Source organism: Mesorhizobium sp. M0514 (assembly GCF_040321145.1).
Taxonomy (GTDB): Bacteria; Pseudomonadota; Alphaproteobacteria; order Rhizobiales; family Rhizobiaceae; genus Mesorhizobium.
The window spans coordinates 1-55788 of the sequence record NZ_JAMYQZ010000020.1 but is presented as its reverse complement, the minus strand read 5'-3'; the positions used below and the strand labels follow the sequence as shown (position 1 = coordinate 55788).

The 55788-nt window shown below is 60.2% G+C and carries 59 protein-coding genes and 3 pseudogenes; 15 read left to right on the top strand and 47 right to left on the bottom strand.

The genetic code is table 11. The features are described from left to right. Positions 1–119: 119 nt before the first annotated feature. The 3 genes from NKI61_RS11105 to NKI61_RS11095 are packed head-to-tail and all read right to left on the bottom strand — an operon-like array spanning position 120 to position 2359. The gene (locus NKI61_RS11105; RefSeq protein WP_245276635.1) at positions 120–800 is read right to left on the bottom strand and encodes an ABC transporter permease; all 681 of its coding nucleotides are present in this window, start codon (positions 798–800) and stop codon (positions 120–122) included. Positions 801–852: 52 nt separating this feature from the next. Then, positions 853–1539 carry an ABC transporter permease gene (locus NKI61_RS11100; RefSeq protein ID WP_031209059.1) on the bottom strand — a complete coding sequence of 229 codons (687 nt, stop codon included), beginning with the start codon at positions 1537–1539 and terminating at the stop codon, positions 853–855. Positions 1540–1591: 52 nt separating this feature from the next. Beyond that, positions 1592–2359, bottom strand: a complete 768-nt coding sequence (locus NKI61_RS11095) for a transporter substrate-binding domain-containing protein (protein WP_023808154.1) — start codon at positions 2357–2359, stop codon at positions 1592–1594. Positions 2360–2626: 267 nt separating this feature from the next. On the opposite strand from NKI61_RS11095, the gene NKI61_RS11090 reads away from it, so the two are divergent. Both NKI61_RS11090 and NKI61_RS11085 read left to right on the top strand, forming a co-directional pair. Continuing rightward, positions 2627–3571 (top strand): ornithine cyclodeaminase family protein, encoded by a 945-nt coding sequence (locus NKI61_RS11090; protein ID WP_031209058.1) that lies wholly within the window; start codon positions 2627–2629, stop codon positions 3569–3571. Positions 3572–3738: 167 nt separating this feature from the next. Then, entirely contained in the window at positions 3739–4980 is a 1242-nt protein-coding gene (locus NKI61_RS11085) for a Zn-dependent hydrolase (RefSeq protein WP_352839497.1), read from the top strand. Positions 4981–5186: 206 nt separating this feature from the next. Here NKI61_RS11085 and NKI61_RS11080 read toward each other — a convergent pair whose 3' ends face one another. The 6 genes and pseudogenes from NKI61_RS11080 to NKI61_RS11055 all read right to left on the bottom strand — a co-directional run bounded on the left by NKI61_RS11080 (position 5187) and on the right by NKI61_RS11055 (position 10351). Then, positions 5187–6110: an arginase family protein gene (locus NKI61_RS11080; RefSeq protein WP_031209057.1), complete on the bottom strand. Its 924-nt coding sequence runs from the start codon at positions 6108–6110 to the stop codon at positions 5187–5189. 411 nt (positions 6111–6521) lie between these two features. Further along, on the bottom strand, positions 6522–7064 hold the full coding sequence (locus NKI61_RS11075) for a M14 family metallopeptidase (RefSeq protein ID WP_196814141.1): 543 nt from the start codon (positions 7062–7064) through the stop codon (positions 6522–6524). 210 nt (positions 7065–7274) lie between these two features. Continuing rightward, positions 7275–8027, bottom strand: a complete 753-nt coding sequence (locus NKI61_RS11070) for an ABC transporter permease (protein ID WP_352839494.1) — start codon at positions 8025–8027, stop codon at positions 7275–7277. Between the two features lie 5 nt (positions 8028–8032). Continuing rightward, complete coding sequence (locus tag NKI61_RS11065; protein ID WP_023808148.1) at positions 8033–8722, bottom strand: ABC transporter permease; 690 nt, start codon at positions 8720–8722, stop codon at positions 8033–8035. A 14-nt stretch (positions 8723–8736) separates the two neighbouring features. Further along, positions 8737–9463: pseudogene (locus NKI61_RS11060) on the bottom strand (transporter substrate-binding domain-containing protein). Between the two features lie 72 nt (positions 9464–9535). Then, positions 9536–10351 (bottom strand): ABC transporter ATP-binding protein, encoded by an 816-nt coding sequence (locus NKI61_RS11055; RefSeq protein WP_023808145.1) that lies wholly within the window; start codon positions 10349–10351, stop codon positions 9536–9538. A 606-nt stretch (positions 10352–10957) separates the two neighbouring features. On the opposite strand from NKI61_RS11055, the gene NKI61_RS11050 reads away from it, so the two are divergent. From NKI61_RS11050 to NKI61_RS11040, 3 genes are all read left to right on the top strand, one after another. Next, positions 10958–11542 carry an HAD family hydrolase gene (locus tag NKI61_RS11050; protein ID WP_023808144.1) on the top strand — a complete coding sequence of 195 codons (585 nt, stop codon included), beginning with the start codon at positions 10958–10960 and terminating at the stop codon, positions 11540–11542. Next, a complete protein-coding gene (locus tag NKI61_RS11045) occupies positions 11442–11729 on the top strand; it encodes an HAD hydrolase-like protein (RefSeq protein WP_348626598.1) in 288 nt (95 codons plus the stop codon). The genes NKI61_RS11050 and NKI61_RS11045 overlap by 101 nt, the downstream gene beginning before the upstream one ends. A gap of 210 nt (positions 11730–11939) precedes the next feature. Next, positions 11940–12959, top strand: a complete 1020-nt coding sequence (locus NKI61_RS11040; protein ID WP_031209048.1) for a LacI family DNA-binding transcriptional regulator — start codon at positions 11940–11942, stop codon at positions 12957–12959. Here NKI61_RS11040 and NKI61_RS11035 read toward each other — a convergent pair. From NKI61_RS11035 to NKI61_RS11005, 7 genes and pseudogenes are all read right to left on the bottom strand, one after another. Next, positions 12954–13955, bottom strand: coding sequence for an ABC transporter ATP-binding protein (locus tag NKI61_RS11035; RefSeq protein ID WP_023808141.1), 1002 nt, complete (start codon positions 13953–13955; stop codon positions 12954–12956). The two genes, NKI61_RS11040 and NKI61_RS11035, sit on opposite strands and share 6 nt — an antisense overlap. 10 nt (positions 13956–13965) lie before the next feature. Continuing rightward, positions 13966–15036, bottom strand: a complete 1071-nt coding sequence (locus tag NKI61_RS11030; protein WP_196814139.1) for an NAD(P)-dependent oxidoreductase — start codon at positions 15034–15036, stop codon at positions 13966–13968. Positions 15037–15050: 14 nt separating this feature from the next. Then, a complete protein-coding gene (locus NKI61_RS11025; RefSeq protein ID WP_196814138.1) occupies positions 15051–15809 on the bottom strand; it encodes a carbohydrate ABC transporter permease in 759 nt (252 codons plus the stop codon). A 52-nt stretch (positions 15810–15861) separates the two neighbouring features. Continuing rightward, positions 15862–16764 (bottom strand): carbohydrate ABC transporter permease, encoded by a 903-nt coding sequence (locus NKI61_RS11020; RefSeq protein ID WP_023808138.1) that lies wholly within the window; start codon positions 16762–16764, stop codon positions 15862–15864. A gap of 71 nt (positions 16765–16835) precedes the next feature. Continuing rightward, positions 16836–18149, bottom strand: a complete 1314-nt coding sequence (locus NKI61_RS11015; protein ID WP_352839488.1) for an ABC transporter substrate-binding protein — start codon at positions 18147–18149, stop codon at positions 16836–16838. A 163-nt stretch (positions 18150–18312) separates the two neighbouring features. Then, positions 18313–19448: pseudogene (locus NKI61_RS11010) on the bottom strand (Gfo/Idh/MocA family protein). 73 nt (positions 19449–19521) lie between these two features. Beyond that, positions 19522–20334, bottom strand: coding sequence for a ThuA domain-containing protein (locus tag NKI61_RS11005; RefSeq protein WP_502899892.1), 813 nt, complete (start codon positions 20332–20334; stop codon positions 19522–19524). Between the two features lie 218 nt (positions 20335–20552). On the opposite strand from NKI61_RS11005, the gene NKI61_RS11000 reads away from it, so the two are divergent. The 3 genes from NKI61_RS11000 to NKI61_RS10990 all read left to right on the top strand — a co-directional run bounded on the left by NKI61_RS11000 (position 20553) and on the right by NKI61_RS10990 (position 22350). Next, complete coding sequence (locus tag NKI61_RS11000) at positions 20553–21251, top strand: helix-turn-helix transcriptional regulator (RefSeq protein ID WP_352839486.1); 699 nt, start codon at positions 20553–20555, stop codon at positions 21249–21251. Positions 21252–21329: 78 nt separating this feature from the next. After that, positions 21330–21920: an acyl-homoserine-lactone synthase gene (locus tag NKI61_RS10995; RefSeq protein WP_352839484.1), complete on the top strand. Its 591-nt coding sequence runs from the start codon at positions 21330–21332 to the stop codon at positions 21918–21920. Positions 21921–21930: 10 nt separating this feature from the next. Next, positions 21931–22350 (top strand): LysR family transcriptional regulator, encoded by a 420-nt coding sequence (locus NKI61_RS10990; protein ID WP_352839482.1) that lies wholly within the window; start codon positions 21931–21933, stop codon positions 22348–22350. Here the strand turns inward: NKI61_RS10990 and NKI61_RS10985 are convergent. From NKI61_RS10985 to NKI61_RS10895, 19 genes are all read right to left on the bottom strand, one after another. Next, positions 22342–22569 (bottom strand): DUF2274 domain-containing protein, encoded by a 228-nt coding sequence (locus NKI61_RS10985; protein WP_352839479.1) that lies wholly within the window; start codon positions 22567–22569, stop codon positions 22342–22344. The two genes, NKI61_RS10990 and NKI61_RS10985, sit on opposite strands and share 9 nt — an antisense overlap. Then, the gene (locus NKI61_RS10980) at positions 22566–23774 is read right to left on the bottom strand and encodes a TraB/TrbI/VirB10 family type IV secretion system protein (RefSeq protein WP_352839477.1); all 1209 of its coding nucleotides are present in this window, start codon (positions 23772–23774) and stop codon (positions 22566–22568) included. The genes NKI61_RS10985 and NKI61_RS10980 overlap by 4 nt, the downstream gene beginning before the upstream one ends. After that, positions 23771–24784, bottom strand: a complete 1014-nt coding sequence (gene trbG / locus NKI61_RS10975) for a P-type conjugative transfer protein TrbG (RefSeq protein ID WP_352839519.1) — start codon at positions 24782–24784, stop codon at positions 23771–23773. Before trbG ends, NKI61_RS10980 begins: the two co-directional genes overlap by 4 nt. A gap of 47 nt (positions 24785–24831) precedes the next feature. After that, complete coding sequence (gene trbF / locus NKI61_RS10970; RefSeq protein ID WP_352839474.1) at positions 24832–25518, bottom strand: conjugal transfer protein TrbF; 687 nt, start codon at positions 25516–25518, stop codon at positions 24832–24834. After that, positions 25515–26885, bottom strand: coding sequence for a P-type conjugative transfer protein TrbL (gene trbL, locus NKI61_RS10965; RefSeq protein ID WP_352839472.1), 1371 nt, complete (start codon positions 26883–26885; stop codon positions 25515–25517). The genes trbF and trbL overlap by 4 nt, the downstream gene beginning before the upstream one ends. Continuing rightward, complete coding sequence (trbK-alt, locus tag NKI61_RS10960) at positions 26882–27250, bottom strand: putative entry exclusion protein TrbK-alt (protein WP_352839470.1); 369 nt, start codon at positions 27248–27250, stop codon at positions 26882–26884. The genes trbL and trbK-alt overlap by 4 nt, the downstream gene beginning before the upstream one ends. A gap of 11 nt (positions 27251–27261) precedes the next feature. Next, on the bottom strand, positions 27262–27975 hold the full coding sequence (gene trbJ / locus NKI61_RS10955; RefSeq protein WP_352839516.1) for a P-type conjugative transfer protein TrbJ: 714 nt from the start codon (positions 27973–27975) through the stop codon (positions 27262–27264). Between the two features lie 32 nt (positions 27976–28007). Then, positions 28008–30557: a conjugal transfer protein TrbE gene (gene trbE, locus NKI61_RS10950; protein ID WP_352839469.1), complete on the bottom strand. Its 2550-nt coding sequence runs from the start codon at positions 30555–30557 to the stop codon at positions 28008–28010. 12 nt (positions 30558–30569) lie between these two features. Then, on the bottom strand, positions 30570–30851 hold the full coding sequence (locus NKI61_RS10945) for a VirB3 family type IV secretion system protein (RefSeq protein WP_352839467.1): 282 nt from the start codon (positions 30849–30851) through the stop codon (positions 30570–30572). After that, the gene (locus tag NKI61_RS10940) at positions 30851–31114 is read right to left on the bottom strand and encodes a TrbC/VirB2 family type IV secretion system protein (RefSeq protein WP_245276638.1); all 264 of its coding nucleotides are present in this window, start codon (positions 31112–31114) and stop codon (positions 30851–30853) included. Before NKI61_RS10940 ends, NKI61_RS10945 begins: the two co-directional genes overlap by 1 nt. Positions 31115–31197: 83 nt before the next feature. After that, the gene (gene trbB / locus NKI61_RS10935; protein ID WP_352839513.1) at positions 31198–32157 is read right to left on the bottom strand and encodes a P-type conjugative transfer ATPase TrbB; all 960 of its coding nucleotides are present in this window, start codon (positions 32155–32157) and stop codon (positions 31198–31200) included. A 213-nt stretch (positions 32158–32370) separates the two neighbouring features. Then, the gene (locus tag NKI61_RS10930; protein ID WP_352839512.1) at positions 32371–32772 is read right to left on the bottom strand and encodes a CopG family transcriptional regulator; all 402 of its coding nucleotides are present in this window, start codon (positions 32770–32772) and stop codon (positions 32371–32373) included. Positions 32773–32819: 47 nt separating this feature from the next. After that, positions 32820–34838 (bottom strand): conjugal transfer protein TraG, encoded by a 2019-nt coding sequence (locus NKI61_RS10925; RefSeq protein WP_352839465.1) that lies wholly within the window; start codon positions 34836–34838, stop codon positions 32820–32822. Positions 34839–35124: 286 nt separating this feature from the next. After that, entirely contained in the window at positions 35125–35823 is a 699-nt protein-coding gene (locus tag NKI61_RS10920; RefSeq protein ID WP_352839463.1) for a GntR family transcriptional regulator, read from the bottom strand. Positions 35824–35896: 73 nt separating this feature from the next. Continuing rightward, positions 35897–37180, bottom strand: coding sequence for a TRAP transporter large permease (locus NKI61_RS10915; protein ID WP_352839460.1), 1284 nt, complete (start codon positions 37178–37180; stop codon positions 35897–35899). Between the two features lie 2 nt (positions 37181–37182). Beyond that, entirely contained in the window at positions 37183–37701 is a 519-nt protein-coding gene (locus tag NKI61_RS10910) for a TRAP transporter small permease (RefSeq protein ID WP_352839457.1), read from the bottom strand. Between the two features lie 51 nt (positions 37702–37752). Continuing rightward, entirely contained in the window at positions 37753–38718 is a 966-nt protein-coding gene (locus tag NKI61_RS10905; RefSeq protein WP_352839456.1) for a TRAP transporter substrate-binding protein, read from the bottom strand. 73 nt (positions 38719–38791) lie between these two features. Next, a complete protein-coding gene (locus tag NKI61_RS10900; protein WP_352839453.1) occupies positions 38792–39187 on the bottom strand; it encodes a hypothetical protein in 396 nt (131 codons plus the stop codon). Further along, positions 39187–40545 carry an aminotransferase family protein gene (locus tag NKI61_RS10895; protein WP_352839450.1) on the bottom strand — a complete coding sequence of 453 codons (1359 nt, stop codon included), beginning with the start codon at positions 40543–40545 and terminating at the stop codon, positions 39187–39189. The genes NKI61_RS10900 and NKI61_RS10895 overlap by 1 nt, the downstream gene beginning before the upstream one ends. 136 nt (positions 40546–40681) lie before the next feature. Here NKI61_RS10895 and NKI61_RS10890 point away from each other — a divergent pair, with 136 nt between their 5' ends. The 3 genes from NKI61_RS10890 to NKI61_RS10880 are packed head-to-tail and all read left to right on the top strand — an operon-like array spanning position 40682 to position 43889. After that, complete coding sequence (locus NKI61_RS10890; RefSeq protein WP_352839448.1) at positions 40682–41251, top strand: putative glycolipid-binding domain-containing protein; 570 nt, start codon at positions 40682–40684, stop codon at positions 41249–41251. A gap of 45 nt (positions 41252–41296) precedes the next feature. Then, on the top strand, positions 41297–42580 hold the full coding sequence (locus tag NKI61_RS10885; protein ID WP_352839446.1) for a RuBisCO large subunit C-terminal-like domain-containing protein: 1284 nt from the start codon (positions 41297–41299) through the stop codon (positions 42578–42580). Further along, positions 42573–43889, top strand: coding sequence for a four-carbon acid sugar kinase family protein (locus NKI61_RS10880; RefSeq protein WP_352839443.1), 1317 nt, complete (start codon positions 42573–42575; stop codon positions 43887–43889). Before NKI61_RS10885 ends, NKI61_RS10880 begins: the two co-directional genes overlap by 8 nt. A 129-nt stretch (positions 43890–44018) precedes the next feature. Here NKI61_RS10880 and NKI61_RS10875 read toward each other — a convergent pair whose 3' ends face one another. From NKI61_RS10875 to NKI61_RS10835, 10 genes are all read right to left on the bottom strand, one after another. Continuing rightward, a complete protein-coding gene (locus tag NKI61_RS10875) occupies positions 44019–45758 on the bottom strand; it encodes a relaxase/mobilization nuclease domain-containing protein (RefSeq protein ID WP_352839441.1) in 1740 nt (579 codons plus the stop codon). 175 nt (positions 45759–45933) lie between these two features. After that, the gene (locus NKI61_RS10870; protein ID WP_245276587.1) at positions 45934–47085 is read right to left on the bottom strand and encodes a lytic transglycosylase domain-containing protein; all 1152 of its coding nucleotides are present in this window, start codon (positions 47083–47085) and stop codon (positions 45934–45936) included. 13 nt (positions 47086–47098) lie between these two features. Further along, complete coding sequence (locus tag NKI61_RS10865; RefSeq protein WP_023807805.1) at positions 47099–47425, bottom strand: DUF736 domain-containing protein; 327 nt, start codon at positions 47423–47425, stop codon at positions 47099–47101. After that, positions 47362–47997, bottom strand: coding sequence for a S26 family signal peptidase (locus NKI61_RS10860; RefSeq protein WP_348626594.1), 636 nt, complete (start codon positions 47995–47997; stop codon positions 47362–47364). The genes NKI61_RS10865 and NKI61_RS10860 overlap by 64 nt, the downstream gene beginning before the upstream one ends. Before the next feature lie 26 nt (positions 47998–48023). Next, positions 48024–48488, bottom strand: a complete 465-nt coding sequence (locus tag NKI61_RS10855) for a DUF2840 domain-containing protein (RefSeq protein ID WP_023807807.1) — start codon at positions 48486–48488, stop codon at positions 48024–48026. A 316-nt stretch (positions 48489–48804) separates the two neighbouring features. Beyond that, on the bottom strand, positions 48805–49689 hold the full coding sequence (locus NKI61_RS10850; protein WP_023807808.1) for a replication initiator protein A: 885 nt from the start codon (positions 49687–49689) through the stop codon (positions 48805–48807). A gap of 18 nt (positions 49690–49707) precedes the next feature. Further along, a complete protein-coding gene (locus tag NKI61_RS10845; RefSeq protein ID WP_023807809.1) occupies positions 49708–49998 on the bottom strand; it encodes a helix-turn-helix transcriptional regulator in 291 nt (96 codons plus the stop codon). Between the two features lie 134 nt (positions 49999–50132). Then, the gene (locus tag NKI61_RS10840) at positions 50133–50783 is read right to left on the bottom strand and encodes a DUF2285 domain-containing protein (protein ID WP_155927335.1); all 651 of its coding nucleotides are present in this window, start codon (positions 50781–50783) and stop codon (positions 50133–50135) included. Next, complete coding sequence (locus NKI61_RS32900; RefSeq protein ID WP_502899893.1) at positions 50719–50874, bottom strand: transcriptional regulator domain-containing protein; 156 nt, start codon at positions 50872–50874, stop codon at positions 50719–50721. Before NKI61_RS32900 ends, NKI61_RS10840 begins: the two co-directional genes overlap by 65 nt. A gap of 191 nt (positions 50875–51065) precedes the next feature. Next, on the bottom strand, positions 51066–51344 hold the full coding sequence (locus tag NKI61_RS10835) for a DNA -binding domain-containing protein (protein ID WP_023807811.1): 279 nt from the start codon (positions 51342–51344) through the stop codon (positions 51066–51068). A gap of 115 nt (positions 51345–51459) precedes the next feature. On the opposite strand from NKI61_RS10835, the gene NKI61_RS10830 reads away from it, so the two are divergent. Continuing rightward, on the top strand, positions 51460–51720 hold the full coding sequence (locus tag NKI61_RS10830; RefSeq protein ID WP_023707927.1) for a helix-turn-helix transcriptional regulator: 261 nt from the start codon (positions 51460–51462) through the stop codon (positions 51718–51720). Between the two features lie 245 nt (positions 51721–51965). Here the strand turns inward: NKI61_RS10830 and NKI61_RS10825 are convergent, their stop codons facing one another. Continuing rightward, positions 51966–53171: a hypothetical protein gene (locus tag NKI61_RS10825; protein ID WP_023807812.1), complete on the bottom strand. Its 1206-nt coding sequence runs from the start codon at positions 53169–53171 to the stop codon at positions 51966–51968. A gap of 418 nt (positions 53172–53589) precedes the next feature. Here NKI61_RS10825 and NKI61_RS10820 point away from each other — a divergent pair, with 418 nt between their 5' ends. Beyond that, a complete protein-coding gene (locus NKI61_RS10820) occupies positions 53590–54123 on the top strand; it encodes a Ros/MucR family transcriptional regulator (protein ID WP_023807813.1) in 534 nt (177 codons plus the stop codon). Positions 54124–54211: 88 nt separating this feature from the next. Here the strand turns inward: NKI61_RS10820 and NKI61_RS10815 are convergent, their stop codons facing one another. Continuing rightward, positions 54212–54523, bottom strand: a complete 312-nt coding sequence (locus NKI61_RS10815) for a DUF736 domain-containing protein (RefSeq protein WP_352839435.1) — start codon at positions 54521–54523, stop codon at positions 54212–54214. 128 nt (positions 54524–54651) lie between these two features. On the opposite strand from NKI61_RS10815, the gene NKI61_RS10810 reads away from it, so the two are divergent. After that, complete coding sequence (locus NKI61_RS10810; protein WP_155927339.1) at positions 54652–55086, top strand: hypothetical protein; 435 nt, start codon at positions 54652–54654, stop codon at positions 55084–55086. Between the two features lie 418 nt (positions 55087–55504). Next, a pseudogene (locus NKI61_RS32895) lies at positions 55505–55660 on the top strand (HU family DNA-binding protein); the annotation flags it as partial. Positions 55661–55788: the final 128 nt, after the last annotated feature.

The window sequence follows — 55788 nt, the reverse complement described above, 5'->3', positions numbered from 1 at the left end:
TATCTGCGATTGATGGCCTCGGTCGCCGCCTTGCGCGTCGAAGCCCGACCGGTGCCGCGTCTTGATGGACATAGAATTCGTGCCGGCAAGCGAGCTTCATTGACGCAAGCCCGGATCTTTCACGATCGTGGCAGTTGCAGGTGTAAGAGATATTTGCGCTCAACCCGTCGGAAAACCGCGGTTATCAGAAAAGTAAGCGCCAGGTAGATGACGGCAGCGGTCAACAGGCCTTCGGAGGCGAGGTAATATTTATTGTTGAGCATCCTGCCTGCGCCGAGGATGTCGATAATGGTGATCGTGCTCGCAATGACACTGCTATGCAGCGCGAAGATCACCTCGTTGGACAGAGACGGCAGAGCCTGGCGCCAGGCTGACGGGAAAACGATCAGCCAGAATTGTTGCAGGCCGGACAAGCCTAGTGCTTTGGCAGCCTCCACCTGGCCCTGCGGAACGTTCTCAATTGCCCCCCTGAGGATTTCCGTCAGATAGGCGGCCGAGCAGATCGCGATGGAAATGAAGGCACACCACCACGCCTCACGGAGCACCGGCCAAAGAAAGGAGTGGCGCACGGCATCGAACTGGGCGGCTCCGTAGTAGAGAAGATATAGCTGAAGGAGCAGCGGAGTTCCGCGGAAGACATAGGTGTAGCAAAACACCAGCGGGCTAAGGATGCGGACCTTCCGTGCCCGGATCACGGCCAAGGGAATGGCGAGAGCGGTAGCAAGCAGCAGCGGTATCGAAACAAGCAGGAGCGTGTTCACCAGGCCTCGAGCAAACAGATGCCAATTGTCGAGGATCACTCTGAAGTCGATAGGCGAGACAGCTTGGAAGCGGGACAACGCCTCTACCATATCACACGGGACCCGAAATACGTAGCCGCCGCGTCAGGATACCCAGCCCCAGATCCGAGGCCGCCGTCATAGCCAGATAGATGACGAGGACGATAACGATGAACGAAAAAGGCTGATGCGTTGCCCGCCCGGCAGCGTTGGCTTTGTTGACGATATCCTCTAGTCCCATCACCGAGGCTAGAGCCGTTGTTTTCATAAGGCTCAACCAATTGTTGGAAAAGCTCGGCAGGGCGTAGCGGACGAGCTGGGGCCAGATAACCACCCTGAAGAGTTGCCATCTGCTCAGGCCGAGAGCTTTCCCGCCTTCGCTTTGACCCCGCGGGATTGCCAGATAGGCGCCTCTAAAGGTCTCTGTCATGTAAGAGCCGAAGATCACGCCAATCGCCACAACGGCCACCGTAAATGGGTCGAGGTTCATCCGTGTCCACAAGCCCGTAGTGATACCAATCCAGTTCGCGAACGCCTGCCCACCATAATAGAGAAGCAGCATCAGGACGAGGTCCGGGACACCCCGGACCAGCGTTGTGTATGTCTCGGCCGTCCTTCGCAGAGCCGTGACCGACGATGACTTGCCCCATGCGCCAAGCAGTCCCAACCCTGTCGCAACCACGAGCGAGCAGACGCTCAATGCGACGGTGACGTAGATGCCTCGCAGAACGAATGGCAGGTAGTCGCCCGCGCTAGCCACGGTCAATCACCTTCCCCGCCTGTTTAGCGCGCCGGAGTGCGTTTGCACCGGGTCACTTGCCGTAGATGTCGTAGCTGAAATATTTGTCGTTAATGGCCTTGTAGGTGCCGTCTTCGCGGACTTCCTTGATGGCCTTGTTCAAGGCCTCGCGAAGCTCCGTGTCCTCTTTCCTGAGGCCGATACCGACGCCTTCGCCAAAACAACCCGGGTCGCTGATGGAATCGCCCTGGAAGCTGAACCCTTTGCCGCGCTCGGTTTTCAAAAGGCCAAAGTCGAGCTGGATCTTGTCTGAGAAGACGGCATCCAGCCGGCCCGAGCTGACGTCAAGGAACATCTCTTCGGAGTTCTGATAGACTTGGATGGAGGCGTTGGGGTAGGCCTTCTCCAGATAGCATTCCGACACACCTGGAACCGTGCCGACCTTCAGCCCGCCAAGTGTCTTGTCGGAAAAATCGATCTTTGTCTCATCGGGTGCAACGAAGGAGGCGGCGGTCTGATAGTATGGATCGGTGAAGTCGATCTGCTTCTTGCGTTCCTCGGTGATGGACATGGAGGCGAAGATGCCGTCGAACTTTTTCACCAGCAGCCCGGGGATCATCCCATCCCAGTTCTGCGCGACGAATATGCAGGTGCGATTCATTTTCTTGCACAGAGCCTGCCCCAGATCGACCTCGAAGCCCGCGATCGATCCGTCCGCGGCTCTAAAGTTGAACGGCGGATACGCTGCCTCGGTTGCGAGTGTTATGTCCGCGGCCGCCGCTACGATCGGGGTGAGAGCAATTCCGACAGCGGCAATGAAGCCAAGCAGTTTGTTTTTCATATTTTATTCCCCTCAGTTTAGTATCCTGGTAGCGAGTTGACGGACCGCCCCTTGAGCCCATCGGCAAGTCGAATGCTCACCGCCCTCTGTCTCGAGGGTCACTCGGCCGCTTCGGTCCATCTGTGGCTCTAACGTTGGTCAAGCCGACGTCGCGTGCGTTACCTAAATCCTCAAGCCAGGTTTCCAAACTAGGCAACTAATCGATGGCCTCATGTGCTAGGGCCGCGCAGGTCGATCGGAATTATTGTTTTGCTTGGGGAGATGAAGTTGACGCGAGTCGTGCCGCTTGAGCAGATCTTGAAGGCCCTGCCAGACATCGATGTCGTGGCCGAGATCGAGCGTGGGTTTGTCGCCTTGTCCGAGGGCAAGGTCGAGGTTCCTCCTGTCGGCGAACTACTTTTCCCGGACGAAAACGGCGAACTTCATATCAAATATGGCGCCGTGCGCGGTGACGACGTCTTTGTCGTGAAGCTCGCGACGGGATTTTTCAACAATCCGCAACTGGGCCTGCCGCCCTTCTCCGGCTGCATGCTGGTGTTTTCCGCAAAGACCGGGCAAATCGTCTGCGTCCTGCTCGAAGACGGCGAGCTAACCAATCACCGGACAGCGGCCGCGGGCGCCGTCGTAGCCCGTCATCTTGCGCCGCCGAATTTGCTAACCATCGGCATTTGCGGCTCGGGCGTTCAGGCGCGCCTGCAGGCCGACTACCTGCGCCGCGTGACGGAGTGCCGAAACCTCGTTCTGTGGGGGCGCGACGACGCGCGAGCGGCAGACGCGGTGCGCGATATCGGGCGGATGGGCTACACCGCACGCGTTGCAGCAAGTCCAGAAGAAGTAGCCTCCTGCGCGCAACTGATCGTCACGACGACCGCGTCCCATGAGCCTTACCTGCTCGCCAGCTTCGTGAGGCCGGGCACCCATATCACCGCGATGGGTTCGGATACGCCCGAAAAGAGCGAGCTCGATCCGATGCTCCTGAGAAATGCCAGCATGGTGGTTGCCGACAGCATACAGCAGTGCCTGCTGCGCGGCGAGATCCATACAGCGATTGGAGCCGGCGCCATAGACGGCGACCGCGTCGTCGAACTCGGGAATGTCATTTCCGGAAAGGTTGCCCAGCGCTCGCGCGCGGACATCACCGTCGCCGATCTGACGGGCGTGGCGGTCCAGGATATCATGATCGCCAAAGCGGTTGTCGCCCGTTTAATCTAGAGGGCTCGTATAATCTAAAGGGCTCGTATGAGAAGTCCGACTTTCGTCCCGGCGGAAGCCAGACACGTAGCGAAAACGGCGTCGCCGTACTGAACGGGGTGCGGAACAATGGAAACGACGCAGGCGCTGGCCGCATTTGTGGTTCATCGACCGCGAGGGAGAACGACATGGTAGAACCGATTCACATCGACCCTGAACATGTCGAACGATTGATCCTCGACCTCGGCAGGTTCGGTGCTCATAGCGGGACCGGTGTCTGGCGCACGGTTTATTCGCCGGAGTGGGTCGAGGCCGCCAATCACTTCTCCGGCTGGTGCCGGAAATCAGGTCTTGCCGTGCATCAGGACGCTGTCGGCAATGTCTGGGGAAGGCTCGAAGGCAAGGAAGCCGGGCCTTCCATCGTATCGGGATCGCACATCGACAGTCAGACGCCCGGCGGGCGCTACGATGGCGCCCTCGGTGCGATTGCGGCGCTGGTCGCGATCGATGCGCTGAACAAGCAATTCGGCAGGCCTCGTCGCACTCTGGAGGTGCTTGCGCTTTGCGAGGAGGAGGGAAGCCGCTTCGCCGCCGCCAGCCTGTGGGGTTCGCGCGCCATAACCGGCTGCATCGAGCGGCACGAGCTCGACGAACTGGTCGATGACGACGACGTCTCGATCGGCCAGGCCATGAAGGATGCTGGCCTGGATCCGAATGCTTTGGCGACCGCCGAGCGCAATGACATCGGCGCCTTTATCGAGCTGCACATCGAGCAGGGGCCTGTGCTCGAAGCCGAAGACCTTGCGGTCGGTCTCGTCACTGCGATTAACGGCCTTCGCCACTACCGAATAGAATTGACCGGAGAAGCCAATCACGCAGGCGCCTTTCCGATGGATTCGCGCCGCGACCCGATGGCGGGGTTCGCCGAAATCGCAAGCGGCGTCATTTCAACTGCGGAACGGTGGGGACGACCGGCCGTAACAACCGTCGGCCAAGTCCGGGTCGAACCGAACCTGCCGGCCATCATTCCAGCGAAGATAACCTTCATGATAGATGTCCGGCATCCTGGTCCTGATGCCTTGAAGCGGCTTTATGCCTTGCACGAAACCCTGATCCATGAAGTGGCCAATCGCCGCGGCCTGGAAGTCAAGATTTCGGTGGTTGAAGACCAAGTGCCCCTCGTCTGCCATCCTGAAATCGTCACGGCGATCAAGGCCGCCGCCGAGGATCAAGGCGTCCAGCTGGGCGCGCTGTCAAGCGGCGGCAGCCACGACACACAGCAAATGTCCAAGCTCGCTCGCGCTGGGATGATATTCGTTCGTAGCAAGGACGGTAGAAGCCACACCCCGGAGGAATTTTCCTCGATTCCCGACATCGTCGCCAGCATCAAGGTGCTGGCAGGAACGCTCTACAGGCTTGCATATTTATAGAGCGGTTCGAATGAGAATTCCTTCGACACCTGAGGCATTTTTCCGGCCGCGAGCTATTCTGGCTTTTCGAGTGTTGCTCGCTCACCCCTCATTCTAGGTGACCGAATCTCCTGCCGGTAATTGCATCGTCAGCACCAGACTTGAGCGCGTTGCCCCGCTACCTGCGTTCTGCGACCAATGAGAAGAGCGGAGCGAGGGATCAGGCTTCAACGCGAGTCCCGGTATTGCCGAACGATAGAACCGATGACATTGGTGACAATGCGCGCGGCGATGACAGCCGAAATCCCGTCAACATCGGCCGGGGGGAAGAATTCGACGAGATTGAACCCGGCGATTTTCGTCCGGCGCCTAAGGCCTGCGATCAGGTCGACAATCTGAATGTAAGTGAGGCCGCCGGGCGTGCGCGCCACGACGCCCGGCATGTCACCGGGGTCGATGCTGTCGCAATCAAGCGTGACGACGACGTGCGCTTCATCCGGAATGCATTGCAGCGCGGTTTCGACGCCGCTCGCGTGAACTTCACGAGACGTCACAAAGAGGCTTCCGTATTGAAGCGCGTCTTCGACGTCGGCGGTGCGCGCGCTACCGACGCTCCGCAATCCAACCTGCACCATGCCGGCGACGTGTGGCATCTCACTTGCCCGACGCATGGGACTTGAAGATCCGTAGCGTTCCCCGTCAATCTCGTCGCGCCAATCTATGTGGGCATCGATTTGCAATACCCAGATCGGCCCATGGTCTTTAAAGCCTGCAAGGAAGGGAATCGTTACCGAACAGTCGCCGCCGATCGCAACCGGTACTGCCTGCTGCGCCAGTACAGCTCTCGTCTTCGCCTCGATCTCGAACCGGTTGCCTGCGTTGTTATGCATGGTGGTCTGGACGTCGCCAGCGTCGATGCAGCATCCGGGCTCACCGTTGAAGAGAGGCCCTCCAAGATCGAAATCCCAGTTCTCGACGTTCCGAGCGCCATCCTTGCTTGCGGCGCGAATGGCGTCGGGCGCCAACGCGTACCCTCTGGTGTCCGTCCCTGTATACGAGCTGCCGTGACCGACACCGAATAGGATGATTCGAGGCGAACGTTGGTTTGCAAGTCGTGCGGGCAAACCAAGAAACGAGGGTGATGCACTCATAAAACCAATCCCCGTGAGGCACGCATTTCCGTAGTCCTTATCTTTCAGCGATTCAAAATCAAAGCTGCGCCGGCTGCCCGATAACGAAGAGCCAGTCGCTTGGTGATGATTTGGCTCGCGCCCGACTTGCCATCACAATGCCGTCGCAGCGCGCACGGACAAAAGTGGCCGGTTCTGCTGGTCTGTCAGGCCGGTGCATCCGCGCGACAGGGGAACCTGATTTGACGTATTCCCCAAGTCTAACCAAGGGTTCGAACAGCCCTTCGCGCTTAGCGACCACATAACATTCGTCGGCGCGAACATCCACCAACTTCGGATGGATTAGCGTTGTTGGATTTTTAGGCTTTGTTATCCCGACATGAGAAAGCAGTCTGTGCAAACCCTGCCGGCAAAGTTCAAGCGTCGGAATGCTCAGTTCGGCCGACCCGCCAACTCTCCGCTGATGCCCACGACGTTCTGCCGCAGCATCGCCGCATCCATTCCCACTTCCACGCCCATCGTCTTGAACCCAAACAGCATGCAGTGGTGAGCTCCGAATGCTGCGGCGAGATCCATCCTCCTCTGATCCCCGGCGGCATCACCGGTGACGACAAAAAGCGTGGAAGGCAGAAAATGGAGTATCTCCCCACCACAATGAAAATCGGCGGCATAGTCGGCGCGTGCTAATAGTTCGACTTCGATAAAATGGGCCAGTCGACTTGTGAAAGTTCCGTTGGGGGTACCAGGGAAGGCACGGTTTAAATTCATGCCATCCAGTGGTGTATTGCGCTGCCCCGCGAAACAGGCGGGACCATTCACGGTTGGCATGATAATGACTTGGCCGTTCACACGGCTTATATCAAGCGAGCGGCCAAGCTCCGCTAGCGCGACCTGCCCCTCATATTCGTCCCCGTGGACTCCGGCGGTCAGCCCCAATGTTGGCCCGACGCCAGAGCGCACCGAAATGATGGCCATCGCTATATCCTGAGGCTCGCATCCGTCAGCAGAGTCCAGAGATATGGAGACTGTGCCGATTTGTCGTCCTGGCGCGTCGAGATCAATGTCAAGCCGAATGCTCATCTAACCTGCACCGCAGCTTGTGAGCCGGGCCCCTCCTTCTTCAGGTATGTCAGCCGGTATGTGCCAAGATGTTCCATCAAATTCTGAAACTCCAATCTGCAAACATCAGGAGTGGTGTCGCCGAGGTAGATGGCGATGCCATTTGCCCTCCCAGAAATGAAAGCCACGGCTGATAATGAAGACCATTGTCATGTAGAAAGTCGCCGCAATAAAGAAGCCGTCGAAGGCGAGATAATATTTAATGTTGAACTGCTTAGCCGCGCCGAGAATATCGATGATCGTAACTGTACTTGCGATCACGGTCGCGTGGACCGAAAAAATGACCTCATTCGCGTAGGCCGGAAGCGCACTTCTTAGTGCGCTTGGAAGTGTGATACGACGAAAAACCGTGAAGCCCGACATGCCGCAAGCCTTGGCGGCCTCGATCTCCCCCCGGGGTACGGCTTCGATCGCTCCCCGAAAAACTTCGGTGATGTAAGCACCGCTACACAAGGTTAGGGAAATGAAGGCGCACCACCAAGCCTCACGCAGGATAACCCAAAGATATGAGTCACGAACGAAGGAGAACTGCGCCGCGCCGTAGTATAGCAGGTAGACTTGTACCAGCAGTGGCGTGCCCCGAAACAGATAGGTGTAGGCAAATACACATGTGCTCAAGACTGGCGTGCGCATCGCCCTAGCGACAGCAAGCGGAATAGCGAGAAGACTCGCGAGACACAGGGAGCCGACCAGCAATATGATCGTGTTCCGCAGGCCCAGCAGGAAGAGGTCGACATGCTTTGCTGCCAACATGAAATCGACCGGAGACCATGACTCGCTTATTCTGGTAAGTTCTGCGGTGATATCGGCGAGGTTCATGATGTTTACGCTTGGTGCAGGTGAGCGCTATAGCGCCTATCGAGCCAACGAAGTCCCAAATCCGAGATCGACGTCAGGATCAGGTAGGTTACCAGCACAACGAACATGAAGGTGAAGGGTTGATGTGCGGTCTTGCCGGCGGCATAGCCGTTGTAGACAAGATCTTCGAGTCCCATCACCGACACGAGGGCAGTCGTCTTCATGAGACTGAGCCAGATGTTGGTGAAGCTGGGCAAGGCGAACCGGACCAATTGCGGCCATATTATGCGACGAAAGAGCGTCAACCGGCCCATTCCAACCGCGATGCCTGCTTCGATCTGACCACGCGGTATTGCCAATAGGGCTCCTCGAAAAGTTTCCGTCATGTAGGATCCGAAAATGAACCCGATGGCCAGGAAGCCAGCGGTGAAGGCATCGAGTTCGACATAGCCCCACAAGCCTGTGGCGGCGCCGATCCGGTTCAATGCCATTTGCCCACCGAAGTAGAGCAACAACATGAGAACGAGATCAGGCACGCCGCGCACGAGCGTCGTATAGAGTTCTGCGATCCGCCGAGCTCTCCTTGAACCTGAAAGCTTCGCCAAGGCGCCAAGGAGGCCCAGGGCAACGGCCACCATCACCGACAGAATGCTCAAGGCGATTGTCACCCTGAGGCCAGCCAACAGGAACGGGGAAAACTGCAGAACTGCTTCCACGATATATGGTCCGATCAGTTTCCGTAGATGTCGTAGCCGAAGTACTTCTTCGCGATCTTGTCGTAGGTTCCATCCTGACGGACCTCGGTGATCGCCTTGTTGAGTTCCTCGCGCAGTTGGGCGTCCTCCTTCCGGAGTCCAATGCCGGCTCCCTCTCCGAAGCAGCCGCGATCGGTTACGATCTTGGACGCGAACGCCATGTTCTTGCCGGCGTCGGTCTTGAGCAGACCGAAATCCGAAGCGACAGCGTCGGCAAAGATGGCGTCCAGACGGCCGGACGTCAGGTCGAGATAGAGGGCGTCGGCGTTGGGGTACGTTACGACTTTCGCCGTTGGATAGGTCTTTTCGAGATAGCAGAGATAAGTGCTCCCGGAGAGTGTCCCCACCGTGTTGGCTTTAAGCTGCTTGTCCGCAACATCGATGGTCACACCAACCGGGGCCACGAAAACACCGCCGGACTCATAGTATTTGTTGGAAAAGTCGACCTTTTTTCTTTCTCTCCTCGGTGATCGCCATGGACGCGAAAATGCCGTCATACTTGTGAGCGAGCAGGCCAGGGATCATACCATCCCACTCTTGAGCGATGAACTCGCAGTGACGGCCCATCTTCGCGCATATGGCCATGCCGAGATCGATCTCGAAGCCCGCAAGGGATCCGTCCGAAGCCCGTTCATTGAATGGGGGGAAAGCTCCTTCGGTGGCGAAATGAATAGTCTGATCAGCCTCGGCTTCGCCTAGCATGAGAAGAATGGCGGCCGCCGTTAGAAGAGCACCTGCAAATCGAGGTATCATAGTAGTCCTCCCGTGGTTTTATCACCGATGCGTTCGCGCGAGGAAGCGCTGGAAGTGGGGTGACGATGGGCTTGTCATGATCGTCCGAGGGTCACCCTCCTCTTCAATCTGACCATCCCGCAAAAAGATGACGCGACTGGAGGCGTCGCGCGCGAAAGCCATTTCATGCGTAACGATGATCATTGTTCGACCTTCCTCTGCCAGCGCGCGAATGATGGACAGAACTTCGCCCACAAGCTCCGGGTCCAGGGCTGAAGTCGGTTCGTCAAACAGCAGAACTTCGGGATCCATCGCGAGCGCCCGCGCAATCGCGGCGCGCTGCTGCTGGCCGCCAGAGAGAAAGGCTGGGTAGTAGTTCTTGCGATCGGTTAGCCCAACCTTGTCGAGCAAGCTTTCGGCGGTTGCGATCGCCTGAGCTCGCTCGATGCCCAGCACTTGGATAGGCCCCTCAATGACGTTCTCGAGCACCGTCATGTGAGACCACAGGTTGAAGCTTTGAAAAACCATGGCCAGTTTTGCGCGAAAGCGCTGCAACTGCTTTGGGTCCGCGGGATGTTGATTACCGTTCGGGCCGACCTTGGTCCTAATCGGCTCATTGTTAAGTGTGATCGTTCCGCTAGTCGGGGACTCTAGGAAGTTTATGTAGCGCAAGAATGTGCTTTTCCCCGAGCCGCTTGCGCCCAAGATCGAGATGACATCGTGCTCGTTCGCGTCAAGCGAGACCCCTTTTAAAACTTCCAGATTTCCGAAAAGTTTGCGGAGGTCGCGGACCTGAAGCTTGAGCCCACCTTTACGCAGGGTGTCGGCGAGTTGGATCGGCGGTCTCTGATCGTCCACGATTTAAAATCTTCCCACCCAAGTTTGGATGACCATCTTACAAAGTGGTGCCAAAATCGTTTTTGAAAATGGCAAGCGAAGTTTCCAATCCTGAGATTTGTTCCTGGCGGAACTGCGCAAACTTACGTCCGCTCACGGCGAGTCATGCGCGCCGGCCCGGTAGTAGCAATGACCCGTTCTCGATCTGGGACAATACCAATCGTAGGAGCAACCGCTGTTTGGCGGCGGCGCGCCCGCCACCTTCGAATTCCTGCAGTGGAGGGCGGTCGTCCTCGCCGCGCAGGTGCTTGCGGTGGCCATAAACTCTTACATGATCCACCGCGTGGCCGGTCGCTTTATGCTCTTTGGCGCCCGCCCGGAGTGGTCGTGGGCGCGCTTCCAGATGCGCTCACGCAATTCCCGGTTCAAGGTAGTGAAAGCCGAACCGCAATAGCCCGGCGCCCCACTGAGCCAAAAGCGCCATTGCAGGACTCGCCTTTTCGCACGCCAGAGCATCCTATTTGCACGACGGCAGAACTGAATGACTTTTCAAGGCGCACTGGCTTTGCATTCTATGCCTTCGCAACCGCGGCGCCGAGTCCACTCAATCAAATCATGGAGACAGCGATGGAAATCGCGCACCTTTTGGATATGGATGGCGTTCTTGTACGTGGGGGGATGCCTATCGACGGTTCTATCGACTTTGTCCGCGCCTTTGTCGAAGCGACGCGACCCTTTCAGGTTTTTACCAACAATTCCAAGTACACACCGGAGGATCACGCGCATCGTCTACGCGAGATGGGTTTTCCCGTCGAACCTCACCACATCTACACTTCAGCGCTCGCAACTGCGCGGTTTGTCAGCACACAGATTCCGAACGCTTCGGCTTATGTCGTCGGCGATCATGGGTTGACCTCCGCACTCCAAACCGCCGGGTGTCGGATCACGGCATTCTCACCTGACTATGTCGTTCTCGGCGACGCTACCTCGTACCACTATGAGGAGATCGCCACAGGCTCACACCTCATTTCTGCAGGCGCCCGGTTCATCGCGACCAATTCTGACGCAACCGCACCGACCGAGAGAGGACTTCACCCTGCATGCGGGTCCGTTGCCGAGCCTGATCGCAGAGGCTACCGGTATGAAGCCATACTTCATTGGCAAGCCAAATTCCTTCATGACCCGATGTGCCCTCGAGAAACTGGGCGTTGATGCAGGGCAAACGGTGTTGGTCGGGGATCGAATGGATACTGACGTTCTCGCCGGCCTCGAGGCGGGTTTGCGATCAGTGCTTGTCCTTACGGGCGTGACTTCGTCTGCCGACCTTCCTCGCTTCTCCTTCAAACCCGACCTGATCGTCGCCCGCTTGGCCGATCTAGCCGGTCACGCATGGGTCTGACCAATTGCTACTTCGGCTCGCGTGTTGATCCGGTTCCTACGGGGAGCGATCCAGAATACTCCAATAACGCTCGACCGTTGCATTTCCGATTGGACGCGGTCAGCGAGCCGCGGCATTTAATTCGCGGACATGCCTCTTGAGCTCAATTTGACCAGCCAATTGTAACCGTTTACAGAATGCTTCGTGTTTGATGTTCCTATGGGAGCCTAGATGGGAAATCGCCCAACAATTCGGGATGTCGCGAAACTCGCTGGCCTTTCCATTGCGTCCGTATCGCGCGCCCTGACGCGTCCCGACAGCGTGAAGGAGGATACCCGAACCCGAGTGAACGAGGCTGCACAGTCGATCGGATTCCAGTTCAATCGACAGGCTATTGATTTTCGCCGGGGTCGTTCTGACGCGCTTATTGTGCTGGTTTCGGACATCGCGAACCCGTTCTTTCCTGTATTCTTCAAGGGCATCGAAAAGGAGGCCCGGGAACGCGGATTTACGATGTTGATCGGGGATACCTCCGCGGGCCCGCAGAGCGAGGCCACCTACGTTGGGATGCTTGCTGCCGGCAAGGCCGACGGCCTAATTTCCAACATCGGGCGGCTGCCCGAAGGCCTACCGCAACCAGCCGCGACTGACGACAGCTATCGCGGGCCACCGATCGTCGCCTGCAATCACGATGCCGGTGCGAAAATCCCAATGGTCCGCATCGACAATTATGCGGCGGGAAAAGATGCTGCCGAACATCTGTTGCAGCTGGGCCATAAAAGATTCGCCCAGATCCACGGCAGTCAGGAATTCGCCGATTTCCGGGCACGGCTGGCAGGCTTCTCTGACACGGTTGCCAATGCCGGATATGCTGTGCCGTCGAGCGCACTCATTCCTGGCGATCTTCGAGTCCAATCCGGACGGGATGCCGTGATGGCCTTGCTGTCGAAGGACCTTCAACCGTCCGCCATCTTCGCTCACAATGACGAGATGGCGCTTGGAGCAATGCATCAGCTTTCCCTTTCGGGATTTCGTGTCCCCAAAGATGTTTCGGTCGTCGGCTTTGATGACCTCAGCTACGCGAGTGCCACCACACCGGCGATTACGACGATGAGATTGCCAAGAGAAGTGTGGGGAGCGACAGCCTGCAAAAAGCTCATCGACCAGATACTCGGCATCGACAATGGCCCACTTGATCAGATGTTGTCCGCCGAGTTGATCGTTCGAGAAAGCACCGCAGCATTCCTATAAACTTCCCTGCAGCCGCCGGCCCTCCGGATCGAATCGGTGGAGATGTTCTTCTATCGGCACCAGCCCGAGCACCGAGCCGACCGCATAGTCGTGCTGGCCACTCTCGCGAACGGACAACGTGCGCCCATCGTCCGTCTTGATATGGATGATGGTATCACTCCCCAATCGCTCGACAAGAGAAACCGCCCCGTTCCAAGCCCCATCTGCGCCGCTGATCCTGAGATGCTCAGGTCGTATTCCGACCGACGCATGGCCGGGGTGATCGGCCGCCAAGAAATTCATCTTCGGCGAACCGATAAAGCCGGCAACGAACTTTGAAGCTGGCTGGTTATAGATTTCCATTGGCGTGCCTACCTGTTCGACGCGGCCAGCATTCATGACCACGACCCGGTCAGCTAGCGTCATCGCCTCGACTTGATCATGCGTGACATAGACAGTCGTTGTTCCAATACGCCGATGCAACTCGCTCAGTTCCACCCGCATGTCCGTTCTCAGCCCTGCATCCAGGTTCGACAACGGTTCATCCATGAGGAAAACGCGAGGTTCCCGGACCAGCGCCCGGCCGATGGCGACGCGCTGCCGTTGCCCACCGGACAACTGCCCAGGCCGCCTGGCCAGCAGCTCCGTTAGGCCGAGCGTTGAAGCGACCGCGTTCAGACGCTGGTCGATCTCGGCGCGAGGCCGCCGCTCGAGAGTGAGCCCGAAGGCTATGTTCTCTGCGCAGGTCATATGCGGGTAGAGCGCGTAGGATTGAAAAACCATGGCGACATTGCGTTGCCGCGGCGTCATTTTGTTGCTGATAACACCGTCTATGAGTATCTGCCCATCGGAGATCTCATCGAGGCCCGCCACCAGCCGCAGGAGCGTAGATTTGCCACAGCCGGACGGGCCCACGAACACGATAAATTCGCCGTCGGCTATCGTCAGGTTTATGTCGTCGAGAACTTTGGCGTGACCGAAGCGCTTCGAGACATGTTTTAAATCGATGCGTGCCATGCAGCCATCCTCAACGAATTGTTCCGCGGCCACGATTGGCGGCCATGCTGTGATCGTCATTAGCCGGTTGCGCCCCTGCGAGGTACGAAACCAAATCCGGTTGCGCACGCTGGAGATCGGCCGGTGGCTCGCCTCCAAGCATTCGCACCAGATCCTTGACAATCATCTGCCCAATCGGATGCCGCCCATCTTTGACCGCTGCACCACGATGCGGTGACAAGATCGCGTTCTGCAAAGTTCTGACGCTGTCGTTCGAAGGCACCGGCTCGGCACTGAACACGTCGATAGCAGCGCGGATGCGCCCTTCCCGTACTGCCACTTCAAGCGCGCCGAAATCGACCACGTGGGCTCTGCTGATCAGAACCAGCAGGGCGCCTGGCGGCATTGTCGCCAGCGTCGCCGCATCAACAAGACCCTTGTTAGCCTTGGTTGGCGACGCAGTGACAAACAAACACCGGCTCGATCGAGCAACCTGGTCAAGTGCCATCAGCTCCGCGCCATGTTGTTCGGCGATTTCAGAGCTTAGCCAAGGGTCATAGGCCAATATCTTCGGCATGAACGGCGCAAGCAGCCGACAGCATTCGCGCGCAATCGAGCCAAAACCGACGAATCCGATCGTCTGTCCATAGAAACTGAAATCGGTCGTGGCATTGTCGTCGAGCCAATGCTCCTTGCCGATCCGGAAGGCCTCGTGCTCCTGCACGATTCCCCTCGCCCCAGCCAAGGCAAGTCCAACCGCCATTTCCGCAACGGAAGTGCGGAAGCCGGGCGCGCAGCACAGGACTTCGATCCCGCGCCGAAAGCAGCTTGAATAGTCTATCGTCTCTGGAAAAGATCCCGACACCTCGATGACCGCTTGCAGATTTTGTGCTCTCGCAATGTCGCCGGCGTCCAGCTTGGGTCGCGCCGAAATAATGAAGCTCGCCCGATGCAGATTCTCTTCAAGAACGCTGCGCGGCATTGGTTCATCCCTTGCCCAGACCAACTCGCATAGCTGATTGAGTGCGCTGAAATCGACCGGGCTGAACAGCTCGTCGAGCTGGCGCCAATGGGGGTCGAGGACAACAACGGGTTTTTGCATTTTCGCATCCATTTCTATTTGACTGCCCCCGCCGTCATGCCGCGGACAAAGTGACGCTGGAAAATTATGAACAGAAGCACGACTGGCAGCGCCATGATCACTGCACCGGCCGAAAGGCTGGTGATGTCGCGTGTCTGGCCTCCCTGAAACATCAGCAGTCCGACGGCCAGCGTTCTTGACGACTCGCGAGGCATCAGGACGAGCCTGAGCAGGAGGTCGTTCCAACTCCACAGGAACTCGAGCAATCCCGTCGTAACCACCACCGGCTTGGCGATTGGCAGGATGACCCTGCTGTATATCTCCCACTCGCTGGCGCCGTCGACGCGCGCGGCGTCATGCAACGACACAGGAATCTTCCTGAAATAGGACGCGAACAGGAACACGAAGATCGGTAGCGCCAGGGCGACATCGCAGAGGATCACCCCCAGATGCGTTCCGATCAGTCCCAGGCTTCGTATCGACGCATAGAGCGGCAGGACAATCGCCGTCACCGGCACCATCAACCCGGCCAGAAATGCGAACCTGATCAGTTGCTTTCCCGGGAAGCTCATGAAGGTTAGCGCATAACCGGCAAGAGAAGCGAATACGATCATGACCATCGCATCGACAAACGAGATGATGAAAGAGTTGAAGAAATATCGGCCGAAACCGCCCTCTGTCCAAACCAGGACATAGTGCTCGAATGTCCACACGTGAGGGATTGCCCATGGCACGTCTGCCTCGGCCGCAGGTTTCAATGAGGTAGAGATCGCCAGAACCGAAGGCGCGATCATCAGCAGCGCAAGGAAGCTGAAGACAGCCAGAACCGTGTATCGCCTGGTCATGTCAGTCTTCCGCTCTGCTTTGCAGCCAGGCATAGGTGCCCATTGCCAGCGTCACGATGACCAGCAGCGCAACTCCGATGGCGGCCCCATAGCCATAGTCGTTTTCAATGGCCCCACGCTTGTACATATAGGTCGACAGGATCTCGCTGGCGCGAACCGGACCACCCTTTGTCATCGCCCAGATCAGGTCAAATGCCTTGAAAGCATGAGTTACCGTGAGAACAATGACGACGGCTGTCACGGGCCGGATGGCGGGCAACGTAACGTGCCAGAAAGTCTGTACCGGCGAAGCTCCGTCGATAACCGCAGCGTCATACAGCTCCTCGTCGACAGCCTGCAGCCCGGCAAGAAAGATCACGATGCTCAGCCCTATGGTGGACCAGCAATGGGCAATGGCGATTGCCGGTAGCGCCGTATGCGAATCGCCCAGCCAGGGCATCGTCAGCCAATCGAGGCCGAGCCGAAGGAGGCCTGCGTTGATGAGTCCGTCGGGCTGATACATCCACCGCCATATGATGGCGGTCGTGATGGGCGCCATTACCACTGGAACCATGAAGCAGGTCTGGATAACGACCCGGCCACGGCGCAAACGCGCGATGACTGCCGCTGCGATGAGCCCCAAGCCGACATTGATGACGACGATAATTGCCGACCATTCCAGAGTATTGAGGAACGCTGCCCAGAATATTCTGTCACTAAGCAAACCAGCATAATTGGCCAGGCCAACCCACTGCTTTACCTTGCTGATGCCATCCCACTTCGTAAACGAGTACTGGATGACTGCCAGCGTTGGCAGCAGTGCAAATGCTGCGAAGAGGCCGAACGCCGGCAACACGAACAGGAACGCCGAAGCCGACGCATAGGAACTTGAGACGCCACGCGTGTGCGCGCTGACAAGGGACATTTGATGGTCCTCGGGTTCAATAATGGGGCTTGGCAAACGCGGAGGCCAGACCTCGAGCCTCCGCTTGCCACCTATGGCTTCAGACCGCCGGGCTTCAGTATGCTGCCATCGACTTTGTCCGCTTGCCAGACCGCCTCGATTTCATCAGCGAATTGCTGCGGTTTCGTCTGGCCAAGGAGAAGCGCTTGGAGTCCATCATAAGTCAGGGTGGTTATGTTGTTGGGCGTAACGGTATCGAGGTAGGCGTAGATCGTGCCATTTGCGCGGTCGCGATCGTTAAGTGCCGCCATGGCCTGGGTAAGTTTGGGAAGATTTGCCTTGGGAAGCGCTTCGGACAGAGGACCGACGGGGGTCGTTCCCGCATTGAGCAGCGTCACGCGGCTGGCTGGGGTAAACAGCAGGTAATTGAGGAAGGCTGCTATCTCATCCTTGTGACTGGAAGTCGCGCTTATGTACCAACCCGATCCAATGCCTTCGGTCGGATACACTTTCTGGGTTGCTTCAAAAGGTGGCACCCGAAAGACACCAAAATCATCGATGCGATCTCCTGCTGTAGCGACACCGGTCTGGATCGCAAACGAACCAGTAAATGTCATCGGGATCTTGCCGGCCCAGAATTTTTCCATGATCTCGGCATATCCGTCGGCCACCGGATTTGGCCCAAAATAGCCTTGTTCGGCCATTTCCTGGAGTCGCGTTGCGGCTTTGACGAATTCCGGCGCATTCCACGCGCCTCCGCCGAACATCACTTTCTGCAAACCGGCCGGCGAAGCATATCGTCCGAAGAGCATCGATTGCCAGTGGGAAATAGGCCACTTGTCGGCTCCGCCGAGCCCAATCGGGGTGTCGTAGTCAGCCTGCTTCAACGTTTTGATCACACCCTGGAAGTCTTTCCAGGTCGACGGTACCTTCAAGCCCAGCTTGTCGAAAATCGCCTTGTTGTAGAACATGGCAGTCGTCTCGACTTCGTTCCCGACAGCCCACAGTTTACCCTCCGATGACGTGACATCGACCACCGACTGGGGGATGAACTTGTCCCATCCATACTGCCTGTAGTAGCCGGTGAGATCAGCAACCAGTCCACCGTCGATGATAGCTGCCGGTTGGCCGGGCCCCGTCCCATAGACGAAGAGTTCCGGTCCCTCGCCGGATGACAATGACGGGATCAGCGCGGGGTTGAAAAGGTCGGAGCTGTTCTTCGTGATGACGAATTTCGTTTCCGGATGCTCAGCGTTGTAGCTGGCCGCCAATTGTTCATAGACAACGGTCTGTCCAGGCTCCCCCACCACCGAAACCTGTATCTCGGATTGAGCAGCCGCAGCTGTGGCAGCCAATATCCCTGCAGCCAAAAATGTTGAAGCTAACCCGACGCTCTTCGGCATCATTTTCGTCTCCTCCCGTGCTGCCGTCCCTAAACTCACTCCGTCAACGGCTCCCTGTTGTAACCGGTTACACTGAGGTTGTAAACGGTTACTTTTCCCGCAGGCCTAACCGCTCATCAGGCCAGACTTGCCATTGGCATGTTGCAATACCGGATGCCTCCGTAGGCTATCCTGCCGGCACGGCATTGGAGGTCTGGAAGTCACGCCAGACCGCACCAGCTTCACTTGACCCAATCGCCGCCTCGACAAACTGTACGCCCTCCAGGCCGTCGAGAGCCGTCGGGAAGGCAAGGCCGGCGGGGGCCGGGTTGCCGTTGCGCGCACTGCGAATTGCCGCGGCGATCTCGCTGTAGATGGCTGCGAACGCCTCCAGATATCCTTCTGGATGCCCTGCAGGAATACGGGTCACACGGGCGGCCGCAGCCCCTGCGGCTCCCCTCGAAATCCGCTGCCGCGGCTCGCCCAACGGTGTGTACCAGAGGTAGTTCGGTTCAAGGTGCCTCCACTCCAGGCCACCTTTGTCACCATAGACCCGTACACTCAGATCGTTCTCGTTGCCGGGCGCAACCTGGGAAGCCCAAAGGGAGCCCCGTGCGCCGCCATTGAACCGCAACAACACCTGCGCATTGTCATCGACAGGCCTGCCTTCGACGAAAGTGGAAAGCTCAGCCAGAATTGCCTCACTCTCGAGCCTGGTGATGAAGCGCAGCAAATTGAAGGCATGCGTTCCAATGTCGGCAATTGAACCGCCCCGACCGGAACGCGCCGGGTCGGTGCGCCATTCAGCCTGTTTGGAGCCTGCGGCCTCCGCCCGTTGGGTGAGCCAATCCTGGAGATACTCGACCTGAACCAGCCGCAACCGGCCGAGGCTGCCAGAAGCGCACATCTCACGCGCCTGCCGGATCATTGGGTAACCAGTATAATTGTAGGTGAGTGCGCAAATCTTGCGGGCATCCCGGGCGATCCGATTTCGGCAGCGGACTGGGAATCCGTCGACAAGGGCTTGTCGCAAATGACATGGATGCCGCGCGTCAAGAAGGCCTTTGCGATGGCGGCATGGGTGTTGTTTGGCGTCACGATGGAAACAGCTTCGATGCCATCGGCGCGCGCAGCCTCGCGTTCCGCCATCGCCTCATAGGAAGAATAGGCGCGCGAAGGATCCATGTTCAGGTCAGAAGCAGAGGCGGCGGCAAGTACCGGATCGGAAGACAGCGCCGCGGCAACGAGATCATAGTGGTCATCGAGGCGTGCAGCAATTCGGTGCACGGGGCCGATAAAGGCCCCTCGTCCACCGCCAACCATGCCAAGCCGGATCCGGTCCATTATAACTCCAAAAATTTGCGATCGTTGGACGGCACAACCGTTGATGCAGAGCTCAGCGGTATCCCGCGCTGCTAGGTCCATGCAGTGACGGACCACGCGCCTCTAGCGGCTCCGGAGCCTCATGCACGGACACGTTCGGCGCGTCGCCGATGTTTTCCCTTGGTGCCCCGACGGGAGCTGCCCATCGCACCGCGTTGCGCAACACCCTGCAGACATTGCCGTCATGGTAAGTCGGGTAGGTCTCATGACCGGGGCGGAAATAGAATATCTTGCCCGCACCACGCTGATAGGTGACTCCGGAGCGAAAGACCTCGCCGCCCTGAAACCAAGAGATGAATACTGTCTCAAGCGGCTCCGGTATGGCGAAAGGTTCGCCATACATTTCTTCCTGCTCGAGCACGAAACACTCTGGCAACCCCGCAGCAATAGGGTGGCTCGGGTTGACCGCCCAAATTCGCTCGCGCTCTCCAGCTTCCCGCCACTTCAGAGAACATGGCGCTCCCATCAGCGTCTTGAACACTCTGGAAAAATGACCCGAATGCAGGACAATCAGTCCCATCCCGGCCCAAACCCGTTTTGTTACATTTTCGACGGCTTGGTCAGACACGACGCCATGCGCCTTGTGCCCCCACCAAACAAGGACGTCAGTTTCTGCCAGGATATCAGCGGAGCAGCCTTGCTCCGAATCCTGCAAGGTGACGGTGCGCGCGACGATGCCGGAGTCCTCCGACAGGGCTTGCGCGATCGTCGAGTGCAGCCCATCGGGATAGATTGACGCCACGACCGCGTTTTCCCGTTCGTGGATATTCTCGCCCCAAACGGTGCATCGAATCGACACCGCTGGGCCTGGCGATTGATTGCTCATAGTCATTTTACCCGTTCAAAAGGCGAATGGCGGAAAAGTCGTCCAGCCGTCTGTAAACGGTTACACAGGCCGTGTAAACGGTTACAGAAGCAAATCTAGCAAGTGAGTCGCACGGGACCGTGAGTGATGCAACGATGCAACCGAGCCGGTTGAGACCAGCCTTGTCGGACCGCACGACCAGAAACTGGCGGCGCCGGCTTGATGAGACTTATGCTTTCATGGCTGGCATCCAGCATAGCAGTTCAATGAAGGATGTCGGAGACGCTCTCCTCTCGTTCGCGGGCCAGTTCGGCACGACCAATATCCTTGCCGGCATTATCCCGCCCCCCAGCGCCTCACGCCGCGAGCAGTTGTCCCATGTGCTGCTGGATCGCTGGCCGGCTGAATGGACGGATCGCTACTTCTCGAATGGCTATCTCTATCGTGATCCGACCATCCGCCTCGTCGCTCAGGGAAGTCGTCCATTTTCGTGGCGTGACCTCGGCAGCCTTGGCGAACTCTGGCCTGGCGCCCGTCGTGTCATGGACGAGGCAGCCGAATTCGGACTGCGTGAAGGTCTGACGTTTTCATTCCTGACCATTGAAAGGCAGAGAGTCGGGCTATCCATTGCCGGTGAAAAACTTGAACTGCCGCCCGGCGAACAGGACGCGTTCCTTCTTGTCGCTGCATATGCTTTTGGAAAAGCAGTAATTCTGGCCGAAGAAAACAGGCAGACAGGGAGCGTCGGCCTTTCACCTCGCCAGAACGACGTCCTGCAATGGGCTTCCTTGGGGTTGTCTGTCGAGGCCATTGCCGATCGCCTCGGGATCAGCAGCCATACCGCCGACAGTCATCTGCGCGCCGCCCGAGAGAGACTGGGCGTACAGAACACCGTGCACGCTGTGGCCGAAGCATTCAGGCTCGGTCTCATAGCCTGACCCCACGGAATCACGTGATGCCCGAACGGAAATGAGGTCGGCAAACTGCAGGTTGACCTCAATCCCGAAGGACAACCGATGCTGCACATCGTGACAAACGAAAATGTCGACCTCTATCGCGAAGAAATGCAACAGGCCTTCCGCCTTCGCCATAAGGTGTTTGTGGAGGAGAGAGGCTGGTCGGAATTACGACGTGAGGACGGTCAGGAGATCGATCGGTTCGACAACGAATACGCCGTTCATATGCTCTTCATTGACGGCGATCATCATGTCATCGGCTATCAGCGTCTGCTGCCGTCGACACGGCCACATCTGCTGTCCGAGGTGCTTTCCTCCCTCTGCGAAGGTGAGCGGCCGGTTGGTCCGAATATCTGGGAGTGGACACGCTACTGCGTCGAGGCCGGCCAACGCGAGCGCGGCCGGATGCTGAGCCCGGTGGCAAATGCGCTGCTTGGTGGCATCGTCGAGTGGGGCCTCCACAACGGTGTGGATACAATCATCATCGAGATGAATCCGCTCTGGCTCCTTCGGCTTGTGCAGTTTCATTTCAGGGTGACGCCCCTCGGGCTGCCTCAGGTAATCAGCGGAGAAGAGGCGGTCGCAGTCACCGCGAAGTTCGACGAGCGTACGCTCGCCAGATTGTACGAAATGCGGAAAGCGACTCCCTAGGGGAAGAGTGATGCGGCGACGCGTCCAGCTCGTTACGCTTGACTGCGCACTTGTCATCGCTGAGGAAGGCAGCTTTCTCGCCGCTTCCCGACGCTTGGGGATCCACCATTCCGCTCTCAGCCGGCGCATCCGTGACCTCGAGCACTCGCTTGGCACCGCGCTTTTCGAACGTCACTCGGGCGGTGTCCGGCCAACCCTGGCCGGCGCGGGGCTCCTGCGCAACCTTCGTCGCGTTCTGGCCGACCTCGACGGGACACTCACCATGGCCAGGACTTCCCGGGGACTACAAGGCGGCAGCCTGGCGACCGGTCTGGAGGCGCCCATGCATGCCAGCGAGATTCTGGATGCAGTTACTGATGTCATTCGAAGCAGGCCGGATGTCAGCCTCCGCCTTGTGGAGACGAAACGCGGCGCTGCGCGCTCACCTTGATCTGGTATTGCGCCGGGCCGTGCTGAACGCCCTGTCCGTCATCATGAACCGGGCCAGCATCGGAGCGACCAGTTTTGCCGGATCGACCACCGTCTGTCCTGTCTCGCGACCCAGCACTTCGGCGTAGGCGACAAGATCGCGATGAACGGCGGCGGGAAGTTCTACCGTGATCTTGACTGGCCGATCATCCGGAATTGCGGAGAGCTTCAGCTTCGTCACGACGGGTCCCTTCCGTACGGCGCCAGCACAAGGTCGCTATTGACGATCACGCGAACCGGAAATCCAGGGCGTATCGTCAGCGTTGGCTGGACATCGAGCTGGCGGCCGACGATCTGCTGGCCAACATTGCTCATCGAATTCTGTGTGCTTTCGCGGATCGCCTTGGCGATGTCGCTCTCCCTGTCACTGGAACCGAGGCTGCTGCCAACGCCCAGCAATGTCGAAAGCGCAGCGGCGCGAAACAGCTGTCCCCAGTGATGATCGACCTCGTCTTCAAGCCCGGAAAATCCCTGAGCGTCCGAACCCTGCTGACGTTCGAGGACAATTGAACTGCCATCGGGCAAGATCAGCCTGTTCCAGACCAGCAGCACGCGTGACTGTCCGAACGCGACCTGGCTGTCGTACTGGCCGATGAGCTTCGCGCCCTGCGGTATCAGGAGGTACGATCCCGTCGGGCTGTCGTAAACATTTTCGGTGACCTGGGCGGTGATCTGACCGGGAAGGTCGGAACGGATCCCGGTGACGAGAGCAGCCGGAATGACCGTGCCAGCCTGCACGACGTAGGGGGAGGCCTTTTCGACGAGACGATCAGGACTGACGGTTCGGCGATCCGGTGCGGTGTTGACGAAGGCCAGTTTGCGATCCTGCATGTTTTGAGCGGTGCCTGGATCGAGCGCCGGGGGTTCGGTTGGGGGTAGCAAGCCCGACATGGTGTCCGCGACGGCATTTCCCGCACCCGTATCCTGCCGCACCCGCTTTCCCCGCGCATTGGTGTCGGTGAAGAGTTTCGCAACCCGCGCGGCCTCGATCTCCGCCAGGCGGCGCCGCTCCTCCGGATCGGCGCGCGGCGCACTCATGTTCGGCACCGCCACCGGCTGTCCACGCTCCTGCGCGCGCAGGATCGGCCGGCCGAGATCGCCGGGCAAAGGCGGGCCGAGTTTTGGCACACCGGAATAGTCCTTTGGCAGGGTTTGGAGCCCGTCGGCAGTGGTGCGGTTTTCAGTGGTGTAGAGTTCTGACGGCTCATCGTTGCCACGCCGCTTGGTGTCGAGCGCCCAGATCAGCGTACCAAGGATCACAGCGCTGGCCACTCCACCAAGACCGATCAGCACCTTGCGCGAAAGGCGCGTGACCCTGGCGGGCTCAGGCCTCAGACGCAGGTCGGCCCTGATGTCCACGTTAGGGGGATTTGCAACGTCGCTCATCGGAACAGCCCCGCGCGGCGCTGCGGTCTTTTCCCGTCAGTGCGCACGATTCTAACACGCTTCTCGCTCGTCTTGTCGCCAAGCCTCAGTTCAGCCGCGGCGAAGAGGCGGTCGACGACATAGTAGTTTTGCCGGGCGCGGTAGTTGACCAGTTCCGAGCTGCCCGATGGGCCGACGACGAAGAGCGGCGGCATCTCACCCTGACCGATACCGGACGGAAACTCGATGTAGACTTTTGCGCCGTCGTCGAAGGCGCGCAGCGGTTTCCACGGTGCCGCGTCGCCCTCGATGCGGTAACGAAAGTTGAGGTTCTGGATGTCGATGCCGGAAGCGACCGGCTGGGCTGCTGAAGCCTGCGCGTTCTGGCGCCGCAGCGCTATCAACTGATCCTGCGGATACTGCCACGACACAGAGGCCATGTAGGTCTTTTCGGTCGATCGCAGCTCGAGATGATAGGTGCGACGATCGCTGTTGATGACGAGATTGGTCTGGAGATCTGTCCGTGTCGGTTTGACGAGGATGTGGACCTGAAGTCGGTCCCCTGCCCCGCTCTGCGTATCGCCGATGATCCAGCGCACTGTATCGCCGGCGGCGACGGGCCCAGAGCCGACAAGTTGCTCGCCCGGCTGCAGCGCGATGTCGGTGACCTGGCCGGGTGCAGCATAGATCTGATAGAGAGCGCCTTCGCTCCAGGGATAAAGCTGGATCGCGTTGATAAAACCGTCGCGGACGGGCTGCATTCGTGCGGCCTCGTTCGCCTGGTTGATCCGCTGTTTCGGATCGGTCGGCTCCAGCTTGGCCTTCCTGGTCTCGACCGGCTTTAGCTGACCGGGCAGCGGAAGCGGTTTCGGCAGCTCCACCACTTTCACCGCTCCAGGCGGATCGAGCTTCTGCACGACAGGCATCGCATCGTCGTAGTTGATCTCCGGCGGGATGTATTTTCTCGAGGCGCAGCCGGCGAGCGCCGTCGCCGACAGCAGTGCCAGGACAAGCACCCGCGCCTTGGTCATGTTGCGGGTAGCATGTCCCCTTGCTTTTCCTGCTTGTATCGCGCGCTTCATGAAAGCTCCTTCGACCAGTTGATGGCGTTGATGTAGACGCCGAGCGGATTGGCCTTCAGGCGCTCGACATCGCGGGGTTGTTGAATGACGATGGTGAGGATGGCGGTCCAGCGCTCGGTGCTGGCCAGGCTGCCGTTCTCGTAGCGGCGCTCGATCCAGGCGACACGAAACGAGTCCGGCGAAGCACGGATGACGCTTGAGACCTCGACCGCGATTTGGATTTTGCCGACCTTGGCAAAAGGGTCGTTCAGGCGGGCATAGCCGTTCAGCGAGACGGCGCCGAGGTCGGTCGTGTAGTCGTAGGCACGCAGCCAGTTCTGGCGGACAATGACGGGATCGTCCGGGATGCTTCTCACCTGTTCGATGAAGCGGGCGAGATGCCATGCGATCTGCGGATCAGTCGGCCGATAGTTGGCGATAGCTGAAGCGACCACTTGCGCCTCGCCGAGCTTGTCGACCTGCACGACCCAGGGCACGATCGTGCCACGCGTCGACTGCCAGATCAGCGCGGCTGCGAAACCGCTTGCCAAAACCAGCCCGCCGAAGGCCATCAGCCGCCAGTTTTTCGCTTGCACGCGAGCCGCGCCGATGCGCTCATCCCAGACTTGCGCAGCACGTTGGTACGGCGTCTCCGGTTGAGACGTCGTTCCGTAACGAACGGAAGGTCGTTTGAAGAGGTTCATCGGCGGTCGTCCTGATTGAGGGAAACATTCATCGAGCCGCCGCCGTGATCGCCGGACCGGACGGAATGCGCGGCCATGCCCGCGCCATGGCTCATGGCCTGGCCGCGCTTCATGCGGTTGGCCCATGCGGGCGGCGATCCGGCGCCGGTTTCAGTTGTCGACGCACGCCCTGAAGCAGCAGCAGCTGCTGGCTGCTCCCCACCCGTCGCGGTCCATGCAGCCGAGCGGCCAGCCTGCTGGCTGGAAGACAGGGCTGAAGCCGCGCGCGACAGTGCCTGCTTCACCGGCTGAACGGCAGCGCCGGCACCAGCCTTGGCGACACCAGCCATGCCGGCGGCGATCGAGCCTGCGCCGCTCTGTGCGGATGTTGCAGCAGCGAGACCGTAAGCTGTCGCGGTGCTGCCGGCCAAATGCGCGCCGCCACGTGCAGCGGCCGCCGACATCCGCCCACCTACACTGAGCGCACTTGCGCCGCCGCTCAATCCGGCGCGGGCGCCCATGGCTCCAGCGGCACCAAGGCCGGCGGCAGCGAGGCTGGTGCCCACAGCAGCACCCGCGCCAAGCTGCGGTGCGCCGGAAACAAGACCCGCCGCGATGCCGGGACCGAAGATCGAAAGCCCCATCAGCGAAAGAGCACCGAGCACAAGTGACAGCGCATCCGTGATCGTCGGCTGTTCCGCGCCAAAACCTTGGGTGAATTCGCCGAAAAGGCCTGAGCCAATGCCGACGATCACTGCGAGGACAAGTATCTTCACGCCGGATGCGACGATGTTGCCGAGGACTTTCTCGGCGAGGAAGGCGGTCCGATTGAAGAGCGCGAAGGGGATCAGCACGAAGCCGGCAAGCGTCGTCAGCTTGAATTCAATCAACGTGACGAAGATCTGCACGGCCAGAATGAAAAAAGCGATCAACACGATCGCCCAGGCGATCATCAGCACGGCGATCTGAACAAAATTCTCGAAGAAGGAGACATAGCCCATCAATTGGCTGGCGGCCTTAAGGATCGGATTGCCTGCGTCGATACCGACCTGCGCGACGCGTCCCGGCTGCAGGAGTGCAGAACCGGAAAGTACTGATCCTCCAGCCTTCAGCCCAAGCCCTGAAAAACTCTCGAATACGATGCCGGCGAGACGATTGAAGTTGCCGATGATGAAGGCGAATAAGCCGATGTAGAGCGTCTTCTTTACCAACCGGTGCAGCACGTCCTCATCCGCGCCCCAGGCCCAGAACAGACCGGCGAGCGTTATGTCGATGACGATCAGCGTCGAAGTGAGAAAAGCGACTTCTCCGCCAAGAAGGCCGAACCCGGAATCGATGTAGCGGGTAAACGTCTCGAGGAAACGGTCGATAACGCCGGTGTCGTTCATGGCGCCACCGTGTTCGGGCGGCGTTGATCTTGCTCACCCAGGGGCATCGACGGCTGAAGGCGCAGGAGCCGGCTTTGGTCCTTCTCGACTGACGGAACTGCGTACGACGTTGCAGGCTGTGCCGGCCGAAGGAAACGCCGGCGGTTTTCCGCCCAGGCCTTCCTGCAGGCTTCGTCGGCGACAGCGGCCATGCCGATGTTCCGGCAACGCGCAAGTTCGACTGCTGCCGGCTCGCCGCCCGGAAGTGCGAAGCGCGGGGAGGACGCGTCCTGCGAGCCGTCGCCGCGCAACGCCATGAAGGCGGCGGTCATGGCGGCGCCAAGGGCGAGAACGGCTGTCATCCGGGCGGCGATCTTGAGATCCATGGTGACCAGCCTCAGTCGTGGAACATCTTCACGGATGACGGGCTGTAGCCGCTACCCGCCATGAACCGGCCGAACTGTTCTCGTGCTTGCTCCTGCGCGGCCGCCTTCCTCGCCTGCTCCAGCGCGTTGGCGCGGCCTTGTGCTGCCATCATCGCGGTGAGGTCGGCGACCTGTTTTGCCTGCACTGCGAGAAGCTGGTTGCCGGCCTGCGTCGCCTGAAGCACGCCGATGGCCGACTGGCTGGCGCCGACCAGCGTGCTCGTCTGTTCCTGTGTCCCCTCGATGTTGTCCACGGCAACGGCACCCGCCTTCAGCGAGTGCTCGAAGGCCGAAACCGATGTCTGCCAGCGTTCACGCGCGCCATCGACAAGCTGCTGGCTGGAGAGCTCCGAACCAAAACTCTCGTAGGTCGAGGTGAACTGGCTCTCGATGTCCTGGACGCTGTAGGCGAGTTTGTCCGCCTCGCCGAGCAGGCTCTTCATCTCGGAAAAATTGCCTTCGATCTGGCCAAGCAGCGATGTCGGTAGCGAGCTGAGGTTTTTCGCCTGGTTGATCAGCATCTGCGCTTCGTTCTGCAGCGAAGTGATCTGGTTCTGGATCTGCTCCAGGGCGCGAGCGGCCTGGAGAAGGTTCTGGCTGTAGTTGGTGGGATCAAAGACGATGAACGCCGACGCCGGCGCCGATGACAGCGCGATCGCGACGGTGATAACACTTGCTGCCGTCATGTGTCGAAAACGAAGATTGTTGCGAACAGAATTCATGATGGAATCTCCTTTGCGGATCGGTCGATGACATTGGTGAGATCGGGAACCAGGTCGGCGGCCCAGCCGAGACCGCGGTCGGTGAGCCAGGCCTCGAGGAAATGCTCTCGGCCGGCCTCAGTGATGATCCGATCAATGGCCGCCTGGTCGGACTTGGACGATGCGGCGCACAGCGCGAGCGCGATCGGACCGAGGCCCAGTTCGAACAGCCGGTTGCCGCGCCGCGACTGGCAGTAATAGTCACGCTTAGGCGTCGCCCGAGCGACGATCTCGATCTGGCGATCGTTGAGACCGAAGCGCCGGTAGATCTGGGTGATCTGCGGCTCGATCGCCCTCTCGTTAGGAAGGAACAGTCGCGTCGGACAGCTCTCGACGATGGCGGGCGCGATCCTGCTGCCGTCGATGTCGGAGAGCGATTGCGTAGCAAAGATGACGGAAGCGTTCTTCTTGCGAAGGGTTTTCAGCCATTCTCGGAGCTGATCGGCGAAGCCGCCATCGTCGAGCGCCAGCCAACCCTCATCGATGATCAGCAGCGTTGGCCGCCCGTCCATCCGCTGCTCAATCCGATGGAAGAGATAGGCAAGCACGGCGGGCGCCGCACCAGTACCGATCAGGCCTTCGGTCTCGAATGCCTGGACGGAAGCATCACCAAGACGCTCCTGCTCTGCGTCAAGCAGCCGGCCATAGGGACCGCCGATACAGTAAGGCCGGAGTGTCTGCTTCAGTGGCGAAGATTGCAGCAGGACCGACAGGCCGGTCAGCGTCCGTTCCTGAACCGGCGCGCTGGCCAGCGAGGTCAGCGCCGACCACAAATGTTCTTTCACCTCCGGCGTGACGGGAACGCCTTCTCGCACAAGAATATCGACGAGCCAGTCGGCCGCCCATGCACGCTCAGGTGTATGATGGATGCGGCCAAGCGGCTGTAGTAAAACGGCGTCGACGTCATCCGACAGGTCCGCCAAGGTGAGCAGAGCGAGCGGATCGTCCGGCCCTTGCCCGCTCGACGCATTGCCGCCGAGATTGTGCCAGTCGCCATCCATGGCGAGCATGGCAGCGCGGATCGAGCCGCCGAAGTCGAACGCAAAGATCTGGTTGTTCTCATAGCGACGGAACTGCAGAGCCATCATCGCCAACAGGACTGACTTGCCGGCGCCGGTCGGGCCAATGACGAGGGTGTGGCCGACATCGCCCACATGCAGGCTGAACCGGAATGGCGTCGCCCCTTCCGTCCGGGCGAAGAACAGTGGCGGGGCGCCAAAATGCTCGTCCTCGACAGGTCCCGCCCAGACCGCCGAAAGCGGGATCATGTGGGCGAGGTTCAGTGTCGACAGCGGCGGCTGGCGGACGTTCGCATATACGTGGCCAGGGATGCTGCCGAGCCATGCTTCAATGGCGTTGACGCCCTCGACGATTGCTGTGAAGTCCCTGCCCTGGATGATTTTTTCCACCAGCCGAAGCTTCTCGTCGGCGATTGACGGATCGGCATCCCACACCGTCACCGTTGCGGTGACATAGGCCTGGCCGATCTGGTCGGAGCCGAGGTCCTGAAGGGCGGCGTCAGCATCGGCCGCCTTGTTGGCGGCGTCGGTGTCCAAAAGAACGGATGCCTCGTTGGTCATCACCTCCTTGAGGATGGCGGCGACCGACTTGCGCTTGGCGAACCATTGCCGCCGGATCCTCGTCAGCAGGCGCCTGGCGTCTGTCTTGTCGAGCATGATCGCCCGCGTCGACCAGCGATAGGGGAAGGCAAGCCGATTGAGATCGTCGAGGATCCCCGGAAAGGTTGTCGTCGGGAACCCAATGATGGTGAGGGTCCGCAGATGGAAGTCGCCGAGCCTCGGTTCCAATCCACCCGCAAGCGGCTGATCGACCAATAGCGCATCGAGATGCATCGGCGTCTCAGGCACGCGGACCCGATGCCGCTTCGTGGAAATGCAGGAATGCAGGTAGGTCAGAGTCTCGGCGTCGTCGAGCCATGCTGCTTCGGGAACAAAACCTTCGACCAAGTTCAACACCCGGTCGGTGCGGTCCACAAAACCCTTCAGGAGTTCCCACGGATCGACGCCGCTCTTCTCCCGACCTTCGTACAGCCAGCTCTCGATGCGAGAAGCTTCCTCGGCCGGCGGCGTCCAAGCGAAGGTGAGAAAGTAGCTGCTCTCGAACAGCTCCCCGTTCGGCCGGCGACCGCCCCACGGGGACGATTCCTGGTCGACCTTACCCTCGAACTGTTCTCGACGTTCGAGATCGAGCAGTGCCGACGCGCTGTCGGGGAAGAGACCTTCTGGATAGTGCTGCGCGGCAAGCCGAACGGCTTCGACGAAGATCGCCCAGCCGGAGCCGAGACGGCGCAACGCGCTGTTCAGCCGCGCCGTCGTGCCGACCAGTTCCGCCGGCGTCGCACTGTCGAGATCGGGACCGCGAAAGCGGGCAGTCCTCTGGAAGGAGCCGTCTTTGTTCAATACAACGCCCGGCGCGACCAGCGCAGCCCAGGGCAGATAGTCGGCGAGGTTCGATGAGCGTTTGCGGTATTCGGCGAGGTTCATCATGGGCAAAGCCTCTCAGCAGCCAAAATGTGCGGGATAGCGCAGGTGGCGACGAACCACGTCGATGAACTGCGCATCGCGCTTGGCTGCCCAGGCAGCCGCGAAATGGCCAATCGCCCAGATTACGAGACCTGCGATCCAGAGGCGGAGGCCAAGCCCAACCGCACCGGCCAGCGTGCCGTTGGCGATGGCGACCGCGCGTGGCGCGCCACCGAGCAGGATCGGTTCGGTAAGTGCGCGATGCACCGGCGCGAAGAAGCCGCGGATGTCTTCGTCTTCCAGCAGGGAGCCCGCCATCAGATCAGCGCCCCGCCGCCGAAGGAGAAGAACGACAGAAAGAACGAGCTCGCCGCGAAGGCGATCGACAGTCCGAACACGATCTGGATCAGCCGGCGGAATCCGCCCGACGTGTCGCCGAACGCAAGCGACAACCCGGTGACGATGATAATGATCACCGCCACGATCTTGGCGACCGGTCCCTCGACAGATTCGAGGATTTGTTGAAGCGGCTGCTCCCACGGCATGGAAGAACCTGCCGCGTGAGCGGGCGCGATCATCATGGCCGCGACCGCAGCAGTCGCCGTGGCCAGCGGGGGCACCGCACCGAGTTTGTGGATGGATGACGAAGTGAAGCGGATCAGATTCATTCTGGAACTCCATGGAGAACTGGGGATTCGCGATTGGTGTCGTGCTTGGCCTCGATCATGCGATAGTCGCCGCTGGCAGGATCGAGCCCGTCAACGAGCGCAATCTCGACAAGGCGGCGGGCCGAACCGCGGCCAGCGAGGACCGCGATGAGGTCGATGGTCTCTGCAATCAGCGCGCGTGGGACTGTGACGACGGCCTCCTGCACGAGCTGCTCAAGTCGACGCAGCGTGCCGAGGGTTGTGCTGGCGTGAATTGTGCCGATGCCACCTGGATGACCGGTGCCCCAGGCCTTCAGGAGATCGAGGGCCTCCGCGCCGCGCACCTCGCCGATCGGGATACGATCGGGACGCAGGCGAAGGGACGACTTCACCAGATCGGAGAGCGAGGCGACGCCGTCCTTGGTGCGGAGCGCCACGAGGTTCGGGGCGGCGCATTGCAGCTCGCGCGTGTCCTCGATGAGCACGACGCGATCGGCGGTTTTGGCGACCTCCGCCAGCAGTGCATTGACCAGCGTGGTCTTGCCCGTCGACGTACCGCCGGCAACCAGCACGTTCTTTCGCTTTTCGACGGCAAGCCGCAGCACTTCGGCCTGGCTGTCAGTCATGATGCCGGAGGCGACATAATCTCCAAGCGTGAACACGGCGACGGCGGGCTTACGGATGGCGAAGGTCGGTGCGGCGACAACAGGTGGCAACAGACCCTCGAACCGTTCGCCCGTTTCCGGCAGTTCGGCCGATACACGAGGGCGCCCCGCATGCACCTCCGCACCGACATGGTGCGCGACCAGCCGGACGATCCGCTCGCCATCGGCCGGGATCAGGATTTCATCGGTAGCGACAAGCCCTTCCTTCAACCGGTCGACCCACAGGCGCCCGTCCGGGTTGAGCATCACCTCGACGATATCAGGGTCTTCAAGAAAGCCGGCAATGGCTGGACCAAGCGCCGTGCGCAGCATGCGCGCGCCGCGGGACACCGCTTCCCTGCCGGGATGATGATTGGTTGCCACGATGATCCCCATTCCTCGCGGCGAGTTGGTCCGTGCCGCTGTCGGGGATGATTAGAAGAGGCAGAAATATCAGCCTTGCAACAAGCAAAACCGGCGATCGTGATGCGACGTGCAGAGACTTGCAAAATGCGGTGCGGCTGAAATGGCGAGCTCGGCTCAGGCCTAACCCGGAGGCAAGTCATCCGCGTCGCCTGGCAATGCCGCAGGCACGTCCTCGGCGATTTCCTGCCGGAGCTTCGGTCCTTTGCTCAGCCTGCGACCGAGTGCGTCGACAAAACCATCATAGCGCTGCAGGCCCTTCGCGCGAGCTTCGGCCTGGGCGGATTCCGGCAAAGCCGGAGTCGAGGTGAGCCAGAAGCGGACGAATAGCGCCAGCGTCTCGATGGCGATGCCGACGTCGCGCTCGACGCGCTGCACGCGCCGGTCGATCTGGTCTAGGCGTCGGGTGATCGCCGCTTCCTTTCGCTCGTCGGCGTCCGGCGAAAGCAAGGAGGCGATTGCAGCCTCGGCGATCAGCGACAGTGAGACGTCCCGCCGTGCGGCGTAGTCGGCGAGCGCGTTCATCACGTCTGGATCGAGATAGGCCGAGAGCCGTTTCTTCTTCGGGTTCTTCACAACTGAATGCCGTCATTGGGATCAAGGGCGGCCTGCCGTGCGGCGCGCCGCATGACCTGGTCGACCGAGCGCCGACGGACAGCGTCGTCGTCAGGTTCGTCCCGGTCAAGGTCGAACTCATCGTCGTGCTGTGTTGTTCGCTCCGGCGCGATGTCCTCGTGTTCGGGAATCTCGGGCTGGCGGCGTATGCCGCCATTTGCCGGATCCTCGTCCTGTAGACCCATGGAGGGCTTCGGTTGCTGAGGATTGTCTTCCGACGCCGGAAGGACTGTTGTGCCGGTCCAGTCGTCGGGTTGCGACATTCCCTGGGCCGTTTCTGGCTTCCCCTGGGCCGTTTCTGGCTTCGGTGGCGGCAGCACACGCTCGGCAAGGCGCGGATCGGCAAAGTACCGCGCCTTCTTCGCCCGGATCGGGAACAGGCCTGACACCATGATGATGGCATCGGTCGGCGGAAGTTGCATGATCTCGCCCGGAGTCATCAGGGCGCGCGCCGTCTCCTGCCGCGACACCATTAGATGCCCGAGCCATGGCGACAACCTGTGCCCGGCATAGTTCTTCATGGCTCGCATCTCGGTTCCTGTTCCCAGCGAGTCCGACACGCGCTTGGCCGTCCGTTCGTCATTGGTGGCAAAGCTCACCCGCACATGACAATTATCGAGGATGGAATTGTTCGGCCCATAGGCCTTTTCGATCTGGTTGAGCGACTGCGCGATCAGAAAGCTCTTGATGCCGTAGCCCGCCATGAATGCCAGCGCGCTTTCGAAAAAATCGAGACGGCCGAGCGCCGGGAACTCGTCGAGCATCATCAGCAGGCGCTGGCGATGATCCTTCGCATGGAGATCTTCCGTCAATCTGCGGCCGATCTGGTTGAGCACGAGGCGGATGAGCGGTTTTGTGCGACTGATGTCTGACGGCGGCACGACCAGATAGAGTGTCGTTGGCCGCACGCCCTCGACCAAGTCGGTTATGCGCCAATCGCAACGAGACGTCACCTTGGCCACAACCGGATCGCGGTAGACACCCAAAAAGCTCATGGCGGTCGAGAGTACCCCGGACCGCTCATTCTCCGACTTATTGAGCAGCTCCCGCGCAGCCGATGCCACGACCGGATGCGGGCCGCCCTCGCCAAGATGCCGCGTCAGCATCATGGTGCGTAGCGTCGTTTCGATCGGTCGTTGCGGATCGGAGAGGAAGTTCGCAACGCCGGCGAGCGTCTTGTCCTTCTCTGCATAGAGAACATGCAGGATGGCGCCGACCAGGAGTGCGTGACTGGTCTTTTCCCAATGGTTCCGACGTTCCAACGACCCCTCGGGATCAACGAGCACGTCGGCCACGTTCTGCACATCTCGCACTTCCCATTCGCCTCGCCGGACTTCCAGCAGGGGATTGTAGGCAGCCGATGCGGGATTGGTCGGATCGAACAGCAGCGCGCGGCCAAAGCGCGACCGCCATCCGGCCGTCAGTTCCCAGTTCTCACCCTTGATGTCGTGGACGATCGCCGAGCCCGGCCAGGTCAGCAGGGACGGCACGACGAGGCCGACACCCTTGCCGCTTCGTGTCGGCGCGAAGCACAGAACGTGTTCAGGACCGTCGTGACGGAGATAGTCGAGGTCGAGTTTTCCAAGCACAACGCCATCCGGACCGACCATGCCCTCGGCTTGGATCTCCTTGCGCGTCGCCCAGCGTGCCGAACCATAGGTGGCTGCGTTCTCCGCCTCCCGTGCCCGCCACACCGACATCCCGATGGCCACAGCGATCGGAATGAAGCTGCCACTCACCGCGATCAGCGCACCCTCCAGGAAAATCTCTGGCGCATAGGCGTCGTAGAAAAACCACCACCAGAAAAATGCGGGGGGCGGATAGACGGACAGGCCGGCAAGCTCGAACCACGGCAAGCCCAACTGCGGCTGGAAGCCGAGCCGCCATGCGGTCCACTGTGTCGCGCACCATGTCGTGGCGAGCACGATCAGAAGGACGGTGAGGACTTGACCCCACAATATCTTGGTCGCCGGCACTTCTCTTCTCCGAGACTGATCAATCCGGAGCAGATAGAGAATGTCGCGTTTCCGGATATGCAAGAACTAAGGGCCGGTTGGGACAACACGGCGTAGCCAGACTTGGAGAGACTTGTTGGATGCGGTGCTGGGGTTTTTGCGGAGCCAAATCCGCGTTGGGAAATAGGTGCAAGTTCAAAGTTTGACAGAAAATAGACATTCGCATCGCGGCATAAGAGCATCCGCACTGGGTCGGAGGCAGGCTCTCCTGAATTTATCCAGAAGGCCTGAACGCAATCAGCCCAAGCTAGGCCGATTTCGATTGGGTGGTTCGAGCGAGACTCCGCGCCAACGCCTCTCCGTCGACTTGGTTGTGTTTACCGGACAAACGGCCGGCGGTCTCCGCATCGCCCGACAGTATTGCCTCGACGATGGGCTGATGGATAGGGATCATGTCGGCGAAAAGGTCGACATGCATGGATTCGGTCAGCGCCATGAACAGCCGTATCTGCGCCTCGAGAAGTCCGTACGTCTGGATCAGGCGCTTGTGCTTGGACATGTCTACGACAAGCCTGTGGAAGGACAGGTCGAGCGTCATGCAGGCTGCCCGGTCACGCTTTTTCACAGCGGCCTGCATTTCCGTCATGAGCTTTCGCAGCGCATCTTTTTCCGCCTTGGTGGCATTGTGGGCGGCCAGGCTGGCTCCCAGCGCCTCCAGAGCATCTCGCAACGTGCACAGTTCCAACGCGTCGTTGGGGTCCATGGCAGAGACAAATATCCCCCTGCGTGGCCTCAACTCTACAAGCCCTTCGCCTTGCAGATGTCTTAGCGCCGATCGGATCGTGCCGTTGCTCACCTCGAACTCGCGTGCGAAATCGGCTTCGACCAGATGTGCACCCGCGCTGAGCAGGCCACTCAGGATTTTCTCGCGAATGCCGTCGGCGACGACAACGTCCAGCCCCGGCCGATCTGCCGCGATTGTGCGAACCATGATGCCCTTTTTCAATATTGCTGATTATGAATAATCAATGATACGGGCACAGGCAAGGCCGGTTGGCCCCGTCGCCGCGATCGATCGTTCAGTTCACACCCATCAGTTCGGGCAGCCATAAAACGGTCTGCGGCACATAGGTGATGACGCCGAGAACCACCAGCATGATGCCGATCATCGGCAGGCTCTCCCAGACCACCTCCTTCATCGGAGCCCGCGAAATGGCCTGGGTGATGAGCAGGTTGAGGCCGATCGGCGGATGGATGAGACCGATCATCAGATTGAGAACCACGACGAGCCCGAAATGGGTGGGATCGACGCCGAAGCTGAGAGCGGCAGGCAGGAAAATCGGCACCAGTATGATCGTCGCCGGGGTCGAGTCCAGGAAGATACCCGCGATCAGGAAAACCACGTTGACGATGAGCAAGAATTCGATCGGCCCGAGCTTGCTGTCATGCAATGCCGACTGGATGTCTTTTGGAATTCCATGGATGACGATCAGATAGGCAACAAATGAACTCACGCCAACGACCAGCATGATGTTGGCAGTCTGCAGGGCAGCATCGGTGAGCATCCCCGGCAGCTGCCGCCATTTGAACTCGCGGTGGATCACCCAACCGACGAAGATGGCGTAGAACACCAGAACCGCGCCGAGTTCGGTGACCGTGAACAAGCCGCCCTTGGCGCCCACCATCAGCAAGATCGGCATGCTCAAAGCCCAGGCGCTGACGCGAAGCTTGGAACCCAGTTCCGACCAAGCCATGCTGCCGCGCGACGACAGGTTCTGACGGCGGGCCACATAGAGAACGTAAGCCGTCAGCACCGCGGCAATGATCAGGCCGGGAATATAGGCCGCGACGAAAAGACGGGTGATCGAGACCTGGGCTATCACCCCGTAGATGACCAAGGGAATGCTGGGCGGGATGATGGGACCGATGATCGCAGCACCTGCCGTGAACGCGGCCGCGAAGGCGCCGGAATAGCCCTCCTTCTTCATTTCCGGAATGAGCAAAGCCCCGCTCGCGGCGGCGTCGGCGACAGCCGACCCGGATATTCCCGCGAGAAAGACGTTGGTTCCGACGTTGACGATGCCGGAACTGCCACGCACCCTGCCGAGCGCACCGGCGAACAGGTCTATGACCCGGGTGGTGACGCCGCCACTGTTCATCACCGACGCCGCCAGGATGAAAAACGGGATCGCCAGCAGGGGAAACGAATCCATGCCGTTGACCACCTTCTGGGCGAACAGGAAGCCGGGCATGCCCCAGATTTGGATGACGACGAGCGCTGCGAGCGCCATGGCAATGGCGATCGGGACCGCGAACATGGTCAGCGCGAAAAATACGATCGAAAGCGTTGCGAGCATTACCATTGTCACAATCCCTTGTGAGCGTAAGCGACGGAATCGTCGACTTCTTCGATGGCGGCAGCGCCGCAAACCAGGCGTTCGATGATGAAGAACAGACCGCAAACGCTGAACACGATGGGCGGCATGTAGAACCACCGGTACGAAAGGCCGGTGGCCGGTGCTATCTTGAGTTTCACGACATCGATGAGCTGCGCGGCGTAGATGGCGAACGCCACCAGGAGTATGGCGGTGAGAATGTCGATGCCGATGCCGAGACTATTCGAAAGCCGCCCGCTCAGCCGGCCATGCATGAAATCAATGACGATCAACTTGCGCTGACTGACCAGGACAGCGGCGCCGATGAACACCAGCCAGATGAGAAGTATCCTGCACAGTTCGGCCAACTCGAAGGTCGAACTGTGGGTGATGTAGCGGGCGAGGACCTGGACAAAGACGAGTACGATAATGACGCCGAGAAGCGCAGCCAGCGCGTGGCACAACACCGATCTCAAAACGTCGCCGAGCCGGCGCAACATGTTCGACATGATTTCCTCCGATGGACGGTGCCCGCCCGATGAAGGGCGGGCATTGATCGCTCATTGAACAGCGCGGATCTTGTCGATGATCGGCTGAAGGTTCGCATCGAACTTCGCCGTTTTGGCTCGTTCGGCGAACTCATCGAGGTTTGGTATGTGCACGACCACGCCCGAAGCCTTCAACTCAGTGATGATCTTGTCGGTGTTCTCCCTGGTGTATTCGCGATACCAGTCGGCACCAGCGTCAGCAGCCTTGCCGACCGCCGCCTTGGTCGGAGCATCCAATTTCTGGTACCAGGGCTCACCGCAGATGAAGCCCATCGTTTCGGCCATGTGGTTGGTCATAACCAGATGCTTGGCCACTTCGTAGAAACGATGGTCCTTGATCGCCACCAGAGGCTGTTCGAGCCCGTCGACGACGCCTTGTTGCAGCGCTGCATAGGCTTCCTCGAACGCAACGGACGTCGGGCTGACGCCAAGCGCCTGGATGGAGGTCACATAGGCAGGGATTCCAGGCACACGGATTTTCATGCCTTGCAGGTCGGCAAGGCTGTCTACCGGCTTCTTGACCAGGAACTGGCGGAAACCGCGAAATCCTGGTCCCAGCACCCGAAAGCCGGCCTCGTTCGCGATCGTGTCCAGGATCTCCTGTCCGACGGGACCACGCCAGATGCGGAAGAAATGGTCCTCGTCGCGGTAAAGATAGGCCACGCCTTCGATGTTGGATGCCGGAGCAAAGTCGCCAAGGTCGCCGACGCTTTCATAGAGACATTCAAGCACGCCGCCCTGCACCTGCTCGACCATCTCGCTCCAGGTTCCGAGCTGCGATGCCGGAAAGAGTTCGACGGTGACATCTTTCCCGAGCGCCGCCTCAACCTGCTGCTTGAACAACTCGATGACTTTCGTATCGGGCGAGTCCGAGGTTCCGGTACCGCCGACGCGGATATGGAGTTCTGCATTGGCGCAGGCGATGCCCGCCGTCGAAATGAGATAGGCGGCTATGAGAGTCTTGAGAATTGCTTTCATCATGGTTCCCCTTTGGTTTCTTGTTTCCGGCAAGCGGTTTATCCGTGCGCCGGCCTGCACTGCATAACATTTCTCAATGCGAAATCAGGTCACTCAAGGCCGCACGAAGTCTTGTTCCGGGCGCCAGACCAAGCGCGCGAGCGGCCGCGTTGACATAGGAAATGACGCCATTGTCCCACATGTCCTGGGAGTCGCCGATGCGCGCACTCATATGGGCGACGGCGCCTGCCGGAATGCCCCTGGCCTGCAGCATGTCGAGCGCGACGATGCCCGCGTTTTCCTTGCCGACGCCGGCATCGTTGAAAAACACGCCGCCAAGCGGCACGGCCAGGGCGAATTCTCCGGAACTGGCCCCGCCATGGGAGGCGGACACGACAATGGCGCCCTCATCTTCCGGAGTCACCTTGGTGATCGAATCCATGACGATGACCCGACCGCCAACGCCGCTTCCGATCTCGTTCTTCAGCATCAGACATCTCCCTTGGGTTGAGGTGGTTTCTCGCGAAAGGCGTCAGGCATTGCGGTCAGCACGTCGTCCAGCGCGTCGACGATCTGATCGATTTCCGATTCCTTGATCGTGAAGGGCGGGCTGATCTGGATGTGATCGCCACCACGTCCGAAATTGACGCCCGGCACACCGGGGTTGATGATGACGTTGCGTTTGCGCATCTCCGATGCCAGCATCGCCGTGAAGCCGGCATCTTCCGGGAAGGGCGCGCGCGAACTGCGGTCCGCCACGAACTCCAGGCCGGCAAAGAGGCCGCGACCTCGGACCTCGCCGATGCAGGGATGGCGCTGCTGCAGAGCGTCCAGACGCGAGAAAAGATATCGGCCGATGATCCCCGGGCGCGCGAACAACTGCTCGTTCGTCATGATCTCGAAGACCTTCTGGCCGATGAAACAGGAGGCGGCGTGTCCGCTGTAGGTGAAGCCGTGGACGAAGCGGCGTTTTCCCGAGCGGAAGAATTCGGTGATCTTGTCGTTGACGATCACTGCGCCCAGCGGCGCATAGCCGCTGGCGATTGCCTTGCCGGCGGTGATCATGTCCGGCAGCACGCCCCATTGCTCGATGGCGAAAGGGGTGCCGGTTCTGCCGTAGCCGGTCAGGACCTCGTCGGCGACGAACAGCACGCCATAGCGGTCACAGATTTCGCGGATGCGCCTGTAGTAGTCAGCACGGGGCACCACACCCGAACACGTCGTTCCGATGATCGGCTCGGCGAAGAAGGCCGAGATCGTTTCCGGCCCTTCGAGGTTGATCGTTTTCTCGAGCTCATCGGCACAATCGAGCGAACACCCGCTTTTGTCGGCGCAGTATGCGCAACGATATTCGTAGGGCGGCGCGATATGAACGACCGGCAGCATGTACGGGTCATACGGCTTGCGCCAACTGGTTCGACCTGACATCGCCAACGTAGCGAGGGTAACGCCATGGTAGCTCTGCCACCGCGTGATGATCTTGTGGCGTCGTGGTTCGCCCCGCTCCAGGTGATATTGGCGGGCGAGCTTGACCGCGGTCTCGTTGGCCTCCGAGCCCCCCGAGACGAAATACACAGAAGCCATGCCTTTCGGCGCGACTGAGAGCACTGACGCCGAGAGCTGCTCCTGCCAGGGATGCGTGAACCCCGCAGTATAGACGAAGGTGACGCTGTCGCCCGCCTCGGCAAGAGCTCGAGCGATCTCGGTTCGCCCATGGCCGATGCCGACGACCCCGGCGCTGCCCATCGCGTCAAGGTAAACCCGGCCGTCGTCGCCATGGAGGAACACGCCCTCGCCGCGCGATATCCGTATCGGCGCGACCGAGTAGTCCCTGGAGAATACGGTCATGGCCGCTCCCTGGTTGCGTTTTGAGATGCATCTGGGCCGATTGCCCAAGTCATCTTCAAATGAAGCGAGAGGCCGCCCTTGTCAATAGAAAATAATTAATTATTATGTATTATGGCTGTGGAATTGGGAGATCGATGTGCGCGTTATTCGCTGGAAATCGGAAAATGGTCTGGGGTTAGAGCACCTTGTCTTCGAGCACGGCGCAGGCGGAGTGACCGCTGACGGCACAGTGATCGGAGAGCGGCAAGGACAGCCCTATGGCATGCGCTATCGCGTCCGCTGCGCGACGGATTGGACGGTTAGGGAGGTTGCGATCGACGTCGCCGGTGGCGGCAAGCTGCGCCTCGAAGCGGATGGCCACGGCGAGTGGCGGGACGCCGACGGGATCACCCGCGCCGATCTTGCCGGATGCATCGATGTCGATATTTCCGCGACACCGTTCACCAATACCTTGCCGATCCGGCGACTACGGCTCGCTGTCGGCGAGCGTCGGCCGATCCGGGTCGCCTATATCGCCATTCCTTCCCTCGAGGTGGCAGCGGCCGACCAGGCCTATACCTGCCTGATGCTTGGTGAGCGTTACCGCTACGAAGGTATTTTCCGCAACTTCCAAGCCGAGATCGATGTCGATGAGGACGGCCTCGTCCGCGACTATCCGAGCCTTTTCAAGCGGTGCGCCCCGGGCGGCGGCTCGTCAAAAGCCTAACGGCCGACGAACTCGAGTGGCGGCTTTTGCCGCGGAGATAAGCCTGTGCCCAATCGTATTCGATGCACCTATCTGCTGGAATCGCCAATCGACATTGGCAAGGCCGCCGAGCTGCTGGCAAGCGAACAGTCGATCGGCTCCTTCACCCGTGTCGCCGGAGAAACCGACGAGATCATCGAGCGCTTCGGCGGCCGGGTCGACAAATTGCGTGTCGTCGCCGAGGACACGCCTCCGAGCCTGACGACGTCGCTGCCCGGCATCGACGAACGCTCCCGGTGTAGCCGGGCGGTAGCCACCATATCGTTCCCCGTCGAAAATTTCGGCCCGAACCTTTCATCGCTCTTCGCCATCCTGCTCGGCAACCTCTTCGAGTTGCAGGAACTGACCGGCGTGCGACTTGAGGATGTCGACATCCCCGCGAGTTTTGCCGCTCGGTTTCCGGGGCCGGCCTTCGGCATTCCCGGAACGCGTCGATTGAGTGGCGTCGCCTCCGGGCCAATCATCGGCACCATCGTCAAGCCGAAACTCGGACTCGATCCCCCAGCCATCGCCAATCTGGTGCAGATGCTCGGCGATGCCGGAATCCATTTCATCAAGGACGACGAATGCATGACCGATCCTCCATCGGCGCCGTTCTCGAAGCGCGTGGAGGCGATCGCTCCGGTCCTGGATCGCCTGGCCGACAGGCACGGCCGCAAGGTCATGTACGCGTTCAACATCAGCGACGACGGCGACCGCATGTGCCGCAATCATGATTTGGTTGCCAACAGCGGCGGAACCTGCGTCATGGTCTCGCTCAATGCCTGCGGCCCCGCCGCCATCGCCCAGTTGCGGCGCCACGCCTCGCTGCCGATCCATGCCCATCGCGCCGGCTGGGGGATGCTGACCAGGCACCCTGCCCTTGGATTGAGCTTTGCCGCCTATCAGAAGCTGTGGCGTCTCGCTGGCATCGACCAGATCCATATTGGCGGCATCCAAGGCAAGTTCTCCGAAGATGATGCTTCCGTCATTCTATCGGCACGGGCGTGTCTTGGTTCATTCGGCGACCACGCTCCGATCATGCCGGTGATTTCGTCAGGCCAATGGGGCGGTCAGGCACCGGCCACATTCAAAGGGTTCGGCAGCGATGATGTCGTCTATCTGGCTGGCGGTGGAATTCTCGGCCACCCGCTTGGTCCCCCGGCTGGGGTGCGCGCCATAAGCGAGGCCTGGGAAGCGGCAAGCCTCGGCATATCGCTCGTCGACTACGCGCGTTCGCACGAGGCGCTTGCCAGCTCGCTCGGCTTTTTCGGAAATCTCAGGCAGAAAAGAGGGACCGGCAATGGCTGACAATAACCCCTATCTCTGCTTTTACGGGGACGACTTCACCGGTTCCACGGATGCACTCGATGCGTTGCACACCGCAGGTGTCGCCGCGGTGTTGGTTCTTGATCCGTCGCAGGACGTCCTGTCACAGTTTCCCGGCGTACAGGCAGTCGGTTTGGCTGGAACAAGCCGTGCAATGTCTCCTGTCGAAATGGACGAGGAATTGCCGCGCGCCTTCCGATGGATGGCCGACCTGAAGCCCCGCATCATTCACTACAAGGTGTGCTCGACCTTCGATTCCTCGCCGCAAACCGGCAGCATCGGTCGGTCAATGGAAATCGCGCTGGAAACGCTCGGCAGCGGTCGCGTGCCGATCATTGTCGGCTCACCGCGTTTGGGGCGGTTCGTTGCCTTTGGCAACCTCTTCGCGCGCTCCGGATCAGCGCCGGCGATTCACCGGATCGACCGGCATCCGGTCATGGCCCGGCATCCGGTAACCCCCATGAACGAGGCCGATCTGCGTCTGCATCTCAAGGCACAGACTGACCTTCCGATCGATCATGTCAGCATAGCCGACATGGAGGCTGGAAACTGGCCGGCCATCGATGACGAATTGCGGGCGATCCTGTTCGATACGGTCTCCGCCGACCATCTCACCGCGATCGGGCAATGGCTTGACGAGCAAGACCGGGAGAAGCCGCTCTTTTGTGTCGGGTCGAGCGCGGTCGAAACTGCGCTCTCACTCATCATGGCGGCACGGCCACGCCACGTCAGGCCCGCAGGGATGGCAAGAGCGAGCGAGCGCGGGCCGATCCTGGCGGTTTCCGGCAGTTGCTCGCCAATCACCGCGCGCCAGATCGACGTTGCAATTGCGTCCGGATTCGGGCCGATTCCAGTGTCGGCGGCTGCTCTCGCTGGCCCTGATAGCATGGACGAGGCCTGTGCCGCGGCGACGAAGGCCGCACTCGCGGAACTCGCCGATGGAAGATCCGCGATCGTCTACACTGCCCATGGAGAACCCGACCTCGACACTCGCGTGGGCGACGCCCGCCAACGCTCGGAGATAGAGCGCAGGATTGGGATCGGGCTGGGACGCATACTCAGCGCAACGCTCGGTTCCATCAAACTAAACAGGGTCGCGGTGGCTGGAGGCGACACATCAGGAACGGTGACGCGAGCCCTCGGCGTCACCGCGCTGCAGATTGCCGCGCCTATCTCTCCAGGCGCGCCGCTTTGCTCTGGTCTGCGACGGAATGGCGGGCGGATTGAGATCGCGTTGAAGGGCGGCCAAATGGGATCGGACGACTTTTTCTGCCGCGTCAGAAACCGCTAGGTTTGGCGATCAGGATCTGAGACTCGCTTGGCGGATAGCCACGACGCTGGTCATCGTCGAGCATCAAGGTCGGCTTTGGGGCATTCGAACCAATGAGTAAGCGTCCGTTAACGCGATTGGTTGTGGGCGTTACAACCCGAGGCCTCGCTTCCTTTCGAAACTCCAAGCCACGCTACCGCTGGCGCGTACAACACCGGCGAGGTGATCGCCGAGATGCTTCTCGAGCGATGGCGCCCATGGCACGAGCTTGAAACCAAGCCCAAGGTCGATCATCGCGAAGCGGCCGGAGGCGAGCGAGAAGCGCCGCCGGTAGATGCCAGCTATTTGGTCGCCTTCCGAAGCCTTCGTGAACGGCAGTCCAATCTTGGCGGCGAGCTGAGCGCCGAACGTGTTCACCTCACGATCGCATAGCGTGTCAATCAGATTGCGACCGAAGACGATGCGTTGATTTTCGCGCCGTGCGAGGCCCTGCTCAATAAGGTGATCGGCGCGATCCTTTAGTGCCTGCTTCACTTCCCTGCCGAAGCCCCCCTCCCCAACTTCGACGGGTGCACGCGCGACTAGCTGACGGTCGAGCCAGGTCGCGCCATGGGCATGGATTTGTTCTTCGATCGAGGGGTCGGAGCGGACGGCGAGTGCAACGCGGCTGCGGCCCTTCGCATCCTCGTAGCGACGAAGCTCGACGACCGAGCCCGGAGCGGAATCGCCGGTGGCGTCGAGATCTTGAAACCGGATGTGATGGGCACGACCGTCTATGCCGTCCACGATGGCATAAGCCGAGCCCTGTAGTTCTTCGTCTAGCCCCCGCTCCAACAGCCGACCGATGATAGGTTTGTCGATCTGCTCAGCTGCAAGGACATAGTCGGCTGCGCCTTTGTCGATGCCATGGCCGGTTAGGCTGCGATGCATGCGCTTGATGATGTCGCCGCGCTCGCCAAGCGCGCGCAAGGTGCGTTCGGCTTCATCCGCCATGATCCATTGGCCCGGGCCGACCTCGCTGGCGAGGCCGAGCTTTTCGAGCCTGCGAAGCCGGCCGACCTTGAGTGCCAGGAACTCGTCCGGCAGGCGAACGGGATGCGGCGACAGAGCGATGACACCATGGCCGCTGGCATCGCGAACAAGCTGGCGGTCGAGCTGTGTCCAGCGCTCGGTGTCGACCTGCTGTTCTATTGTCCGGCGGATGTCTTGGTCGGTCCGGAGTCCCAGCGTCTGGGTGAGGATATCGCTCGCCCGGTCGCGCATGCCCTGGCGGATGTAGTCGCGTGAGATGACGAGGTTCTCGCCATCGTCGGCCACGCCGCGCACAAGAATATGAACGTGCGGATGTTCGGTGTTCCAATGGTCAACGCCGATCCAATCGAGCTTCGTGCCGAGATCCCGCTCCATGTCGACCATCAGGTTACGGGCGAAGCCTTTGAGGTCGCCCAGCTCGTGGGCATCGTCCGGTGAGACGATGAAACGGAAATGGTGCCGGTCCTCCTTGCACCGATCGGCAAAGACGTCGTGATCGGCCTCGTCCGTGTCAGGACCAAACATCGTCGCCTTCTCGCCGTCGCGCGTCACGCCTTCGCGACGAAGGTATTTGAGATGAGCGGCGAGCGGCGCCGAGCTTCTGAATTGACGAACGACGCGCGCTTTGACAATGGCACCGCGCGAACGGCCGGGGATGAGGCGATTGGCTCGAATGCTTGCCGACCGGCCACGACCGAAGGTGGAGTTCCGTGGCGAAATGATCCGGCCTTTGCGCGAGATTTTCCCGCCCGCCCGTTGTGCCGCTGCGAGTGCCTGGACGAGAAAGGGGCGTGCGCGCTGGCTGGCGCGGGAGCGGATACGGCCGGGGCGGACGCGAAAGTCATTGTCACGAGTCATGGCCGCAGAGCCCGCGAGGCGCGATGCCTAAGGGAAAGATTGAGAAAATGACGATAGCGCACATCGCCGTTTGCATGAGCACATCGCAAATCGGGACAAAAACAGTAAGAAAAACAATCGACCGACCGAGCCGCACATCGCAGCCCTTTATCCTGCCATCCCTCTTCGTCCTCTCTCACGGCCAACCCTCCCGCCGCAATTTCCACGACGGAACAGGTCGGAATGCGATTGACCAGGAATGCTGAGATGATTGTGGAGTCGCGGCGGAGGTCTGCACAAACGGACTGCGAATAGCGGAGTTCGGAACTGATACGCCTTCACTGCGCGAGGTGTCCGGTTGCGGTACGAGCGCCGTAAGATCGGTGACCGCTTTGTCCACCGGTGCTCGCACGCTGGGTGAACGGATCGCCGTGAAGACGGTCTCTACGGGAACATTAGTCTCGCGCTCACACTGCGGCGCCGAGCTATTCCGTGTGTTCACGACGTCCGCGAAAATCGCCGCTTCGAGTGCGCTCGCCCTGCCCGCTCCTTGACGTGCGCGCATCGGAATGGGAACCGAACCATTGATCAGGGGCGCCAGTTTCCTGACGTAGTCGATCGTCTCGCGCGGAAGTGGCCGGCCGGTAACAAGATGCTCTTCGTATCGGCCAGGACCGGCATTGTAAGCAGCGAGGAAGCCGTTGCGGCCGAAGCGGTCGAGCATCTCGCGCAGATACGCTGCACCTGCAAAAATGTTGTCGCGCGGCTGATAAGGATCGTCACCGAGGCGGTACTTGGCGCGCAGTTCTTCCCATGTCGCCGGCATGATCTGCATCAAACCCATTGCGCCTTTGCTCGACACCGCATGAACATCCCCAACGCTCTCGACGCGCATGACGGCGCGAAGTAGTCGCTCGGGAATGGCAAAGCGTTTGGCCGCCTCCCGGATATGCGCCGACCAGGGATCAGCGGACGAGATGGTACTGCTGGAGTGCGCCGGCCGTTCACGATGCGCGGAAGGCTCAGCACAGACAATAGACGCCGTAAGGGCGAGCATGACGCTTGCAGACAGCGCTGCAATGCCTCGGCAGATAAAAGTACCTGCACCACGATCCCGACGCGCCTGCAGCCTGCCACCGTGCTCGCTTCCGTCAAGGGTAAGGCTTCGCCGGCCGGACTTTGTTGCCGCAACGTGCGGCGCCATGAACGTCTTGCACGACGGGCAAGCGTTCGGCCACCCTTGACCTTCGCTGCGCGCGCCGGCCGCCTGACAGGCGATCGGGTCGAAGGGTTTGACCGACGCCCGATCGATCAAAGGGTTTGACATAGAAAGGCCGCTGGAGCGCAATCGGAGCATCCGGTCAGCCTCGCTCGTCGCGCTTCGACTGCCGGCTCCAGTGTAACGTCCAGACACTTTTCTCGGCATCGGACTGAAACAAATTGGCGCGGATCGCCTGAGTGAGCGACGGATCATCGACGGAGACCCAGAGATAGTTGCCGGCCTTCTCGCCGGTCCGATCCCACGCCGCGCCGATCTCCATGCCTTCGCAGAAGACGCGATGGTCGGGAGCATTCTCCGCGTCCGATTTCTCTACAGGCAGGATGGTGAGTTTCGCGTCGAGCGTCAGCGTCGAGATGTTGCCGAAGAAGCCGTCATCGTTGCGGGTGAAGGTGCCGATCTGAGCCATTGCGGTGCTCCTTTCATGAGCGTTGATGAGGTTTGGTGCGAGGTATCAAGGTCACCAGGGACCGGTTTGTTGGCATCCGGCGCGGGAGAAGTGCGGTCGTTGGTCCAGATCGGGACTGCGCGGCCGATGATCGAATTGAGCGGGAGTGGGCCGAAATACCTGCCGTCGAAACTGTCAGCCGAGTCCCAGTTCATGAGGAAGACTTCACGATCGGCAACGATGCGGCAGCCCTGCCAGCCGGGCAGCGGCCGGCCACGACTGTCACGATCGAGCGCACGTCCAAAGGCCACGCCGTCGACGATGATGGAGCTACCTCGCCGGCACACCATTGTGCCTCCGAGTGCCAACACATGCTTCAGTAGCGGCACGCCGTGCGGCAGGTATCCGCGTTGGGCAAGCAAATCCGCCAGGGGCTTGGGCGGCATGACGACGGCGATTTCGGAAACGCCGATCCGGTCGACCGGCTCGACGCGGTAGAGCCCGACCGGGACGCTCGCTGAAGCGTTCCAGATCAACTTCGGTCGATGGTCGATCCATGCCGGCGCGGCGACGAGGACCGCGCCGCCGAACATGGCGATGATGATCGTTGCGCGCATGCTCATGGCTCAACTCGGCGGCGGAGGAGCCATGCCTCATGCCGCTGGCGAGTGTAGGGTCTGGGTGCTTCGCGCGCGGCGAGCCGGCTGTGGGCATGCCGCCAGTAGTCCGGCGACACGTCAATGGGATCGATGCCGAACGCTTCGATAGCGTCGATGATCTTCAGCACCTTTTCGACGTTCGGCCATCCGATAGCTGTAAGCAGGATGTCGGCGCCAGGCCGCACATAGGCGACGGTAGAGCAGCGCTCGTCGATGGCGACGGCGCGTAGGATATCGATGCGGGAAGCGACAGTGCCGAAGTTGTTCGCGGTCCAGCGAACGAAAGCGAAGACGCAGCCAGGCGTGAAGGCGACGACACGACGAGTGCGGTCGACATTTCGGTTCGAAGCAATCTTGCCGAACCGGATATAGTTCTCGATCCGCTTCTTCAGCCACACCAACTCGACGTGGGTGAGATTGCTCATGCTGGCCCCCGTGACCGGAGGCCAGCAATCAGCATGGCGACACGAGGATCAAAGAAGACAGCTGTGCTTCGGGGAAAACGGGCGTCGATCGTTCTCGGCATGGCCGAAAGATCATGGCTCCGCTGTCGTCCACAGCCTCCCTGATCGGCGCTTTCCGTTAGAAAGAATCCGAAGGATTCACAGTTAGAAACGTTAGAGGAGCGGGTTCGGCAATCGCTGCAATGACTTAAGGCCGATTCCGGTTCCTGATAGCACGGGAATCCGGTTCCCGATGGCACGGGAGTTGCGGTTCCTGATAGCACGGGCCTGTCCACAGTCATTTCACAGCCCTGCTGGTTCGGCCACGTGGCGGGCACGGTGTTGCGCTGGCGCTCGCGAATGGATCGGCCGGGCTGAGTTGGAAGTTCAGGCGTGACCGACCGTCGGGATCGACGGAGAGTGCCAGCCGGTAGCCCGGCAGTGGCTGGCGACGCACGATCTCGCGCAGGTCGAAGGTGAAGCGCTTGAAGGGCGACAGGCTGCCGGACTTCACGTGGAGATGGCCGAGATCAAAGCTCCAACCATAGGTCTGGCGGCCACCGTGCTTGCGAACGAGTCGGTAAAGCCAGCGCTCCAGGCCGCCCGTTAGCCCGAAATATTGGCGGTCGATCGTGAGAATAAGTGCATCGTCGATGACGCCAGCATAGAACCAGTCCGGCAGGACGAGCTCGATGCCAAGTGGGCGCCCACTGACGTCCATCCGCTCCTTCCATTCGTTGATCCAGGAGAAGCGATGCCGCCGCCGCTCGGACGACTGGCGGATCGATGTAGCGACGGTCGTCGATTGCAGGCGGTCAAGCGCGGCTTTCAGTCTGTCGTAAGAGTGAGCGGAGTCGCCACGCTCGATGAACGCAAGGATCTCGTAGGGCGTGGCCGCCATCAGACGCGACGTGCGAAGGCCTTTGTCACGTGCATCGACAATCTGACTGGCTGCCCAGATCAGGATGTCGGCGTCCCAGATCGTCGCCATGCCATGTTCGATCGTCGCCTCGACGCGGATCGAAACCTCGCCCATGCGAAAGTCGATCGGTGTCACGCGGCGGGATTTGGCGAGTGAGAAAAACGGCCACGACATCAGGTCTTGCGCATCGCGTGGCGTGATCACACTGGGGCGCGCGCGGAACAGATCAAGCTGCCCCTGATCGGTCGAGCGAAGCTGCATTTTCTTTGCCCCGCAGTATCAGGAGACGCCATGGCGCCGGCCGGCATAGGCCGGCGCGCGGGCGGCATGCGGCTTGGCAGGCGGAACAAAGGTCGCGTTGGCATCGCTGGTGGACGTGCGCGTACCAAGTTCGATCCAGGCGTGCAGATCGTCGATGTCATAGAGGACGCGACCACCGACCTTTCGGTATTTTGGTCCGGTGCCGTACGTCCGGTGCTTTTCCAGCGTGCGAGCGCAAAGGCCGACGATTGGTGCCGCCTCCTTCGTTCGCAGGTATTTTTGGGGCGCGTCCGCGGGACCCTTCGACATCGCTCGATCTCCGTTCGGTTTTGCTGTCGTCCTGGCCTGCCGGGACGCGCGAAACGGACGATGGTCGAATTGAGGAAAGGCGAGGGAGGGCAAACATCGGGGGATGTGTTTTCGCTACCCTTGCGAAAAGGGCTTCAGCGATCGGATTTTCGGCTGCGGCTGTGTGGATAGAAGAGAAGGTCGCGGTAACCGCCGTTCACAAGATGATCCGCCCTTCGCAGGATCGCCCGAACCTTGTGCCGGAGATGATGATCGCGCCAATCTCGAGGCGCGATCGACTCTCGTGACAAAAGCACCTCCGCAATCTCGCGGTAGGTGGCCCCTGCGCGACGGGCGTCATGAGCGCGCAGATTGAGAGAGTGCCTCGTCTTCGTTTGCATCGGCAGCGCGCCGTAGACCGGGCTAGATAGTCGGCGGTCGAGCGCCCGCCAGAACTGCCGCGCTGCGTCGAGCCGTGTCTCGAATGCCGCATCGAGTGGCAGGACGATGGCGTTGAATTCGGTCGCGCGGCTGCTGATGTCAGTGACGAGATTACTTGTTCCGGTCGATGCCGGCCAAAGAATATGAAGCTCATCGGCTTTCCAAACGGCCGAGCTGCTGAGCCTGGAAAGTTGGACAGTCTGATGCGAAGGGCTCACTGATGATCGCATTTGCGTGGCTCGCAGCACGCGCGGTGAAGCCTGTTCCGTCCAGACGATGTTCCCAGCTAACGGAAGCCCGTCACCGGTGACTATGAAATCGCGCGCCCCAACGAGCGATGAAGTCGGGCGAACCAACAGGTTCAACGGAACCTGGGAGATGTGACGACAGCTGGCCGCACTCGGCGACAAAGTCGTCGTTCCGGATCAGATACTCCGCAGCGAACTCTGCAGGCATGTAGCCTTGCATGTGCGCATAGGTTTCCGGATCGGTCCAATCACCTTGCAATGTGCCAAGTCCTCTCCCACTGGCCGCATTCGGCGGCGGGCTTCGGACCCAGCATCTGGGGCGACAGGAACATTGGGTAGTTGGAGAGTCAGCAAACCGCTCTGCTGATTCAGCAAAGCACGGCGAACTACAGAAGCCGCTTAGTGCGGGGCACCGCCCGCCAGGAGATATCGATAGCCGTTCGTCGTCATCCACCGGGCGCGGGCTAGATGCGTCTCCCACGACCTGAATGCGCGTTCCGGTTCTTGCTCAGGATCGATATGTAGAACGATCTTGGCGACCTCACGCCAATCCGCATCTTCGGCCGCGGCGTCGAGCAGGCGGATATAGGTGAGCAATCGCTCCTCGTCATAGCCGGTCAGGATTGGCGCATCCGGGGCGACGTCGGCGACATCGGGATCGAGGAGTGGTTTAAGCACGGCACACCAAAAGTCGTGGAAGCACAAGTGGCTGCATTCACCAGATAACCAGATTTTCTGGTTATCTGGATTTCCATTTAATTGATCTGCCGGCTTCGTCAAGGACCGGCAGCGAATGCAAAAGACACTTCGGTCGCCAAGACATTTGCGACTCATCCAATTGATCGTGGACAAGCGCAAAGCTGCAGGCTTGAGCCAGGCCGACTTGGCAAAAGCAATCGATCGATACCAATCAGTAGTCGCAGCCATCGAGTCGGGAGGGCGGCGCCTGGACGTGATCGAGTTCCTCGATCTGGCTGAAACGATAGGCTTCGATCCCCATGATATTCTAGATGAGGTGACAACAGTTCCGAGTATGCCCGCCAGAAAGCGCTAGCAGTCGATCTGCTCAAGGGCGAAATCAGACCTCTGAAATCCAAAACGAATTTCTGGTTGCTGTGCTCAATTGGCTGCAGTCGGATCGCGAGCCGGGCAGAGCCCGGCGAGCGGCCGCCGTGTTTCAAACAGCCGCACGCCCCGATGAACTAGTCGGCACATATCCTTATGCTATGACGGTCTCGTTGATGCGTCGGACCTGAAAGGCCGCGCGGCGAAACTTTTGCTGCGCGCCCTTTCGTATGCTCATGCCGCCTTTTCCAACAGAGCCTTTGCCCTGCCTTCCAGTTCAAGCCGGCTGTCCTGATACGTCTTGTTGCGGGCGTGTGCAGTCATGCCCTGCACAAAATCGAAGATGCTTTCCGGCGGGCGGCCTTCCTCCTGCAACACAGCCTCGATGATCTTGCCTGTTTCGCCCTTGGAGAAACCGCGCTTGCGCAGGAAGCTTTCGCGGTCTTCGTCGCTACGGGCGACGATCTTCTCACGCGCGGCCTTGATGCCGGCGATGAACGGCGCGGGGCTTGAGTTCGCAAAGTTCGTCAAAGCGGGCTCTGCCTCATGAGCAAAACGAAGTGCCGCAAACTTCGAATGCCGGATCGTGATTTCCTCAAAGCCCTCGACGCCCCAAAGATTCCGGTTCATGCAAACGGCGCGGAGATAGAAACTCGCAATGCCCAGCGTCTTGCTGCCGACTTCCGAATTCCAGCAATAGAAGCCACGGAAATACAGATCCGGTTCGCCATTAGGGAGCCGTCCGGCTTCGATCGGATGCGTATCGTCAACAAGAAACAGGAACACGTCGCGGTCGCTGGCGTAAAGCGTGGTGGTGTCCTTGGTGATGTCGACGAATGGATTGTGCGTCATCGTCGCCCAATCCAGAACGCCCGGCACCTTCCACATGGTGTCACCGGTACCATTGCCCGCGATCTTCATCACGGAGGCGACGAGCTCGTGATCCCAGATACGGCCATAGTCCGGGCCGGTTACGGCGCGAAGTTCAATGCGCCCATCTGCCGTCTCGAGGGTCTTCATCAATTCCGCCCGATGGCTCAGAAGGCCGTGCTGCAAATTAATGCCTGCCAGCGGTGCGGGAAGCTGGCGCATGTAGGTCGCCGGTGCGCTGACAAGGCTGCAAAGCTGGCCAAAACTCCAATGCGTGGGCGCAATTGGCTGCTCCTGTCCGGGGACGATAAGCGAAAGCCGCTCTGCATTGTCGCGGGTAGCTTCCACGCGAACAGCGCGGCTCTCGACGGTGCGGGCGGTAGCGCGGTCCGCTCTCTGCTTCACGGCATCAAAAAGCTCGGTGAGGCTCAAATAGCGCTCGTCATCGGGACGCGAAAACCATTCCGAGGAAACTCGTCCGATCCTCTCACCGCACGAGATATCCACGCGAAAGCCGCTGGAAATCGCCTGCTGCTGGGTGTTCCTCTCGCCCTCGATGATGGTGGTCATGTTCATTGTGCTCACTCCCTTTTTCCATAAATGCCGAAGGCATGTCCTCGGCATGCCTTCCGGGGGCGCGTGAGCGCGCGGGAGTGATGGGGGCCAATGCCGGCGAGCGGAGCCGGGTTGCACGGTCGAGCGGAGCGGATGGAGATTGATTGCCACTGTTGCTGCATTCGGCCGCTTTGCGAGCCTGCGGCCCTGCTCTGCACAGGCGGCACTGGCGGGGAAGCGAGGGGAAGTTCCTCGCTTCCCGACGGATCGGCAAGGCTATCCGCAGGCGATCAGAACGATGAAAGCGAAGCTTACCTTTACAATATTGGCGAGGAGTGTGGATTGTAGAAAGGAAACGCACTATTTGCCACATCGGCGGGCTCGGGAAAACAAACGACGTTCAATTCGTCCGATACAATAAGAGGAAAACTGTATGACCACTTCTCTCGAACAAGACGGCCAACTGGATACCGTGTCGGTAGCGGCTGACATCGTCGCCGCCTATGTGTCGAACAATCCACTACCGGTCGGCGAGTTGCCGAAATTGATCGGCGATATTCATGCCGCTTTGAAAGGTATCGGCACGCCGGCGACGCAACCTGTGGTCAAGCAGGAACCGGCAGTATCGATCAAGAAGTCGGTGACGCCGGACTTCATCATCTGCCTGGAGGACGGAAAAAAGTTCAAATCCCTGAAGCGCCATATCGGAGTCCATTACAATCTGAGTCCTGAGGAATACCGGCAGAAGTGGAACCTGCCGGCCGATTACCCGATGGTGGCGCCGAACTACGCGGCCACCCGCTCGGCTCTGGCGAAATCAATAGGGCTGGGGCGCAAGGCGGCCACACCTCCACCCGCCGCGGCAGAAAAACCAAAACGGGCTGCTCGTGCGGCAGCAGCGACGACGACCGCGGCAGCCGTCAAGTCGCCACTGAAGAAGACGCGCAAGGCACCAGCCAAAGCCTAGCGCGCTGCACCTTGCAGACGTGCCAGGCTGTGTTGGGCCTGAACATGGCGAAGCTCCGCCTTGCAGCGGGGCTTCGTGTTAAGTCGGATCACTCTGCGGTGCGGCGGGACCAGATGAGCGCGAAGTCGCCCTCGGCGTCGGTCTCGACCAGGCTCGCATAGATCGGAGCCGGGAAGCTGGGATCGTCGAGCTTGACGGAGTGGTAGTCGCGTCCCTCGCGCGAGGTCTTCTTCCATGCCGCCCCGAACTCGGTGGCGCCGGCGAAGATGCGGAAGTCGGGACCCTTTTCATTTTCGCCATCGGCTGGAGAGAACGTCACCGTCTTGACGTTGAGGTTGAGGGTCTTGACCGAGCCGGAGAAGCCGTTCGCAGTGCGGGAGAATGTGCCGATCGTAGCCATTGTGGTGGTCCTTCTGGTTTTCTCGGGCCGCGCCCATCGCGGCCTCGATGGTGGTCGTGAGACCGGAGACGATCGGTCCGCACCCCGAGGGGCTGAAACGAAGTGAAGGACGGCGACGCGAGGCTTTCTTGAACCGCGAGGAATGGAAGCGCAGCGGACAGGGGAAGAAAACGCAGCGACGTCGTTGCGGGAAGACGATCGAGACTGAGCGCAGCGAAGGCGGTCTTCGGTCAGACCCCAATCCATTCGAGGACGCCGTGGGCGTGGCTTGGAAAGAATACGCGGAAGGAACGCCACAGTGGCTAAGGTCGGTCACGGCCATTGTCGCTCGCGCCGCTGCGCTTCTCTATTTCGGTCAAAGATGCTTCCTCGCGCGCCATGGCGGTGTTGGTCCTACTCCATCGGTGAAGAAGAGACGTCCGATTTCCCTAATCTTTGGGCTGAATCGTCGTCGCGTTCGGGGCGGCTCCGAAGGCGACCAATTGATTGCTGAGGGCAGCGGCTTCCAAGCCGCCAAATGCCGTGACGATTTCCTGTCTCACGTCGATTCGATGCAAGTCTGATTTGAGATCGAAGGCGGGATAGCCGCGTCACACCTGATCCTCCACCGCATGGCCGAATGTTCCCGCTGCGGTCACGCCTCACGCACGGTGAGGCATTGCTGGGAATGGGTCCCCTCCACGCCGGGTGTCTGATGCCGAGGTGATGCGCTGTGTGATTTTCGCGATAAGAGTGGTGGAAATTCCCGGTTCGAGCGTTGGTTTGTACCGGATTCCGTTCGCTGACGCGATGACAATGTGGAATTGCCTGTGCCATAAGGCCAATCGTTGAACCAACTCAGAAGGGATGGAAACGATGGCTGTAAACACGATCGATATTGCCGAACGCCTTGCAGACGCGCACGGCCTGTCGAAAACCCAAGCGAAATCCGTGGTCGAGGATGTGTTGAAGGGCATTGCGTAAGCCGCTTCCAAGGGCGAGGAAATCAGCCTCAATGGCTTCGGCAAGTTCAAGGTACAGAACAAACCAGCACGTGATGGCCGCAATCCGTCGACTGGCGCCACGATCAAGATCGCCGCATCGAAGAAGATCGTCTTCCAGCCGGCAAAGGCTCTCAAGGACTCGGTGAACGGCTGATCATTTGAAGACGACACGTTTCGTCTGATGGTAACGCGCTGTCCTGTTGGGCGATGGTGTCTCATGCCAAGATCATCAGCTTCTCATTGCTGCCGTCCTTAGGTCGAGGTCCCCGGCCGCGCCAATGG

Coding starts and splice junctions, on each gene's coding strand:
- NKI61_RS11095 (WP_023808154.1), bottom strand. CDS start 2,359: ATGAAAAACAAACTGCTTGGCTTCATTGCCGCTGTCGGAATTGCTCTC.
- NKI61_RS11085 (WP_352839497.1), top strand. CDS start 3,739: ATGGTAGAACCGATTCACATCGACCCTGAACATGTCGAACGATTGATC.
- NKI61_RS11080 (WP_031209057.1), bottom strand. CDS start 6,110: ATGAGTGCATCACCCTCGTTTCTTGGTTTGCCCGCACGACTTGCAAAC.
- NKI61_RS11075 (WP_196814141.1), bottom strand. CDS start 7,064: ATGGCCATCATTTCGGTGCGCTCTGGCGTCGGGCCAACATTGGGGCTG.
- NKI61_RS11070 (WP_352839494.1), bottom strand. CDS start 8,027: ATGAACCTCGCCGATATCACCGCAGAACTTACCAGAATAAGCGAGTCA.
- NKI61_RS11050 (WP_023808144.1), top strand. CDS start 10,958: ATGGAAATCGCGCACCTTTTGGATATGGATGGCGTTCTTGTACGTGGG.
- NKI61_RS11040 (WP_031209048.1), top strand. CDS start 11,940: ATGGGAAATCGCCCAACAATTCGGGATGTCGCGAAACTCGCTGGCCTT.
- NKI61_RS11035 (WP_023808141.1), bottom strand. CDS start 13,955: ATGGCACGCATCGATTTAAAACATGTCTCGAAGCGCTTCGGTCACGCC.
- NKI61_RS11030 (WP_196814139.1), bottom strand. CDS start 15,036: ATGCAAAAACCCGTTGTTGTCCTCGACCCCCATTGGCGCCAGCTCGAC.
- NKI61_RS11025 (WP_196814138.1), bottom strand. CDS start 15,809: ATGATCGCGCCTTCGGTTCTGGCGATCTCTACCTCATTGAAACCTGCG.
- NKI61_RS11020 (WP_023808138.1), bottom strand. CDS start 16,764: ATGTCCCTTGTCAGCGCGCACACGCGTGGCGTCTCAAGTTCCTATGCG.
- NKI61_RS11015 (WP_352839488.1), bottom strand. CDS start 18,149: ATGATGCCGAAGAGCGTCGGGTTAGCTTCAACATTTTTGGCTGCAGGG.
- NKI61_RS11005 (WP_502899892.1), bottom strand. CDS start 20,334: ATGAGCAATCAATCGCCAGGCCCAGCGGTGTCGATTCGATGCACCGTT.
- NKI61_RS11000 (WP_352839486.1), top strand. CDS start 20,553: ATGGCTGGCATCCAGCATAGCAGTTCAATGAAGGATGTCGGAGACGCT.
- NKI61_RS10995 (WP_352839484.1), top strand. CDS start 21,330: ATGCTGCACATCGTGACAAACGAAAATGTCGACCTCTATCGCGAAGAA.
- NKI61_RS10990 (WP_352839482.1), top strand. CDS start 21,931: ATGCGGCGACGCGTCCAGCTCGTTACGCTTGACTGCGCACTTGTCATC.
- NKI61_RS10980 (WP_352839477.1), bottom strand. CDS start 23,774: ATGAGCGACGTTGCAAATCCCCCTAACGTGGACATCAGGGCCGACCTG.
- trbG (WP_352839519.1), bottom strand. CDS start 24,784: ATGACCAAGGCGCGGGTGCTTGTCCTGGCACTGCTGTCGGCGACGGCG.
- trbF (WP_352839474.1), bottom strand. CDS start 25,518: ATGAACCTCTTCAAACGACCTTCCGTTCGTTACGGAACGACGTCTCAA.
- trbL (WP_352839472.1), bottom strand. CDS start 26,885: ATGAACGACACCGGCGTTATCGACCGTTTCCTCGAGACGTTTACCCGC.
- trbK-alt (WP_352839470.1), bottom strand. CDS start 27,250: ATGGATCTCAAGATCGCCGCCCGGATGACAGCCGTTCTCGCCCTTGGC.
- trbJ (WP_352839516.1), bottom strand. CDS start 27,975: ATGACGGCAGCAAGTGTTATCACCGTCGCGATCGCGCTGTCATCGGCG.
- trbE (WP_352839469.1), bottom strand. CDS start 30,557: ATGATGAACCTCGCCGAATACCGCAAACGCTCATCGAACCTCGCCGAC.
- NKI61_RS10945 (WP_352839467.1), bottom strand. CDS start 30,851: ATGGCGGGCTCCCTGCTGGAAGACGAAGACATCCGCGGCTTCTTCGCG.
- NKI61_RS10940 (WP_245276638.1), bottom strand. CDS start 31,114: ATGATGATCGCGCCCGCTCACGCGGCAGGTTCTTCCATGCCGTGGGAG.
- trbB (WP_352839513.1), bottom strand. CDS start 32,157: ATGCTGCGCACGGCGCTTGGTCCAGCCATTGCCGGCTTTCTTGAAGAC.
- NKI61_RS10930 (WP_352839512.1), bottom strand. CDS start 32,772: ATGAACGCGCTCGCCGACTACGCCGCACGGCGGGACGTCTCACTGTCG.
- NKI61_RS10915 (WP_352839460.1), bottom strand. CDS start 37,180: ATGGTAATGCTCGCAACGCTTTCGATCGTATTTTTCGCGCTGACCATG.
- NKI61_RS10910 (WP_352839457.1), bottom strand. CDS start 37,701: ATGTCGAACATGTTGCGCCGGCTCGGCGACGTTTTGAGATCGGTGTTG.
- NKI61_RS10905 (WP_352839456.1), bottom strand. CDS start 38,718: ATGAAAGCAATTCTCAAGACTCTCATAGCCGCCTATCTCATTTCGACG.
- NKI61_RS10900 (WP_352839453.1), bottom strand. CDS start 39,187: ATGCTGAAGAACGAGATCGGAAGCGGCGTTGGCGGTCGGGTCATCGTC.
- NKI61_RS10895 (WP_352839450.1), bottom strand. CDS start 40,545: ATGACCGTATTCTCCAGGGACTACTCGGTCGCGCCGATACGGATATCG.
- NKI61_RS10880 (WP_352839443.1), top strand. CDS start 42,573: ATGGCTGACAATAACCCCTATCTCTGCTTTTACGGGGACGACTTCACC.
- NKI61_RS10875 (WP_352839441.1), bottom strand. CDS start 45,758: ATGACTCGTGACAATGACTTTCGCGTCCGCCCCGGCCGTATCCGCTCC.
- NKI61_RS10865 (WP_023807805.1), bottom strand. CDS start 47,425: ATGGCTCAGATCGGCACCTTCACCCGCAACGATGACGGCTTCTTCGGC.
- NKI61_RS10860 (WP_348626594.1), bottom strand. CDS start 47,997: ATGTTCGGCGGCGCGGTCCTCGTCGCCGCGCCGGCATGGATCGACCAT.
- NKI61_RS10855 (WP_023807807.1), bottom strand. CDS start 48,488: ATGAGCAATCTCACCCACGTCGAGTTGGTGTGGCTGAAGAAGCGGATC.
- NKI61_RS10850 (WP_023807808.1), bottom strand. CDS start 49,689: ATGCAGCTTCGCTCGACCGATCAGGGGCAGCTTGATCTGTTCCGCGCG.
- NKI61_RS10845 (WP_023807809.1), bottom strand. CDS start 49,998: ATGTCGAAGGGTCCCGCGGACGCGCCCCAAAAATACCTGCGAACGAAG.
- NKI61_RS32900 (WP_502899893.1), bottom strand. CDS start 50,874: ATGCCTGCAGAGTTCGCTGCGGAGTATCTGATCCGGAACGACGACTTT.
- NKI61_RS10830 (WP_023707927.1), top strand. CDS start 51,460: ATGCAAAAGACACTTCGGTCGCCAAGACATTTGCGACTCATCCAATTG.
- NKI61_RS10825 (WP_023807812.1), bottom strand. CDS start 53,171: ATGACCACCATCATCGAGGGCGAGAGGAACACCCAGCAGCAGGCGATT.
- NKI61_RS10820 (WP_023807813.1), top strand. CDS start 53,590: ATGACCACTTCTCTCGAACAAGACGGCCAACTGGATACCGTGTCGGTA.
- NKI61_RS10815 (WP_352839435.1), bottom strand. CDS start 54,523: ATGGCTACGATCGGCACATTCTCCCGCACTGCGAACGGCTTCTCCGGC.